This window comes from Microbacterium sp. NPDC090003, assembly GCF_044748385.1.
GTDB lineage: Bacteria > Actinomycetota > Actinomycetes > Actinomycetales > Microbacteriaceae > Microbacterium.
In genome coordinates, this window is sequence record NZ_JBIVFW010000001.1 from 1,812,331 (window position 1) to 1,866,817 (window position 54,487).

Sequence of the window (54,487 nt, forward strand, 5' to 3'; positions counted from 1 at the left end):
TACGACACCTCCGACGGGCCGGATGCCCCGGTGGAGACGTACTGGTTCTCGCCCGCCCACCCCGGCATGCCGGTGCGTTACGAGGTGCCGCTCGACGGCGGGATGCTGCGCACGACGGTGATGAGCATCGAGTCCGCGTGAGGCGAGTGGGTCGCGCAATCGCGCAGATCTGCACAATCTCGCAAGCTGCGGTCTGATCGGGTGCGAGATCGTGCAGATCTGCGAAATACGGCGAACGGATGCCACGGGCCGGACCCCAGAGCCCGCCCGAGTGTCGGAGACCCGGCGTAGGGTCGCTGCATGAGCGCACAGATCGAACGTCACGGAGTGGTCCCGTCCTATCTGCTCGCCCGGCTGGCTGCATCCGGGCGGTTCCCGCGTGCGGCCGCCGCCGCGCGGCAGACCCTCACCGCAGGTCGGCCGCCGTTCCGCGCTCGCATCGACCTCTCGATCGACGAGAACGGCGACCTGGTCGCGCAGCTGTCGGATGCCCCGAACCGCACGATCAGCGACGCGGCGAACTCGCAAGACCTTCCGGGTGCGGTCGTGCGCTCCGAAGACGATCCGCCCGTGGCCGATGACGCAGTCAACGAGGCCTACGACGGGCTGGGGGCGACGTTCGAACTGCTGCTCTCGGCGTTCGGCCGCAACTCTCTCGACGATGCCGGTGCACCCCTCGACGCGACGGTGCACTACGGCGTCGACTACGACAACGCCTTCTGGGACGGCGAGCGCATGGTGTTCGGCGACGGCGACGGCGAGGTGTTCCGCGGATTCACCGGATCACTCACGGTGATCGGCCACGAACTCGCCCACGGGGTCGTGCAGCACACTGCCAACCTCGAGTACCAGGGGCAGCCCGGGGCACTCAACGAATCCATCGCCGATGTCTTCGGGGCGCTCACCGAGCAGTACGCACAGGGTCAGAGCGCCGCCGACGCCACCTGGCTCATCGGGGCCGAGATCTTCACCGAGGCGGTGGAAGGAGTCGCGCTGCGCTCGATGATCGCACCCGGAACGGCCTACGACGACGACGAACTCGGCAAGGACCCGCAGCCCGACCACATGAGCGGTTTCGTGCGCACGACCGAAGACAACGGCGGCGTGCACATCAACTCCGGCATCCCCAACCGCGCCTTCGCCCTTTTCGCGATCGAGCTCGGGGGCAACGCGTGGGAGACCGCCGGCACCGTCTGGTACCGCGCGCTCACCGGAGGGCTGTCGAGCACGGCGACCTTCACGGCCTTCGCCGACGCGACGGTCGCCGCGGCGTCCGAGGTCGATGAGGCCACTGCGACAGCCGCTCGACGCGCCTGGACGACCGTGGGAGTCTATGAGGATGAGCGAGTCCCCGCAGCCGACTGATCCGGCGTCGGCGGGCGCCGAGACCGAACGCGACGCGACACCGGTGATCATCGTCGTCGTGCGCACGGGAGGCATCGCCGGAATTCCCCGGCGGTGGACCGTCGAAGCCGCCCCCGATCAGGCCGGCGAATGGATCGATCGCCTCGACCGCTGCCCGTGGGATGCCGACCTCGAGAGCGGTTCGGGCGCCGACCGCTTCGTGTGGAGCATCCGGGCGCGCACGCCCCGCGAAGAGCGCGAACGAGAGCTCCCCGACACCGCACTGTCCGGTCCGTGGCGCGACCTCGTCGACGCGGTCCGCGCCGCGGCGCGCTGACCTCGGGTACTCGGGCAGCGCAGAGACCTACCGGGGCTGCTCCATCGCCACCCGGGTGAGCGGCAGGGCCTCGGGGTGCGACTGCTGCAACCAGGTCATCATCTGCTCCCGCACTTCGCACCGCAGATCCCACTGATCCGACGAGTCCTTCGCCGACATCACGAAGCGCACCGTCACGAATCCGCCCTGCGAGTCGGTGACGAGAGCGCTCGACGATCGCCGGTCCCAGAACGGCGACGCCTCGATGATCCGCTGGAACTGGGCCCGCACCTCGGCCATCGGCACCCGCCAGTCCAGATCCATGAAGACCACCCCCAGGATCGCATCGGACTTTCGCGTCCAGGTCTCGATCGGGTTCGTCGTGAAGTAGTTGCAGGGAACCACGAGCCGGCGTTCGTCCCAGATGTAGACGACGACGTACGAGAGATTGATCTCGCCGATCCGCCCCCATTCCCCCTCGACGACGACGACGTCGCCCACACGGATCGCGTCGGTGAACGCGATCTGGACGCCCGCGATGAGGTTGCCGAGGATCGACTGGGCGGCGAGGCCCGCGATGATGCTCACGATTCCCGCGGAGGCGAGGAGGCTGGCCCCGACCGCTCGCATCTCGGGGAAGGTGAACAGCACCGTGCCGAGGGCGAGGATGGCGATCGTGACGAGCACGAGCCGGTGGATGACGAGCAGCTGGGTGCGGCGACGACGCGCGTCGGGGCCCATCCGCTCTCTCTCCTCACGCTCCATGAGCCTCTCGAACCCGAACGAGGCGAGCGCCCCGAGCAGCCAGGCGCCCGTGAGGATCGTCGCGATGAGGAAGAGACGCGAGAGCGCCGGCCACCAGTCAAGGTTCGCCGGCTCCGACACCGAGCAGGAGATCCACAGGGCGACCACGGCGACGACCACGAACACGGCGTTCCGGGCGCGACGAGCCAACTCTCCCACCCACTCGACCCGGCGACGGACGAGCGCGACGATCAGGCTGAGAAGGATGAGGGCGGCGGCGGCGCAGAGCAGGGCGATCCCGATGGCGACGACCGTTGCGAGCCAGGGGTTCCACGAGATGTCTTCGGCCATGTCTCCCACCGTAGAAGACGCCACGGCGCCGGGTCTGACCGCGACCTGACCGGCCGGCCGGCCGCAATCGACCAATCCGGTGTGAATCCGGCCTCGTCCGGGCGCGACGGAGAGACAATGGGCGGATGGGACTGTTCCAGCACCGCCCGGAAGAAGAAGAGAACCAGTGGGCCGGGCTTCCGTCCGAGCCTCTCGAACGTGACGGCGTCGACGCGCTCGCCACGACGCCCGCCGTCGACCCGCTGTCGATCGGCCTCGGCGCCGAGCTCGGGTCGATCGCGTTCCCCGTCGCACCACCGGCGCCGTCTGCGGTGTCGACCGAGAACCGTGAACCGGACGAGGACTGACATGGCCTCCCCCTCATCCGACGGCATCGAGGTCCGCCCCGTGGCGGCCGACGAATGGATGCTGTGGCGCGCCGCGCGGCTCGAAGCCCTGCGCGAGTCACCCGCCGCCTTCGGCTCGCAACTCACCGACTGGATCGAGGCGCCCGAGTCGCGGTGGCGCGAGCGGCTGTCGATTCCCGGCGCGCACGACCTGCTCGCGATCGACGGAGAGCACGTCGTCGGGATGATCACCGGCATGCCCGTGGCCGACGACCCCTCCCGCACCGAACTGATCTCGATGTGGGTCGCTCCGTCAGCGCGCGGGACGGGGCTGGCCGCCGATCTGATCGATCGCATCGTCGATTGGGCGACGGATTCCGGGGCAGCCTTCCTCGATCTCTCGGTCATGCCCGACAACCCGTCGGCCCGCCGCGCCTACGAGCGCGCCGGCTTCACGCCCCTCGACGAACCCGGCGAACTCCTGCCCGACGGACGCCGCGAGATCCGAATGCGCCGCGCCCTACGCTGAGCTGCCGCCCACGCCTCTCTTCGTGAGGGGTCAAGACACGCCGCGCCCCCGGCATCCGCTGCGGCGTGTTCTGACCCCTCACGTTGACTCGTCGCGCCCGCCCGACGACGTCGGCGGCCCGAGCTACGGTGGAGGGATGACGATCACCGCCGCCGCAGACGGCTCGGCCCTGGGCAACCCCGGCCCCAACGGCTGGGCCTGGTACATCGACGACGACAACTGGGCGGCGGGCGGGTCCCCCCACGGCACCAACAACCAGGGCGAGTTGCAGGCAGTGCTCGAACTCCTGCGCGCGACGGCCGGCACCGACGAGAAGCTGCTCATCCGCTGCGACAGCCGGTATGTGATCGACTCGGTGACGAAGTGGATGCCGGGGTGGAAGCGCAAGGGCTGGCGCAAATCCGACGGCGGTCCCGTGCTCAACCGCGACATCCTCGAGGGGATCGACGAGGCGATCCGCGGGCGCGACGTCGAGTTCTCCTGGGTCAAGGGGCACGCCGGCGACCGCCTGAACGAGGCCGCCGACGAGCGGGCGAACGCCGCGGCGAAGGCCTATCAGGCGAAGCAGGAGCCCCGCCGCGGCCCCGGATTCACGCTCGCCTCCGGCGCGGGCGCGGCGGTCTCGGCCTCCGCCCCGGTCGCGGCATCCGCTCCGCACGCCCGCCCGCAAGCACGGACTTCCGCGACCGCAGAGCGCGCGGCGACCGCAGCGCCCACAGCATCGGATGCCCCGCTCTGGGCCGAGACCTCGTCGCTGTTCGACGACTTCGACACCCCGTCGGCCGACCCGATCGAGCTGCGCCTGACCCTCACGGGCGACGAGCACGCCCGCCTGCGCGACCGCGCCGAGGCGCAGGGCATCTCGCTCGAAGCGGCCCTCCGCCGTCTGATCTGACGCGTACACTCGCCTCATGTCGACAACCGCGCGCACGATCGGCCGCCTCTTCCTCGGATCCTCCCTCGTCTTCGCGGGCATCTCGCACCTGACGTTCGCCCGACGGGAGTTCCAGGCGCAGGTTCCCGAATCGCTGCCGCTCGACCCCGACGTCACCGTGCTCGCTTCCGGCGTCGTCGAGGTCGGTCTCGGCTCCGCGCTGCTCCTCGCCCGCAAGCGTCGCCGGACGGTCGGCACGATCGCCGCGCTGTTCTTCGTCGCGGTTTTCCCCGGCAACGTCTCGCAGTGGATGCATCAGCGCGACGGTTTCGGTCTCGACACCGACATGAAGCGCTTCGTGCGGCTGTTCTTCCAGCCGGCGCTGGTCGCGCTGGCACTCTGGTCAACCCGCACGCGTCGCTGAGGCGCGTTCCCACGACCCACGGAGCCGACCAAAAGTAGACTCGGCGGATGAGTGGACGGCCGGTGACGCAGCGGTGAAGACCCGTACCGTCTTCGGCCTGCTCCGACTCGGCGCCGCCGCACTCTGCCTCGTCGCCCTCATCCACCGCCTCGCGTGGGGGCTGGCCTCGCACACCATCGCCAGCCAGAATTTCTTCGCCTACCTCACCAATCAGTCGAACGTCGCGTTCGTGGTGCTGCTGACGATCGCCGGAATCATCGCCCTCCGCAACGCCCGCGATCCGCGCTGGCTCACCGTCACCCTCGCCCTCGTGCTCACGTGGACGGTCACGGCCGGCATCGTGTTCGCGATCCTCGTGTGGCAGGCGGGGCTGCGCGGCATCCGCATCGACGTCCCGTGGTCGGATCAGGTGCTGCACTTCTACCTGCCGGCCTGCGCCGCACTCGCCTGGGCGCTCGCGCCCGGCCATCGCGCGGTGCCGTGGCGGGTCATCCCGGCGACGCTGATCTACCCGCTCGTGTGGGGCGGGTTCACGATGATCCGCGGCCCGATCATCGGCTGGTATCCGTACTACTTCCTCGACCCGCGGCAGATCAGCGGACCGGCCGAGTTCCTGGTGTCGTCGGGCATCGCCCTCGCGACGTTCGCGGTCGTCGCGACCGCGCTCGTGCTCATCAGTCGGATGCCGTTGCCCCGACGGCTCCGGCGGGATCAGGCGGAGTAGACCGCGCCTCGCGTCAGGCGACGTACGGCGCGAGCGCCTCCAGCGCCAGGGCGATCGCGTCGTCGGTGCCGAGTTCCGAGAACCTCGCCGCGGCGTCCCCACCGACGATGCCCACCAGCACGTTCTCGCCGGTGGCGGGCAGCAGGTTGATCCAGGTGCGGATGCCGGCCTCTCCGCCGACCGTGTGCCACACCGCCTCCTCGGCATCCCAGAACGGCTCGTCCCAGCGCAACCACACGGTCTCGATCGACCCCATCGCGAGGGCCGAGATCGCGCCGCGGTTGGCGAAGGGCAGGGGCGGATCGAACTCGATGCCCTGCTCCTGCAGCACTCCGAGCGGCACCGTCACGACGACGCGGTCGAACGACAGCGCCTCGCCGGTGCCCATCCGCACGCTCACGCCGGTGTCGTCGTAGGCGAGGCGGGTGACCGGCTGGTTGAGCCCGACCTGCACTCCGTCGAGGGTGTGCTCGATGAACGGCAGCAGGCTGTCGCGAGCGGCACGGGGCTCGGCCGGGGGGAGCGCCGGCGCGAGCCAGCTCGACAGCTTCGCCGCCTCGGCGCCCGAGGTGGTGGCGAGAAGCGCCAGCAGGGCGAGGATGGTGGGGTCGGCGGTGTCGACGCCGGCCGCGACGAGGGCATCCGCGACCGAGCTGTCGACCGGGGCGGCCTGTGCCGCCGCGATCGCTGCCGTGAGGGGCTCGGTGGCGACGGCATCCGTGTCTCCGTCGGGCGAACGCCAGAGCGAGCCCGCGAGATCGACGACCGCGATGTCCTCGGCCTCGATGGTCTGCACGAGCTCGGCATCCGCCTCGCCGAACAGCCACGCACCGAGCTGCGGAGGAATCGACCAGGCGTCGTCGACCCGAGAGTACACACGTCCGCCGACGCGGTCACGCGCCTCGAGGACGGTGACCTCGAAGCCCGCGTCGTTCAGTCGTGCGGCCGCCGTGGCGCCGGCCAAGCCCGCACCGATCACGGCGATGCGCTCACCGTCGCCGGCGGCATCGCGCACTTCGTCGGCGGCGCGCTCACCCGAGGCGATCGCTCCGCGCATCGTGGCCGGCGCCTCTTCATCGGTGGCCTCGCCGGCGAAGAACAGGCGGTCGTCGACCGGACGCGCGAGGGCGCTGCGGGTCTCGGCCCCGACGCCGGCGGGCACGAAGCTGACAGCGCCGAACGCGTACTGGTCGCTCGTCCACGTCGAGCGGATGCTTCCGGCCGGAATCGGCACCCCGTTCGTGGGCTGCGGCTCGGGCGAACGCGTCGGGGTGCGCGTGGGCGTGGGCTCGGGTTCGGGCGTGCACGAGGCGAGCAGCACCGAAAGGGCTCCGGCCCCGGCGCCCAGAAGCAGAGTACGGCGCGTGATCCTCATCGTGTCGCCACTTTATCCCGCCCGGGTGGACGGTGGCTGCCCGGGCGGGTGTACGCAACTCAGGAAGAAGGGGCCAGTGGCGGCTCAGAACGGCCGGATTCGGGCCGGAATGGCCGATTCTTCCTGAGTTGGTGCTCGGCGGCGGCGACACAGCTCCGGAGAATCAGCGCCGAACACACCGAAACCGGCCGATCCGTGCGGGATCGGCCGGTTTCTCCGGAGTTGTGAACGTCAGACCGCCAGCAGTTCCCGCTCGAGGCGGGCGTACGAGGTCTCCATGCCGTCGGCCATGCCTGTGGCGAGGATCATGTCGCGCGTCTCCTTGTCGGGGTACTCGATGTACTGCGTGATGAGGGTCGCCCCGTCCTCCTCGTAGAGGTTGAGGTCGTTGAGCGTCTCGACCGGCATCCCGATCATCCGCTCGGTCTGCACCGACCGCTTCGGGGCGTCGATCAGCAGCGCCTCGCCCTCGAAGCCGAACGGTTCGCCCTCGGTGTCGCCGACCGGCGCCCACGAGTTGCGGTACGTCTGGCCGACCTCGGTCGCGACGATGCACTCCGTCATCTCCCAGCCGTCGGGTCCGAGCAGCCACTGCTTCATGAGCTCGGGCTCGTTGTGCGCCCGCCACACCAGCTCCCGCGGACCCTCGACGAGCCGCGTGATACGCACGTGCACGTCGTCGAGCAGCTCGACCTGCGTGCCCTTGCCCTGCGCGTAGTCGCGGAGGTCCTGCAGCACGGCGTCGAGCTGGCTCATCGCGAGCGTCGTGCCCTCGACGGCGCCCATCGCGACGACCTGTTCGAGAGCCTCGGCCGACGAGAAGTAGCTCGTGTTGACCATGCGCGTGCCCTCGGCGGTCGGCGCGAACGTGAACGTCATGCGCATCGAGGGCAGGTTCGGGTCGGGGGTGCCGTCTTCATCGGCGAAGGCATCGATGACCTCGAAGCCGTTCGGCCCGTCGATCTTCAAGAACTCCCAGGTGCCGGATGCCTTCTCGCCGCGCGGGCCGTTCATCGTGTAGTTCGCCTTGCCGCCCACCGTCTGATCCCAGTGGGTGAAGGTGGCGGGCCATCCGGGAGGGCCCCAGAAGCGCTCGAGCTGCCGCGGATCGCTGTAGGCGTCCCACACCCGCTCGACGGGGGCCGCCAGATCGGCGACGACCGTCATGGTGAGGTTCTCGGCATCCGTTGTGACTTCGGTGACAGGCATTGTCAGTCTCCTTGTTCGTGTTCGGTCGGTTCGGTGTTCTTCGTGGTGCTGCTCTTCTGGGTCGCTGAGCCTGTCGAAGCGTCGGCCAGCAGGTCGTCGAGGCGGGCGATGCGCGATCGCCAGAGCTCTTCGTACCGGGCTAGCAGCGCTTTGGCGCGGGCGATCATCTCGGGATTCGCGCGCACGAGGCGCTCGCGTCCCTCGGCGCGCTTGACGATGAGGTTCGCGGCCTCCAGCACGGCGACGTGCTTCTGCACCGCGGCGAACGACATCTCGTACTCGGCGGCGAGGGTCGAGACCGACTGCTCGTTCTCGATCGTCCGGCGCAGGATGTCGCGCCGGGTCGACGTGGCCAGTGCGTGGAAGACACGGTCGACCTCCGCTTCGCTCAGTTCTCGTTGTGCAACCATTTGGTTGTACGTTAGACCGGGGCGGATGCCGTGTCAAGAGGTTCATCGCATGCTCACCTGCAGGGAGAGGACACACCTGCAGGGAGCATCCACCCGTTTCTCACTGCACGTGTCTGAACTCCCTGCAGGCGATCGGGAGGCGCGCCCGCACAGCACCGCCGCGACCGCGAACCTCGGCCTAGGGTCGAGCGCATGGAATACAACTCCCTGTTCCCCCTGGTCTCCGCGATGTGGACCTCCGTCGCGCTGCTCGCAGGCGGCTATGCCCGCACGCGCAATCGATCGGCGTGGACGTGGTTCTTTCTCACGCTGTTCTTCGGGCCGATCGCGGCATTCCTGCTGGTCGTGTGGGAGCCGGCGCCACGGAAGCCGTCGGCACCGGCCCCGACCGAGAGCTGAGGGGGCGGGGCCTTTCGACAAACTCCGGGGGCCCAGCAGTGCGCCGCAAGACGAGGGGGCGCGGCCGCCCGGTCGAGGAGAGCTCAACGGATCGGCGCGAGAAGGCTCTTCTCGGTGCGCTCGACGATTCCGAGGAAGGTCTGATCGTCACCGTAGGCGCGAGCCAGGATCAGCCCGCCCTGGATGGCGGCGACCGCGTCCAGCGCACGGTCCGCCGATTCCTGAGAGGAGAGCCCAGCTGCACGGAGCACACCGGCGAGGGCGGCGACCCAGTCGGTGAAGTAGGTCTTCACCGACGCGGCGAAGGTCTCCTGCTCTTCTCCCAACGTCATCGCGGCGAACAGGCATACGCGCTCTCGCGAGATGAAGTACTCGGCGACCTCCCGCGACATGTCCGCGATCGCCCGCTCGGGATCGGTCGCGGTGCGCAGTGGTTCGAAGATCTTCTCTTCGAACCAGTCGCTGACCTGGTCGAGCACGGCGCGGGCCATGTCCGTCTTCCCTTCGGGGAAGAAGTGGTACAGGCTTCCGCGGCCGACGCCGGTCTCCTGCTGGATGAACGAGAGGGAACCACCCTCGAAGCCTCGCTTGCGGAACACGCCCGCGAGGGCGAGGACCACGTCGGACCGGTCGAGGACGGTTCTGGCCATCAGAGACCGAGCTCGCTCAGGCCGGGGTGGTCGGCGGGGCGGGGGCCGGAGTTGTCCCAGAAGAACTTGCGGTCGGCCTCGTCGATCTCGACGTCGTTGATGCTCGCGTGGCGGTGCGTCATGAGGCCGTCCTTGTCGAAGCGCCAGTTCTCGTTGCCGTAGGCGCGGAACCACTGGCCCTCGGCGTTGCGGTACTCGTAGGCGAAGCGCACCGCGATCACATCGCCAGTGTAGGCCCACAGCTCCTTGATGAGCCGGTAGTCCGACTCGCGGTCCCACTTGCCGGCCAGGAACTCGATGATGGCTTCGCGACCCTGCACGAAGGTGGAGCGGTTGCGCCACCAGCTGTCCTCGCTATATGCGAGCGCGATGCGCTCCGGGTCACGGGTGTTCCAGCCGTCTTCGGCGGCGCGGACCTTCTGGACGGCGGTCTCTTCGGTGAACGGGGGAAGGGGCGGACGGGACATGGCGACTCCTTGTGTGCGATCTCATCTGTACCGATTGGTTCAGTGTGTACTAAACGGTACAGAGAGCGGATGCGCGTGTCAACTCCCATGTCCGAGAAGAAGTCGAGATCGCCGAGGAGCGGCGGGCGCGGAAGCACCCGCCGCTGACCTCACTTGCCTTCGGCCTCGCGCGAGACGTCGGCCCAGGCCGCCCATTCGTCGAGCCGCTTCTGATAGATGCGCGGAGCGATCTGCGTGGGCTGCTCCCCGAAGAACACGCGCAGTGGCGGCTGCTCGGCGTCGACGACCTTCAGGATCGCCGTGCCGAAGCCCACGGGCTTCGGGCTCGCTCCTCCGGACATCTGCTTTGCCATGGCTTCGTGCAGCGGCGCGTACTGCGGCTGCGATTCGGCGAACGTGGCGGAAGCCCCGCTCCAGTCGGTGGCGAAGCCGCCCGGCTCGACGAGGGTGACCTTGATGCCGAAACCGGCCACCTCCTGAGCGAGCGATTCGGTGAGCCCTTCGAGTGCCCACTTCGAGGCGTGGTAGCCGCCGAGGCTCGGGAAGGCTGCCACTCCGCCGATGGTCGAGATCTGGATGATGTGCCCCGAGCCCTGCGCACGCAGGATCGGCAGAACGGCCTGGGTGACGTGGAAGACGCCGAAGAGGTTGGTCTCGAGCTGATCGCGCAGCTGCTGCTCGGTGATCTCCTCGACGGTGCCGAAGAGGCCGTACCCCGCGTTGTTGATCACGACGTCGATGGCGCCGAACGCTTCGTGCGCCTGCTCCACGACGGCGAACACTCGATCTCGGTCGGTGACGTCGAGCTGCAGGGGGAGCACGGCATCCCCGTACTTCTCGACGAGATCGCTCAGGGTGCCGGTGTCGCGCGCGGTCGCCGCGACACGGTCGCCGCGATCCAGCGCCGCGATCGCGAACTCGCGTCCGAAGCCTTTCGAGGCGCCGGTGATGAACCAGATTCTGCTCATGATGATCCTCACTTTCGAGATGCCCGGCGGCATCCGTAGGTACTCTACGCCATTTCTGTCACTCGGTGTCATTTTCGCAACCGTCGTACACTGGGGGGCGTGAGCACTCCCGCACCCACTCCCATCCGCGAACGCACGCGCCGTCTCGCACAGCTCGAGCTGACGAACGTGGCTCAAGACCTCTTCCTCGAGCGCGGGTACGAGAACACGACCGTCGACCAGATCGCCGCCGCCGCCGGCATGTCGAAGCGCACGTTCTTCCGCTATTTCCCGTCGAAGGACGACCTCGTCATCGGCAAGTACGACCTGTTCGGCGACCGCATGGCCGAGGCACTCGACGAGCGTCCCGCCGACGAACCGGTGTGGACGTCGATGCGCCGTGTGTTCGACATGACGCTCGGCTACGTCGACGACGACCACCAGCGGGCGCGCAACGACGCGATGGAGAGCATCGTCCACAGCACTCCGCAGCTGCAGGCGGGCTACCTCGAGAAGATGCAGCGCGTGCAGGAGCTGCTGATCGGCCGGGTGGCGGATCGGCTGACGGATGCTTCGGAGATGCCGCACGAGCGGGGCACCGACCCGCGGCCGGCCGCGATCGTCGGCGCCGCCTTCGCCTGCATGCAGGCCGCACGCACCACCTGGTTCGCCTCGGACCAGAAGCGGCCGTTCGCCGAGGTGCTCGACGAGGCGATGGGCATCATCGACGTGCGCAGCCCCGACGCGTGACGCGCTCCCGCGACTCGGGTGGCCCGTCGTCTGGTCGCTCCGCTCCTCTCTAAGAACCGGAGTACGGCAGCCCGGTTCCTGAGCCGAGGGCAACGACCCGACCCGCCTCCAGCCGCACCACTCGATCCGCCTCCCCGAGCAGCGCCCCATCGTGCGAGACGCACACCACGGCCACACCCCGATCGGCCTCCTCGCGCAGCACCGATCGGATGCGCAGACTGCTCTCGGCGTCCAGCCCCGTGGTGGGTTCGTCGAGCAGGAGCAGGTCGGCCTGACGCGCGAGCCCCTGGGCGAGAAGCGTGCGCTGCTGCTGCCCGCCCGACAGCGACGCGTACGGACTCGATGCGAGATCGGCGATCTCCATCCGCGACAGCGAGCGCGCCACCGCAGCTCGCGCCTCGCCGTCCACCCGCCGCCACGGCCCGAGCCGGCCCCAGACGCCGACGGCGACGACGTCGCGCACCGTGACCGGCAACCGGGGCGGGATCGCCGCCCGCTGCGGCACGAAGGCCACGGCGCCGGACACCGACCGCTGACCTCGACGCGGTGAGCGCGTGCCGGCGAGCACTTCGAGCAGTGTCGACTTCCCCGCCCCGTTGGGCCCGGCGATCGCTGCGAGTTCTTCCGGCGCGACGCGCAGATCGACGCCGCACACCACATCCACGCCATCGAATGCCACGTGCACGTCGGACAGGCGGGCGGCGGGTGCGAGCGAGGTCGGGGAAATCATGGCTTCATCTTATGAGTTTGATAATCATTCTCAAAAAGCCCTAGGCTCGCTCAACGTGACCCTTCCTCTCCTCGCCCCCTTCGCGCTCGAGTTCGTGCAGCGCGGCATGCTCGGCGGCGCACTCGTGGCGATCCTCTGCGGCGTCGTCGGCACCTGGGTCGTGATCCGCGGCATGGCGTTCCTCGGCGAGGCGCTTGCGCACGGGATGCTGCCGGGAGTCGCCCTCGCCACGGTGCTGGGGCTGCCCGTGCTCGCCGGCGGAGCACTGAGCGCGGTCGCCATGAGCGTCGGGATCGGAGCCCTCCAGCGGCGCGCCAAGCTCTCGTACGACACGAGCATCGGCCTGCTGTTCGTCTCGATGCTGGCCCTCGGGGTCATCATCATCTCCCACTCCGGCAGCTTCGCCACCGACGCGACCGCGATCCTCTTCGGCGACATCCTCGCCATCACGCAGGCCGATCTGATCCTCCTCGGCGCCGCTGCCGCGCTCGGCATCGCGGTGGCGATCGGCTTCCACCGTTCGTTCGTCGCCCTCGCACTCGACACCCGTATCGCGACGGTGCTCGGTCTGCGCCCGCGGCTCGCGCAGGCCGTGCTCGTGGGCCTCGTCACCCTCGCCGTCGTCGCCTCGTACCAGGCCGTCGGGTCGATGCTCGTGGTCGGGTTGCTGCTCGCCCCCGCGGTCGCCGCCGGCCACTGGACCACCCGCATCCCCACCCGGATGCTGCTCGCCTGCCTGTTCGGCATCGCCGCGGTGTTCCTCGGCCTGGTCACCTCGTGGTTCGCGGCGACGGCGGCCGGAGCATCCGTCGCCGCCGCCGCGATCGCCCTGGCCCTCTTCTCCTGGGTGGCCCGCGCCGCGGTCGCCACCCGGCTCTCGAATCGCTCGATCTCCGCTTTTCACCCGATGGAGACGACGAGATGAGCGATTCGACAGCCCGACCGACCACCGAAAGAAAGGATGCCGTGCGTTTCCGCTCGACCTCCCTCGCCCTCGTGGGCGTGCTCACCATCGGCCTCGCCGCCTGCACGGGCGCGCCCGCCGACACGTCAGCCGATACGGCGACCGACACCCCCTCGCCCGGCGACGGTCACGGCGCGATCGCCGGAGCCGAGGAGGTCGCCGAACCTCCGCTCGGGCTCACGGCGATCGACCCGACCGGCACGGTCACACACCTCGACCTGCTCGACGAATCCGTGACCGGGATCGGCGAGATCGCCGCACCACGGGCGATGACCACCGACGGTCGCTACCTGTTCGCCGATGTCGGCGACGGCGTCGAGATCGTCGACAGCGGCGTGTGGACGTGGGACCACGTCGACCACTTCCACTACTACCGCGCCGCCCCGGCCCTGCTCGGGGCGGTCGACGGCGACGGGTCGCCGACGATCGCCACGACGAACAGCTCGACCTCCGGCGGCATCGGCATCTCGTTCGCCGGTTCGGGGGATGCCGTGCTGCTCGACACCGAGGCGCTCTCGAAGGGCGAGATCCGCGAGCAGTTCCGCCTGCAGCGCGACCCGCACACCGGACTCGTCGTACCCGTGGGATCTTTCGCCCTCATCACCGAGGCGGTCGACGGAGTCGGCGCACGCGTCGTCGGCTACACCGCCGAGGGCGAACCGACCGGCCTCGAGGAGACCTGCGCCGCCCCGGCGGGAACCCGCACGACCCGGGTCGGCGCCGTGATCGGCTGCGCCGACGGCGCCCTGCTCGCGCACGTCGACGATGGCGAGCTCACGGTCGAGCGCATCCCGTACCCCGCGGATACCCCCGCCGGGGCCGTCGCCTCCTTCGACAACCGCGAGGGTCGCCCGACCGTCGCCGGCCTCGCGAGCCCGACCGACATCCGTCTCCTCGACACCCGCGCCCGCACCTGGACGCTGCTGACGGCGCCGGCGCCGCTCGTGCACGTGACGGCGGTCGACGACGAGGACGGCCACCTTCTCGCCCTGGCCGAGGACGGACGGATGCTCGTGCTCAGCGCCGCCGACGGCTCGCTGATCGCCGAGACCGCCCCCCTCGTCGCCGCCTCGCTCAGCGAGGGCGCGGCTCCGGTGCTCGTCGCCGACCAGCAGCGCGCGTACCTCAGCGCCCCGAGCGAGAAGCGGCTGTTCGAGATCGACTACGCCGACGCCGCCCGCATCGCCCGCACCTTCGACACCCCCACCGACCCGGCTTTCGTCGCCGAGACAGGACGCTGACATGCGGATGCTCCGCCCCCTCGCCGCGGCGACCGCACTCGCCATCGCCGGCGCACTCGCCGGCACGCTCACCGCCTGCGCCGCACCCGCCGACGCGCGCCCCCTCGTCGTCGTCTCGACGAACATCCTCGGCGATGTCGTCGGGGAGCTCGTCGGCGACCAGGCACGCGTGGTCACGCTCATGAAGCCGAACGCCGACCCGCACTCCTTCGAGATCTCGGCGCAGGAGGCGGCCACCCTGCGCGACGCGGACCTGGTCGTCTCGAACGGCCTGGGTCTCGAGGAGGGGTTGCAGCAGCACCTCGACGCGGCATCCGCCGCCGACGTGCCGACCTTCGTCGCGGGCGATGCGATCGATGTGCTCGACTACAGCGAGGGCGATGCCGCGGGCATGCCCGACTCGCACTTCTGGACCGACCCCGTGCAGATGCTCGCGGTCGTCGACGCTCTCGAACCCGCCCTGGCCGAGATCGAGGGGATCGATCCCGATGCCCTGCGGGAGAGCGTCGCCGATTATCGCGCCGAGCTCGACGACCTGGATGCCGAGATGACGGACGCCTTCGCGCGCATCCCCGCCGACCGTCGGGCGCTGGTCACCAACCATCACGTGTTCGGTTACCTCGCCGAGCGATTCGACTTCGAGGTGGTCGGGGCCGTGATCCCCGGGGGCACGACGCTCGCCGCCCCCTCGGCATCCGATCTCGCCGACCTCGTCGACGCGGTCGAGGAGACCGGCGTCTCGGCGATCTTCGCCGAGTCATCGTCGCCCGACCGTCTCGCGCGGGCGCTCGCCGACGAGGCCGACATCGATGTCGAGGTGATCGAGCTCTTCACCGAGTCGCTCACCGACCCCGACGGCGGCGCCCCCGACTACCTGACCATGATGCGCGTCAACACCGAGCGCATCGTTTCCGGTCTCACCCGGTGAGACCACCCCTCAGAGAGAAAGAAGCACCTGCATGAAGAAACTCCCCCTGCGCAGAGCGCTGGTCGGTGCCGTCGCCCTCGGCGCGGTCGTGACCCTCGCGTCCTGCTCGACGACCCCGAGCGCCGACGCCCCGGCGAGGGAGAGCTCGGCAACGGATGCCGGCGCCCGCGTCGCGATCTCGTACGACGGCGGCATCCTGGTGCTCGACGGCGAGACCCTCGAGACCGTCGCCGACTTCGACTCCGAGCCCTTCACCCGGCTGAACCCCGCCGGCGACGACCGGCACGTCATGGTGACGATGAGCGAAGGCTTCCAGGTGCTCGACACCGGCGCCGGCTCGTCGGACGACGCGGCCCTCACCGACACGGTCTTCGAGGCCGACACCCCCGGCCACGTCGTGCGTCACGGCGGCAAGACGATCCTCTACGCCGACGGCACGAGCGACACGACCATCTTCGACACGGCCGATCTGACGGACGCCGAGGGTCTCCCCGAGGTCGAGACCATCGCGGGCGTGGAGGCGCACCACGGCGTCTCGATCGTGCTCGAGGACGGCACGTTCCTCACCACGGTCGGCAACGCCGACGGGCGCAACGGCATCGTGGTGCGCGACGCCGACGGCACCGAGATCGCCGCGTCGGACCAGTGCCCCGGCGTGCACGGCGAGGGCACGGCCGAGAACGAGGTCGTCGTGTTCGGCTGCGAGGACGGCTCTCTGGTCTACGCCGACGGCGAGATCACGAAGCTGTCGGCTCCCGACCAGCCCTACGGCCGCATGGGCAACGCCTACGTGAGCGAGTCCAGCCCGATCATCGTCGGCGACTACAAGAACGACCCGGATGCCGAGGGCTACCTGCTCGGCGCCGTCACCCTCATCGACACCGAGGCGCTGACGTACGAGGTCGTCGACCTGCCCGAGGGCGCGGAGTACACGTTCCGCGACGTCGCCCGCGGTCCGGGTGAACTCGCGTACATCCTCGGTTCCGACGGAGCGATCCACGTGCTCGACCCCGAGTCCGGCGAGATCACCGACGCCTACCCGGTGATCGACGCGTGGGAGGGACCCGCCGAGTGGCAGGACGCCCACCCCGCGATCGTCGTCGCCGGTGACATCGCCTACGTGACCGAGCCCGCCGCGAACAGCGTGCACGCCGTCGACCTCACCACGGGCGAGGTGCTCGCGAGCACCGAGCTCGACGTGACGCCGAACGAGATCGCGCCGGCCGCCGGCTGATCCCGGGCGCTCTTCCCGCCCTCGGTTCGGGAGGAGAACACCGCGATGGGAGGACGAATTCTCAGAATCCGTCCTCCCATCCGTGTGATCTCCTCGCGAACGGGTGTTGGCCCCGCTCACAACCGCGGAAGCAGACCCTCCAGGAACTCCGCCGTCGACTCCCACCCGGTCACCGCATGGCACGCGACCCCCATCGCGAGCACGGGGTAGTCGTTGCCGGCGGGATCGAGCCGGTCTCCGACGAACAGCATGTCGTCGAGGGGGATGCCGGTCTGCTCGACGAGCCGTCGCATGCCGTACGCCTTGTCGATGCCCCGCTCGGTGATGTCGATCGATGTCGATCCTCCCGAGCGCACCTCGAGATCGGGCAGTCGGGCGGCCACGGCCGCGCTGAGGGAGTTGCGCTTCTCGCCCGTCGGATCCCAGGCCGCCTTGGCCTCGAGCGGAGCCTGCTGACCCAGTGCCGAGAAAGTGATCTGCGAGCCGCGGTCCTCGATGACGTCGCCCCAGGTCGTCTCCTCCCACAGGCCGAGCCGGCGCGCCTCCTCTTCCAGCACGGCGGCCGCCTCGGCACGGCGCCCCGCGTCGAGATCGAGGGCGTACACGGTCTCGATCCCGTTCGGACCGATGCGGTAGTACTGGGTGCCGCACGCCGGGAGCAGATGGAAGTTCGCCAACGTCTCCGGGCCGGCGGCGGGGAGCCGGTCGACGACCTGCGCCGTGAACTGCTCGAGGCGTCCGCCGGAGATGATGGCGACGGTCACGCGCTGGGCGAGCGCCACGAGGAGCGCCCCCATCCGGGGGCCGATCGCGCTCTTCGACGGCGCCAGGGTGTCGTCGAGATCGAAGGCCACGAGGCGCGGCGCGGGCGCGGTCATCCCATCGCCTCGGCGATCGCTTCGCCCGGCCCCCGCACGGGCCCCGTGCTGCCCCGCACGATGAACTCGACCGGAGGCAGCTCGATCGTTCCCGGTTCGCTCCCCTCGACGATCGAGACGAGGGCGCGCGCGCAGGCATTGCCCCACTGGAAGACGTCCTGACGCACGGTCGTCAGCGGCGGGATGATGTACGGCGCGAGCGGGATGTCGTCGAAGCCGATGATCGAGAGATCGTGGGGCACGCGCACGCCGCGGTCGATCGCGGCCGAGATGCCGGCGATGGCCATGATGTCGTTCGCGTAGATGATGGCCGTCGGCGGTTCGGGGTCGTCGAGCAGTTCGTGGGTCGCGCGCGCCCCCGCCGCACCGGTGAAGTCGGCTTCGACGACGGCGCCGGGACGCAGTCCCAGCTGGGCGAGCTCGGAGGCCCAGGCCTCGCGACGCACGCGCGAGTGCACGTAACGATCGGAACCCGAGACGTGCGCGATGCGCTCATGCCCCAGGGCGTGCAGATGGCGGACGGCCCGACGGATGCCGGCGGCGTCGTCGAGCCCGATCGGGGCCGTGCCCTCGCCGGCACCCGAACCGAGCAGCACGCAGGGCATGCCGAGTCCGGCGAGCTCGGCCGGACGCTCGTCCTCGACGCGGAGGTCGGTGAGGAAGACGCCGTCGACCCGGGCTTCGTGGGCGAAACGCGAGTATGCCTCTCGTTCGGCGTCCTCGCCGTCGACGACCTGCAGCACGAGGGCGTAGCCGACGGTCGACAGGAAGCTCTCGACACCCGCGACGAACTGGGGGAAGAACGGGTCGGTGCTCAGCAGCTCGGGGGCGCGGCGGATCACGAGGCCGAGCGCCTGGGCCCGGCTGCGCGACAGAGCGCGCGCCCGGGCATCCGGACGCCATTCGAGAGCGCGAGCGGCTTCGAGGATGCGCTCGCGCGCCTCTTCGCCCACCCCGGAACGGCCGTTGAAGACGAACGACACGGCGCTCTTCGAGACGCCGGCCCTGGCCGCGACGTCGCCGATGGTGATCTTGCGCTGCAGCACGGGCGAGGCGGGCCGATCGGCGCCGACGCCGTCGGGGGGAGTCGCGTTCATGGTTGTAGTGTAACCGACCGTTTAGCGGGATTTAGCGGCGTCTTGCGCCGGAAGTCCGGCAGGTTGACCTCACACAACAAAACCGGTTTACTAAAGGAGTTGTCACCGTCGCGCAGCACCGGACCACGGTCGGATGCGACGACGGAACGGTCGTATCAGTGAGGAACAATCGCCATGGGCAGTGCCGCACCAGCGCAGAGATCGAAGGCCGACCCGCCGCGTCGTCGCGGCGGCGCGCTGCACCGATGGCTCGGCGACAATCCCCTCGGACTCCTGCTGAGCTCGCCGTACGTCCTCTTCGTCGTCGTCGTCTTCCTCATCCCGTTCGGGTTCGGGATCTGGATGTCGGTGCACGACTTCTACTTCACCGCCCCGGGCGTCGCCGTCGAGCATCCGTTCGTCGGCTTCGAGAACTTCGCCGCCGTGCTGGCCGACCCGGTCGTGCGCCAGGCGTTCGGCAACCTGCTGATCTTCCTCGTCATCAACGTGCCCCTCACCGTCGTGCTGGGCCTGCTGCTCTCCTCCGGCCTCGACGCCGCCGTGCACTGGAAGGGCTTCTTCCGCATCTCGTACTACGTGCCGTACGTGACGGCATCCGTCGCGACGCTCGCCGTCTGGATCTTCCTGTTCAACGGCAACGGCGTCGTGAACTCCCTGCTCGGCTCGCTCGCCCCCGAACCGTCGTGGCTCGCGAACTCGGGCCTGATCATGCCGCTCATCGCGGTGTACGTCACCTGGAAGAACCTCGGGTTCTACATCCTGCTGTATCTCGCCGCTCTCCAGAACGTGCCCAAGGAGCTGCACGAGGCGGCCCAGCTCGACGGCGCCGGCCGCTGGCAGCGATTCCGCTCGGTGACGCTGCCCGCCGTGCGCCCGGTCACCTCGCTCGTCGTGCTGCTGTCGATCATCACCACCGGTCAGATCTTCACCGAGCCGTACCTGCTCACCGGTGGCGGGCCCAACAACGCCTCGATGACCCCGGCCCTGCTGATGTACCAGCAGGGCATCCAGCAGGGGAAGCCCGACATCGCGGCCGCGATCGGCATGATCCTCGTCATCGCCGTGATGATCGTCTCGCTCGTCTCGCGCCGCATCACGGAAGGCAAGAACCGATGACCACGTCGACGACCCGCACCGTTCCCGATCGGGCCGCCCGCCCCGCGCGCACCGGGCGGGTGCTCGGCGCGGTGCGCTTCGCGCTGCTGCTCATCGGGGCGCTCGCGGCGCTCGTGCCGTTCTACTACATGGTCATCGGCGCCCTCCAGCGCACCCGCGAGACCAGCCTGTTCGGCCTGCTGCCGCTGCCGCAGAACCTCACCTTCGACAACTTCGTCGCGATCAACCAGTCGGTGAACCTGCTCGGATCACTGCTCAACTCCCTGATCTTCACCGCCGGTGTGGTGGGCTGCACGCTCGTGTTCGGCCTGCTCGTGGGCTACGCGCTCGCTGTGCTGTCGTTCCGCGGACGCGGCATGGTGTTCGCGCTCGTTCTGCTCGTGCAGGCGATCCCGTTCCAACTGCTCATGATCCCGCTGTACGTGATGGTCGTGCGCTACTTCGGTCTCGCCGACAACTTCATCGGCATGATCCTGCCCTTCGCGATCAACTCGGTCGCCGTGCTCATCTTCCGCCAGTACTTCCTGCAGATCCCCCGCGACGTGTTCGACGCCGCCCGCATCGACGGCGCGAGCGAGGTGCGCATCCTGCTCTTCATCGCCGTGCCGCTCGTGCGCCCCGCCGTGCTCACCGCGATGCTCGTGACCTTCATCGGACCCTGGAACGAATTCCTGTGGCCGTTCCTCGTCACGAAGGACGCGACGAAGCAGACCCTGGCCGTGAGCCTGGCGAATTTCTCGCAGACGAACGGCTCGTTCCTCGACAACCCGATGGGTGCCGTGCTCGCCGGAGCCTGCGTGCTCGCCGTGCCGGTGGTCGTGCTCTTCCTCCTGTTCCAGCGGCACTTCACGTCCGCGAACCTCGGCTCGGCCATCAAGGGCTGAGCACTCGACACCGAAAGACCCCGAAGGCATCGCCATGACTCCATCCTCCCCACCCGCCGCCGACCTCACGACGCGGATCCCCTACGCGCTGACCCGCCTCGGCACGATCATGACGGCGAGCGCCGACGACCCGCTCGAGGCCGAGGGAGTGCTCAACCCGGGCACCGCCTGGGGGCCCGACGGCGAGCTCTACCTCTTCCCGCGGGTCGTGGCCGACGGCAACGTCTCGCGCATCGCGCGCGCTCGTGTCGTCGTCGACGGCGGCGTGCCGGTCGGTGTTGAGCGGCTCGGCGTCGTGCTCTCGCCCGATGAGCAGTGGGAGCACGGTCGCCAGAACGCCGGCGTCGAGGATCCGCGCATCACCTTCCTCGAGCCTCTGGGCTTCCACGTGATGACGTACATCGCCTACGGACCGCTCGGGCCGCGTCCCGCTCTCGCGGTCTCGCGCGACACCGTCTCGTGGGAACGGCTCGGGCCGATCCAGTTCGCCTACCAGCCCGAGCTCGCGACCGACCTGAACCTGTTCGCCAACAAGGACATCGTGTTCTTCCCCGAGCTGGCGCCCGGCCCCGACGGATCGCCGTCGATCGCGCTGCTGCACCGTCCGATGTGGGATCTCGACTGGCTGCGTCCCGGCGAAGGCGCCCGCCCGCCCGCGGGTATCGACGAGGATCGCCCGTCGATCTGGATCGGGTACGTGGATCTCGAAGAAGCCCGTGCGGATGTGCGCGCCCTCACCCGCGTGCGCGACTCCGCGATGATCGCCGCCCCCGAGATGGCCTACGAGAGCGCGAAGATCGGCGCGGGACCCTCGCCGCTGCGCGTGCCCGAGGGCTGGCTCCTGCTGCATCACGGCGTCTCCGGCGCGACGCCCAAGGGCTTCGAGCTGGCCCACGGCTCGGTGTACTCCGCCGGGGCGATCCTGCTCGACGCCGACGACCCGCGGCGGATCCTCGCCCGCTCGCCCGAACCGCTCCTCGCCCCCGAGACCGCGGAGGAGACGCAGGGCACGCTCGCGAATGTCGTCTTCCCCACCGCGGTCGAGAAGATCGGGGAGCGCACGTTCGTCTTCTACGGCATGGCCGATTCATCGATCGGTGTGGCGGAGCTCACGCACCTCTGAACCGCAGACCTCGAAGGCCGTCTCCCCGGGGAGGCGGCCTTCGTCGTGCCCGGATCAGCGGCGCGGGGCCCTTCGACGGGCTCAGGGACCCAGGCCCCTCCCCCGATCAGCCGCGCGGGGCCCTTCGACAGGCTCAGGGACCCAGTGGACCCTCTCCTCCTGGGTTGCTGAGCCTGTCGAAGCATCCCCCACGCGCGACACGGACACGACGACGGGGCCGCCCCCGGAAGGGAGCGGCCCCGTCGTCGGAGAGGCGTCAGTCGACCCGGCCGCGCCGCACGGCGACCGTCGCAGCTCCCGAGACGAGCAGCAGCAGTGCGATCCCCAGGGTCCACGGCAACCAGGCGAGGTCGCCACCCGTGCCCGGCAGTGACCCGGAGCCGTCCGAGCCGCCGTCGGAGCCGCCACCCGGGGTCCCGGGCGTACCGGGGGTGCCCGGCCCACCGGGGACACCCGGCTCGTCGGCGGCGAGGATCGTCACCGGGGTCGAGGCGATGTCGGCATCCGCCTGCATCACGACGACCGTGTGCTCGCCCGGGTCGACGTCTGCCGGCACCGTGCCGCGGAACACGATCGTGCCGTCGTCGGCGGCCGTCACGCCGCCGAGGTCGACGGGCGCCGATCGCAGCTGGATGACGTACTCGACGCCCGCTGCGAAGCCGCTGCCCGTCACGTCGATGCGGCCGCCGACCTTCGGGGTGCCGTCGACCGTCACCACGGGAGCGACGACGTCGGGATCGACCGTGACGGTCACCGGTGCCGAGGGCTCCGACCATCCGCCGGCGTTCTGCGCGCGCACGGTGACGCCGTAGTCGCCGGGGCCGAGATCGGTGACGGATGCCGAGAGCACAGCGCCCTCCGTCTGCACCACGCGATCGCCGACCGTGACCTCGTAGGCGGTGACTGGCGATCCGCCCACGCGCTCGGGAGCCGACCACTGCACGGTCACGGCATCCCGCGAGGCCGTCGCCACGACATCGCGCGGGGCGCTCGACACGGCGTCGACCCGCACGAGGCCGGCGAGCGCCGCCTCGAGAGCGGCGGCCGCGGCATCCACGTCGCTCTGCGGAGCACCGGGCGTGCTCCGCACCTGCTTCGCCGCCTCGAGCGCCGGCAGCAACGGCGCCCAGCTCTCGGGAGTGTGGGCGGTGCTGTCGAGGGCGTTCGCCGCATCGATCTGCGCCTGCAGCCGCGAGGTGTCGGCGTCGACCGTCACCCCGCACCACGCGATCTCGGTGCCGCCCTGATGGCGGATGCCGATGGTGGTGCGTCCGGGTTCGCGGGCCTGGAGATCGACCTCGACCCGTCCGTCCTCCGATACCCGCGCCTCGCCCGCGACGGCGACGACCGACTCGTCCATCGAGATCGCGGTGAACACATCGTCCGGGTTCACCGGCGAGACCGTGGCGGCGGCGACCGCGTTCGAATCACGGACGACGGTCACGGGGCCGGTGCACTCGAAGGTGTATCCGCCGTAGAGCTCGAACTCCCAGACGTTGAGCCCGTACTGCGTCGAGGGAAGACCCGCGAGCCGCACGTACCGCACCTCGGCGGGCGCGAAGTCGTGCGTGTGGGTGAGCGTGGGCTGTGCCGTCTGCACGCGGGCCAACGGCATCCACGTCGCACCGTCGACCGACCCCTCGATCCGGTAGTCGTTCGACGTGCCGGCCTCCCAGGCCACGATGGCTCGTGACACCGAGCGCACGCTCCCGAGATCCACCTGCAGCCAGTGCTCGGCGACCGCGCGCGCCGACGACCACTTGGTCGACCTCGAGCCGTCGGTGGCCTTGGGGCCGGTGATCGTGGCGTTGTTCTGGTGCACGCTGTCGGCGGTGGTCGGGCGGCCCAGGGCGAGGTTCGCGTTGGCGGCGGGTACGGCCGGCGCCTCGGCGACGAGCCGGTCGGAGAAGACCTCGAACTCCCAGAGCGAGGGACCGTAGTTGAGCGCGCGGGTGAGCGTCTGCATGCGCACGTAGCGCGCGGTCTGGCCGTCGAGCGTGATGACGTCGATCCCGCCGTCGCTGCCGCCGGACGGCGTCGTGTACGCGTCGCGCCAGGCCCTGCCGTCGTCGGACAGCTGGATCTTGTACGTCTTCGCGAACGCCGCCTCCCACGACAACCGCACCGTCGAGACCGGCTTCGACGAACCGAGGTCGATCTGCGCCCAGGCGCTGTCGGCGTTGTTGCCCCGCCAGCGCGTGTCGGGGTCGCCGTCTGCGAGCGAGAACACGAGGTTGTACCCGGCGTAGCCGGACGCCCGCGTGGCACTGTCGATCGCGAGGTTCACGCTCGACGCCACGGTCAGTTCGCGGATGCCGTAGCCCGCACCCTCCCCGTCGAGGACGAGCACGCGGACGTGCTCGGCAGCGGTCGGGTCGATCGCCACCTCGTCGACGCCGCCGTCGCCGCCGGCGATGTTCGCGCGGTCGGTCCAGTCGATGCCGTTCGGCGAGGTCTGCACGACGTAGTCGGAGGCGAAGGCATCCGCCCAGTCGATCGTGACCTTCGTCACCCACGATCCGCGAGGCAGGGTGGCCGAGGCCCACTGCGTCCCGCCGGCGGCCGAGCGCCACACCGACGCGGTGTCCCGGTCGCCGAGGGCGTCGACGGACGAGCCGTCGGCGGTGCTGCTCGCGGCGAACGGCGAGGCCGCGGGGAGCGCACCGTCGACGAGCGGCGCGGACACCGTCTTGCCCAGGTTCTCGCCCGAGCCGAGTCGGAACACCGCGTGCTTCTCGGCCCCGCCCCCGGTCAGGGTCACGCCGACCGAGAGTCCGGCACGGTCGGGGTTCGAGAGGCTCACGACAGGGGTTCCACCCCGCTCGTCGAGCAGCACGATCGCGGGCTGGTCGACCGCCAGGGTGCGGCCGTCATCGAGGTCGAGCGAACCCGGTGCGAAGAAGGTGGCCATCGTGATGCCCGCGTCACTGCTGCGCACGGCCTGCACCTCGGTGTCGTTGCGCAGGGTGCGGACCGCGGGCTTCGCCGCGTACGCCTCGACCTCCGCGGGAGTCGCGGCGGGCAGCACCGTGTAGTCGTAGGTGCCGGCCGTGGGCTTCGCGCCATGGTCGACATACAGCGAGAACGCGTCGCGGCTGAGGGTCTCCTCTCCCTCCCAGCTGCCGGACTGCGCCTTGTTCGAGACCTTCACGTCCTGCCCTGCGGCGAACACGTACCCGACCTCGTCGTTGTACGCCCACGACGCCGAACCGACACCCTGCTGGTCGGTGCCGGCGGCCACGGGTCGGCCGCCGACGCTCGCGTTGGGCTTCGCGGATGCCTGGTTGATGGTCGTGTGCACGGCCGCGTCACTGGTCGAGGCGATGCCGGCGCCGAGCGCCACCATGCCCTCGTCGAACGAGAAGTAGCTCTTCTGCGCCGTGGTCCCCGCGGTGTCGAGGGTGAGCACGCTCACCCCGAACTCACCGTTCGAGGTGCCGCCGGTGAAGCTTCCGCCGTCGCCGTTGCGGCCGCGGTTCTCGAAGCCGCGCTCGGTGCGCTTGACGTTCGGGGCGGTCACCCCGGGGTAGTGCCACCAGTCGAAGGCGGGGCCGAGGTCGAGGTACTCGCGGTTGTTCACCTGGATCGCCGTCGAGCCCATTGCGTTCCAGTAGACGGGGTTGCCGAGCTCGTCGCGGTACGAGGTGCGCAGCTCGGCGCCGAAGGTGCGCGACGAGTTGAGGCGCGTGAAGATGCCGTATCCGTCACGCAGGTGCGACGAGAACTCGGAACGCCAGAAGTACTTGTTGCCGGTGACGCCGTTGGTCTCGGTCTTGCCGAGCACGCCGTCGAGCACGGCCTGGTACGCGGTGGCGTACAGGGCGTCGGTGCGCGCCATCCGCTGCAGCGGCTCGATGAACTCGGAGGCATGGCTGGTGACGTCGTTCACCGTCTTCGGCGGACGGTAGTTGAGGTAGAGCATGCCGATCTCACCGCGGATCAGCCAGCGCGTGCCGCTGATGAAGTAGAACGCGATCGAGTCGAGCTGGTCGCGCGTGAAGGCGAGACCGGTGCCGCGGGCGACATCCGACCAGAGGGCGGCGTAGGTGAAGAGCACCATGCCGTAGCCCTCGCTGTAGAGCTGCGCGCCGTGCGCCCAGAAGCTGCCGTCGGGCTGCACGGCTTCCTGCACGGTGCCGGAGTGATCGACCGCGATCGTGGCGACGATCGTGGCGAAGCCCTCCTTCACCTTCGCGATGTCGCGGGTCGACAGCGCCTCGAAGATGTAGTTCGACGTGCGCCACGCGCCGTTCGCGCCGACGGGGTCGAGCTTGCCCGTGTTGTGCTTCAGCGCGACGTCGAACGCTTCGGGGGTGAGCGCCGAACCGAGGAACATCGAGATGCGCCCCATGGCGATCGACTCGCCGATCTCGGTCTCCCACCAGTTGGTGTTGCCCGGATTCACGCGATCCCAGTGCAGCAGCGCCCGACCGACCGCGTCGACGAGGCGAGGATCCCCGAAACCCTCGGCGTTCGGGTCCTTGAAGGCCTGCGTCATCGCCAGCATCCGATACAGCGCGGTGTACGCCGACCACACGCTGCCGTTCGCCGAGCTGGTGCGATCGGCGTAGTTCACATCCGACCACGAGCCGTCGGCGTTCTGCGACGCGACGTAGTCGAGCGCCTCCGACGTGCGGGCGAGGTAGATGCCGTTGGCGATGATGATCTCGTCACCCTGACCGAGGTAGTACTCCTCGAGGCGATCGATGACGGTCGCGACGTCGTCGTCCGCAGCGGCGGATGCCGGAGCCGCGAGCGCGGACGATCCGAGGACGAGGGCGAGGGTGAAGGCGATGAACGCGGCGATGCGCTTCATGGCGGGGCTCCTTTGCCGGGTCTTGCCGGGTTTCTGCGTTGCCGGGCACGGCGAGGGTGCGACGGCGGCTCCGGCTCGACGGCGGAGCGAGGATTCCCGGGGTGCGCGCCATGACACGCGCACCCCGGGAGCGACCGGCCGAGGGCCGGTCGAGATCGATCAGCCCTGGGCGATCAGAGCATCGATCTTGTCTGCGGCGGTCGAGAAGGTCTCTTCGAGGTCGCCCTCGCCGGCCTGCACGGCCTGACCCCACGCGTCGCGGAAGGTCTGCCACATCTCGGTCGCGTCGGCGACGTTGGGCACGTCGACCGTCAACGGGACGGATGCCGCGAACGTCGCGAGAACCGGGTTGCTCGCGAGGTAGTCGCCGGCGATCGCATCGACATCGGTGCGGGTCGGGAACTGCCCCGTGGTCTCGAGGAGAGCCAGGTCGTTCTCGGCATCCATCGAGAACTTCACGAAGTCCCAGGCGGTCTGCTTGTTCTCGCACGACGTGTAGAGCCCGACGTTCTTCGAGTCGCCGAAGGTGTAGGTGTCTTCCGGAGCCGTGCCCGCGGCGGTCGGCAGCGGTACGACGCCGTACTCGACCTTGCCGTCGAACGCGCTCGCGCCCCACGGACCGGCGATGCCCATGGCCGATACCCCATCGGCGAAGGGGCCAGCCCAGGCGTCACCGCTGTACGCCTCGGCCGAGGAGTAGCCCTCGGAGTACATGGTCTTCCAGAACTCGAGGGTCTCGAGGCCGGCGTCGCTGGTGAACGCGGCGGCGCCGTCGCTCACGAGCTGCGTGCCACCCGAGTTCGCGAGGAAGAACGGGTAGAAGTCGAAGAGCGAGTTCGTGTAGTCGCCGGATGCCGGCGGGTACAGCGAGAAGTCGGCGGCACCGCTCTCCTTGATCGCCGCGGCGGCGGCGAGCACGTCGTCGTAGGTCGCGAGCTCGGGGTTCTCGGGATCGAGACCGGCTGCGGCGAAGGCACCCTTGTTGTAGTAGAGCATGAAGGGGTTGGCCTTCCACGGCACCTGGTACAGATCGCCGTCGGGCGAACGGAAGCCGTCGGCCGCATCGCCGGAGCGCTCGGTGATGAAGGACTCTCCGTCGTCGAACGTCTTCGAGATGTTGACCAGGCCACCCTGCTTCTGGAAGGCCGGCACCGCAGCCGGAGCCGTGTTGTAGACGAGGCACGGCGTGTTGCCGGCCGTGATGGCGGCGCCGATCGCGTCTTCCGACGACTTGCCCGAGGGGATGGCCGCCGCGGTGACCTGCTCGTCGGGGTGGTCGGCGTTCCACGCCTCGACCACGGCCTCGGCCCACTCGATCTCCTGCTCGTTCGTCGAGTACCAGATCGAGATCGGGCCGGAGGTCAGTTCGCCCCCGTCGGGGGCTGCATCGCCGCCGGTCGAGCCGCAGGCCGCGAGGGGCAGGGCGAGGGCGGCGAGTGCGAGAACACCTGCATAACGCTTCATTGCGAAAACTCCTTCGTTCGGTCGCCTCGGGTCGGCTACCTGCTGTGTAGGGCGATCACGGGGATCGCTCGACACAAGTAAACCGGTTTTGTAAGCACACGTCAAGAGTGTGCTCGACGCACACAAAGTCCCCGAATAGTCGCGCGAAAATGACATTGCCGGTGATGGCAAAGCACTAAACAGAACTAAACCGAGGCGATGCGATCTCCCCGGAACGCTTCGTCAGCGCCCCAGCGGGATCACCTCGCGGTGTTCCGCACCGTTCGAATACGAGACGAGCTCGACCTGAGTGGACGTCTCGCTCACGGGGCGTGCGAACTCCGAGACCCGAGCGGCCTCGATCGCCGCCCAATCCGCGCCCGACAGCGTCTTGCCGTAGACGACGGACATATGGAACGTCCACTCGTCGAGGGGGAGTTCGCCGAGGCGGCGGAAGTCCGTCGCCTCGAGCCTGTCGGTCAGAGTCGCATAGGCGGAGAGGAGGGAGTCGGTGCGAGCCAGGCGGAGGATGAGGACCTGCCAGGGTTCCGGAAAGGCGTCGATGGCTTCGCCCGTGATCTCGATCGGATCCTGCTCGATCGCCCAGGCGCGCACGAAGGCGGTCAGCTCTGCACGACGCTCCGGCTCGTAGAAGCCTCGTAGTGTCACGTGGCCCGTGTGCGGATGCGGGAGTCGGTGCAGAGCAAGGGCCTCGTGCTGTTCGACGCTGTAGCGATCCGCCAGTTCCCCCGTCGGACGCAGCACGAGATACTGCTGCCCTTCCAGGGATTCGAGCTGCTCCGGTGTGTTCATGAACGGTCGACGCATACGACGACGCTAGTAAACATCGGCAGTCGGGATCACCCCGTGGGCGGCGCGCCGCCGCAACGCGGGACGGGATCTATCGGGAGTCTTCCGCCTCTCGCCGGCGCCCCTCGCGCTCCGACGATCGACCGGCCGTCGCCCCACCCAGCGACACCGTCGAGAGGAGACCGAGCGCGAGGAAGCCCGCGGCCGTCCAGGCCGCGTAGCGCGTGCCGTCGGAGAAGGCTTCGCGCGCGGCATCCGCGGTGTCCGCCGTCTCGGGGTTTGCCGCCAGTCCGCTGATCGCCGCACCCGCGCTGTCGACCACCGACGAGACCACCTGGTCGCGCTGCGCGGCCGGCAGGCCCTGATCGTCGAGCGAGGGCGACAGGATGCCGGCCGTGCTGGTGAAGAGCACGGTCCCCAGGATCGCTACACCGAGTGCCGCGCCGAGCTGCCGCGAGGTCGACTGCGTGCCCGAAGCCGCGCCACTGTCGGCCACCGGCACATCGGCCAGCACGACGCCCGTGAGCTGGGCGGTCGCGAGCCCCACACCCACGCCGTAGACGAACAGCAGCGGGATGAGCGGAATCCACGAGGCATCCGGACCGATCGCGAGGCCGACGCCGGCGACACCGACGACCTCGGCGAGGAGCCCGATCCGCACGATCCATACAGGTGCGATCCGGCCGCTCGTCGCCCCGGCGATGCCGCTCGCCAGGAACGAGCCGCCGGCGAGTGAGAGGAGGAGCAGGCCCGTCTGCAGCGCGTCGAAGCCGATCACGAACTGCAGCCACAGCGGGAGGGCGAGGATGATCCCGAACTCGCCGAGCGAGACGACCGCCGCGGCGATGTTGCCGTTGCGGAACGAGGTGATCGAGAAGAGCCGCAGGGCGAGGAGGGTCGAGCGGCCGGCGCGCTCGCGGTGCACGCCCCACGCGATGAAGGCGATGAGCCCGACCACCGCCAGGGCGAACGCGAACGGGATGGGCGAGATCTCGAAGGGCCAGGTCCAGTCGCCAACCTCGGGGCGCTGCTCGACACCCCACCAGCCGTAGGTGCGCCCCTCGATCAGACCGAACACGAGGCTGCCCATCGTCACCACCGACAGCAGGGCCCCCACCCCGTCGATGCGCTCGGTGCGATCGCTGCGCGTCTCGGCGACGGTGAGCGCGACGCCGATGATGATCAGCACGCCGAGCGGGATGTTGATGCCGAACGCCCATCGCCACGAGAACGCGGTCGTCAGCCATCCGCCGAGCAGCGGCCCCACGGCGGCCATGCCTCCGATGGTCGACCCCCACACCGCGAAGGCGATGCCGCGTTCACGGCCGCGGAAGGTGGCGTTGATGATCGATAGCGTGGTCGGCAGGATCATCGCTCCGCCGACGCCCTGGGCGAGTCGGGCGAGGATGAGCGCGCCACCGTCGGAGGCGAGCGACGCCAGCACCGACGACGCTGCGAACACCACGACGCCGATCAGCAGCATCCGTCGTCGCCCGAACCGGTCGGCGAGGCTGCCGAACACCAGCAGCAGAGCGGCGAAGACGAGGGTGTACGACTCCTGCACCCACTGCACCTCGGTGGAGGTGATGCCGAGGTCGTCGACGATCGCGGGGATCGCGACGTTCACGATCGTCGAGTCGACGAGTCGACGATGATCAGCGACACCGCGATGCTGATGAAGACCAGGCCGACCCACCGCAGCCTTACGTGCTTTTCCATAATGTCTAGCTTAGCTAGCATTCTCGATCTGCAACAGTCTGCGTGAAGCTCGTCGCCAGCATCAGAACCGGGGCGGGGCCATCGCGAAACTGGGTCGCTGCACAGAGCATTCGCCGGATCCCCGAACGTGCCGCACCCGTTCGGGAGGAGATCTCCGCGTTGGGAGGACGGATTCTCAGCATCCGTCCTCCCAACCGTGTGTTCTCCTCCCGAACGGGCGGGCCGATCCACGCAGAGGGCCTTCGACAGGCTCAGAGTCGCTGAGCCGAAAACCGAGTCGCTGAGCCGGAAACTGAGTCGCTGAGCCGAAAACTGGGCCACTGAGCCCGTCGAAGCGCCCCCGCACACGAAAACAGGGGCGGGGCCGTCGAATGGCCCCGCCCCCTCCTACTGTCCCCAGCAGGTCTCACCCAGCGCACGGCTGGGAATCATGTCAGTTCTTGAACGCGTCCTTGACGTTCTCGCCGGCCTTCTTCGCGTCGGCCTTGACCTGGTCGGCCTTGCCCTCGGCCTCGAGCTTCTCGTTGCCGGTGACCTTGCCCGTGGCCTCCTTCGCCTTACCGGCGATGTCCTCCGCGGCGTTCTTGATCTTGTCGTCGAGTCCCATGGTGTTTCCCTTCGTGATGGTGGTTCTGGCGGCGGGGTCCTGCCCCCGCCGTCCTCCCGCCGGCCGATGCGCGACCGACGGTGAGTCTGTGCAGCCCGGTCAGCGGGCGGATGCCGTCACGACAACCGCCGCTGATCGTGGGCGAGCCGTGCCCGCAGGCCGGTGTGGATCGACACGTAGGCGGCGGTCTCGCGCCCGGTGAGCGTGGCGAGGTTGGTCAGCAGCCGGTCGAGGTGGTCGACCAGCTCGCGCGGATCGGTGTTCTGCCGTGGGGTGACCGACACGTGCAGCACCGGCTCCCGGCGCACGTCGTTGGCGGTCACATTGGCCGAGAGGATCTCGTCGCGGCCCGCGAGCGACTTCTTCACGACATCCGACACGAACGACTCCGTGACGGTGACGCGTCCGAGCGGGTTCTGGGCCCCGGACGAGCGCAGCGCCGTCTTCGACCGACGGCCCGAGACGCTCGTGAGCGCGAGGATCAGCAGTGCGATCACGACGACGATCGCGACGACCGCTCCGACTCCGATCCACGAGGCGGCGCCGCCGGCGATGCGCGTCGCGGCACCCGCCTGATCGAGCCAGGTCTCGGCGTTCTTGCCGGCCGCCGTCCAGACGTCGGCCGCGGTGGGCCAGCTCAGGAGGGCGATGCCGACGGCACCGAGGCCCAGGAAGATCAGGCCGATGATGAGCAGCAGAGTGCGGTTCAGCGCACGGTTCGTGGCGTTCACAGGTCGGCGTCCTTCTCGTTCGCGCGCTCGATGCGAACGCGGGTGCGGATGCTGCGGGTCAGCCGGTAGGTCTGCAGCTCGGACTCGGCGAGGGAAAGGACCTCGCTCTGCTCGAGAGGGACCCCGGCGCCGGGACGCACGGTCACGTCGACGCTGCGGTGGCCGACACCCACGGTGATGGCGTCGCGCGCGATCCCGGTCTCCTCGGAGAGATGCTGGGCGAGAGCGCTGGCGATCACGCCGTTGTCGACGACGACCGCGCGGTCGCCCGCCTCGAGGGTGTGCTTCGACAGCCGGCCCGGCGTGATCGCGAGGAAGACGAAGACCAGGCCGATGAGCGCGAGCACGACGCTGCCGGCGATGACGAGGCCGGCGGGCTGCGCCGTGGGCAGGCCGACCAGCCACCCTGCGGCGGCCGCCGGACCGACCAGGAGCGCGGGCTGGGCGGCGAGGCTCAGCACGATCTCGAGGGCGACGTAGGCGAGAGCGAGGATGAGGAGGACGACCGCGACGAACATCGCGACGGTGCGCGGTGAGTGTGTCTCGCGTCGGACGACGCGGCGGAGTGCGGGGGTGCTCATCGCACTCGTCTCCTTTCGGGGATGATGGCGCCGGTGATGGTGAGGGCGATGCGGCTGACCTCGTGGCCGAAGAGGCCGGTCAACTCGCGCTGCAGGTGTTCCTGCAGCTCGCGGGCCCGGTCGAGCACCGGTGTGGTCTGGGCGATCGCGGCGGTGTCGTCGAGATCGGGAACGGGCAGCGGTGACGAGATGCGCAGGGCGAAGCCTGCCCCTCGCGCGACGACGTCGGCCTTCACGTCACTGCGGGAGACGCCGATCACCGATGCGGACGCCTGTTCCGCGACCGTGCGATAGACGCGTTCCTTCACCTCGACGCGACCCGGGACGGACTCCCCGCCGGTGGCCTGCCCCGCGGGGCGGCCACCGGCGATGACGTTCTGGTCGACGCGCATCAGGAGGTTCGCCGCCCCGTGATGACGTCGGCGAGACCGCGGACGTCGAGCTTGCCGGAGGCGATGCGTCCGACGAGCGCTCCCACCCCTGCGAAGACGGCCATGAGGAGGAATCCCCAGAAGCCGAAGAGCAGGGCGGCGAGGGCGAGAAGTGCGCCGATCAGGGCGCCGGTGGTGGTGGGGCTCATGAGACGCGCGACTCCTCGTTCTCGTGGGTGTTGTCGTCGCCGGGCACGTGCACGTCGTTCACCTCGACGTTGACCTCGACGACCTCGAGGCCGACGAGACGGGTGATCGCTCCGGCGACGGCGGCGCGGACGTTGTTCGCGACGGTCTGGATGGGTGCCGGGTACTCGACGACGATGGTGAGGTCGGCCGCGGCCTGGGTCTCTCCGACCTCGACCTTGACGCCCTGCGCGAGGTCGGTGGCGTTGATCACGTCGCGGATCGCGCCGAAGGCGCGTGCTCCGCCGCCACCCAGCGCGTAGACGCCCGGCACCTCGCGCGCGGCGATACCGGCGACCTTGGCCACGACGCCCTCGGCGATCGTGGTGGTACCGGCGGCGTCGACGTCGGCGGGGATGCGCGAGGTCGAGAACCCGGCGGAACGGTCCACGCGGGGAGCGACGACGGCGGGCGTCGGAGCGCCGGTGGTGTCGGGCAGCTCCTTCTCGGCGGGGCTGGTCGACGTGCTCTTCTGGTCCTGGGTTGCCATGACGTGTCCTATCTCTTTCGATGGCCGATCACAACCCCTGGGGGATCCGGATCGGGAGCGATAACGTCGCTCACAAGTAAGAGGCGCGGATCACACGATTCGTCACAAAAAAGTTTCAGGAATTCTCGGTGGAGGTCCGATGGCCCGCTCGACGGATCCGCGCAGGGGCGATCTGACGATCGTCTCGGATCGCGTCCTGGTGCATCGCTCCATCGACGGTGACGCCTCCGCGTTCCGTGAGATCGTGCGGCGATACGCGGGTTCCATGCGGGCGTACGTATCGCGCATCGTCGGGTCGCTGAGCGAGGCCGACGACGTGGTGCAGAACGCCCTGGTGACGGCGTGGAGGCAGCTCGACTCGCTGCGGGATCCGGATGCCGTGAAGTCCTGGCTCATGCGCATCGCCAGCCGCGAGGCCTTCGCCTTCATCCGCAGGCGCCCCACGGATGCGACGCTCACCGGTTACGATGCCCCTCATACCGAGAGCACCCAACCCGAGCAGATCGCGATCCGCAACGCCCAGCTCGCGGCCCTGTCGAAGGCTCTCGATACGCTGCCCGAAGATCAACGACGGTGCTGGCTGCTGCGCCAGGTCGCAGAGCTCAGCTACACCGAGATTGCAGAGGAAATGGACACCTCACCCAGCACGGTCAGAGGACTCCTCTCCCGTGCCCGTTCGAGCATCACGATCCAGATGGGAGGCTGGCGATGACCGTGCACGACCACGATGACGCGCTCGACTGCGGCACGACCATCGATCAGCTCTCGGACTACCTCGACCGCGACCGTACGCCGCGCGACCCGCACATCGAGACCTGCCCCGACTGCCTCAATGCGCTCGAGGCGCTCGAACGCGTCGGTCGCCTGTCGCGCGACCTCATCGATGCGGATGCCGCCGAGCTGCCCGCTCCCCCGGAGTCCTGGTTCGAGCGGATCTTCACCTCCATCCAGGAGGAACTGCGCGCCGGGCGCAGCCTGCCGATCAGCCACCCCGATCCACGCGTGCAGATCACGGTCACCGAGGGGGCCGTGCGCGCCCTCCTCCGCGACAGCGGAGACGCGATCGACGGCGTCTTCATCAGCCGCACCGAGATCGTCGGCGACGCCGAGACGCTCGGCGCACCGGTCGAGATCAACCTGACGGCATCCGTCCGGTTCGGCACCTCGATCCAGCACCTGACCGACGAGCTTCGCGAGGTCGCCTACGCCGCCCTGGCGACGCACACCGATCTGAACGTCGCCGCCGTCAACATCTCCGTCGAAGACATCCACACCGACATCAAGGATGTGTCATGAGCATCGTCACCCCCGAAGAACCCGCCGACCTCGCCCGCCACGTGCGCACCGTTCCCGGGGTCACGAACATCTTCACGGCGCGCCCGCTGCTCGCCCGTCTGCCGGAGGTCGTCGCGGCGGCATCCGCGAAGGACTCCGACGGCCCGGTGGCCGACATCCTCGTCTCGACCGAACCCGACGGGACCTCGGTCGTCTCGACGCGCATCGCCACCTCGACCGACGACAGCAGCGTCGCCACTGCGCGCCGCGTCGCCGACACGCTCCTCGCGCACACCCCCGACACCGCCCGCATCCAGCTGCAGATCGCCCGCATCCGCTGAGCGCTTCATCGGTTCCTGAGCGAACGAAGCGAGACGACGGGCCCGCCCCGCCCCCCCCCGTTCGGGAGGAGATCTCCGCGTGGGGAGGACGGATGCCGGAGATTCCTCCTCCCATCCGTGAGAACTCCTCCCGAACGGATGCCGAACACCCCGAAAACTCCATTCACGCGAATCCATCCACCCCGAACGGGCGTAGGCTGGACGGAAGGACGGACCGTCCGAGAAGATCTCCCGGAGCAGTGCCCGCCCGGGAAGAAGCCCACCCATGGCTCAGTACGACGTTTCGGACCGCTCGGCGATCGTCACGGGAGCAGGCAGCGGAATCGGCAAGGCCACCGCTCTCCTCCTCGCGAAGAACGGCGCCGCGGTCGTCGTCAACGACCTGAACGCCGAGCACGCGAACGCGGTCGTCGAAGAGATCCGTGCTGCGGGCGGCGTCGCCGAGGCCTCCGTCGGCGATGCGACCGACCCGGCCTGGATCGCCTCCTCGGTCGAGCTCGCGAACTCCCTCGCCCCGCTGCGCATCGGCGTGAACAACGCGGGTATCGGCGGAGCATCCGCCCCCACCGCCGAGTACACCGATGAGGCCTGGGACAAGGTCATCTCGATCAACCTCAACGCCGTCTTCCGCAACATGAAGGCGCAGCTGCCCGCGATCCTCGCCAACGGCGGCGGCTCGGTCGTCAACGTCGCGTCGATCCTCGGCAGCGTCGGCTTCGCCAACTCTCCGGCCTACGTCGCCGCCAAGCACGCGGTCGTCGGCATGACGAAGTCGGCCGCTCTCGAGTACTCGGCGCAGGGCGTGCGCGTGAACTCGGTCGGCCCCGGCTTCATCGACACCCCGTTGCTGGCGACCATGGGCGAAGAGGCGAAGGCCTACCTCGTGAGCAAGCACCCGATCGGCCGCCTCGGCCAGGCCGATGAGGTCGCGAACCTCATCGCCTTCCTCGCGAGCGATGCGGCCAGCTTCGTCACGGGCAGCTACCACCTCGTCGACGGCGGCTACACCGCCCAGTAAGCGGATGTCGCGGGGCGGGATGCTTCGACAGGCTCAGCAACCCGGTTTCTGAGGCTCAGCAACCCGGTGTCGCAACTGGGTCCCTGAGCCTGTCGAAGGGCCCGCCCCGTACCACCGCCCCAAACGTTCATCTCTTGTTGGACATCGCGTCCACAAACCTCCATAGTGTTCCTGACAGCGTTGTCAGAATGCGGGCAGCGCATCCACCCACCACCTGGAGGTAATCGCATGCCCCCCATGCGTTCGGCATCCCCCCGCCGACACATGAGAAGACGCCGCGCGGCCCTCGCCGCCGGAGTCATCACCGCTCTCACGGCGTCGTCCGTCCTCGTGACGCCCGCCGCCTACGCCGAAGAGATCTCGACCCTCACACCGTTCGAGGCCGTCGACCCGTTCATCGGCACCCAGATGAACGACGCCAACAACGCGCGCGGCAACGACCACTACGGCAACACCTTCCCCGGAGCGACCGTGCCGTTCGGCATGGTGCAGTCCAGCCCGACCACCTTCGAGACCGGCAACGGCCAGCAGTTCGGCGGTTACGAGTACGACGCCGACCAGATCCGCGGCTTCGGCATGACCCGCCTCTCGGGCACCGGATGCCGGTCGAACTTCGGCGGCTTCGACTTCCCGGTGATCCCCTTCACCGGAGCCCTCACCGACGGCACCCTGCCGACCAACCCGGCGAGCGCGATCGGCGACTACTTCCTCGACTTCTCGCACGACGACGAGACCGCCGAGCCCGGCTACTACGCCGTCGGACTCGAGAACGTGCAGGCCGAGCTCACCAGCACGACCCGCACCGCGGTCAGCCGCTACTCGTTCGACGAGACCGCTGCGACCTCGACGCTCCTCTTCGAGGCGGGCGGCTCGAACAACCAGGTGCACGCCTCCGACATCGCCTTCGACCCTGCGACCGGTGAACTCACCGGCTCGGTCAAGGCCAACATCGTCTGCAACGGCGGCTCGCAGTACACCGCCTACTTCTCGGCGACCTTCGACCAGCCGGTCGAGTCGTTCGGCACGTGGACCCCGGCCGGCGTGCAGGCGGGCGGCACCGAGGCATCCGCCGCCACCAAACACGGCGCCGGTGCGTACCTGACCTTCGCCGACGGCGCCGATGTCACGGCCAAGATCGGCCTGAGCTACGTCTCGGTCGACGGCGCCCGCGCGAACGCACAGGCCGAGACCGCCGCCCTCGACTTCGACCAGACCCGCGCCCAGGCGCGCGCGACCTGGGAAGAGGGACTCGGCTCGATCGATGCGACCGGCGGCACCGACCGCGACCGCATCACCTTCTACACCTCGCTGTACCACTCGCTGCTGCACCCCAACACGTTCCAGGACGTCGACGGTCGCTACACGGGTTACGACGGAACGATCCACAGCGTCGAGGAGGGCCACGACTTCTACGTGAACTTCTCGGGCTGGGACACCTACCGCGGGCAGTCGCAACTCGTGGCTCTGCTCTACCCGAAGCGCGCGAGCGACATCAACCAGTCGATCGTCGACATGGTCTCGCAGTCGGGCAAGTGGACGAGTTGGCCCACCTACAACCAGATCCAGACGAAGATGAGCGGCGACTCGCTGCAGAACATCGTCGCGGCGACGGATGACTTCGGCTCGACCGACTACGACCGCGCCAAGGCGCTCGAGAGCATGCTCGCGACGCAGACGCTGCCGATGACGAACACCGGGCGGTCGGATGCCGTCATGTACGGCATCCACGGATGGATCGACGGAGACAAGCAGGGCGCCGCGACCTCGCGCACGATCGAGTACACCACGAACGACTTCGCGATCGCGCAGCTGGCGAAGCGCCTCGGGAACGAGGCCGCGTACGAGAAGTTCTCGACCCGTTCGCAGAACTGGAAGAACATCTTCAACACGGCCACCGGGCACATCGACGCCCGCAACCGCAACGGCTTCCTGAACACCTCGCTCACCACGCAGGGTGCGCAGTTCGAGCAGTCGACCGGCTACCAGTACGGCTTCAACGTGTCGCACAACATGGCCGATCTCATCGAGGCCCGCGGCGGCACCGAGAAGGCCACCGAGCAGCTCGACCGCATCCTGCGCGACCTCGACGCCGGCGCCTTCAGCGACGCTGCGTACATCGCCAACCAGCCCAGCTTCGGCCTGCCGTGGGTCTACAACTGGCTGCAGGCTCCGCACAAGACGACCGAGACGCTGTACCGTGCGGCCGACGAGCTGTTCACGACGGCTCCCGACGGACTCGCCGGCAACGACGACCTCGGATCGTTCAGCGCCTGGTACGTGTGGGCGAACATCGGGCTGATGCCCGCGATCTGGGGCACCGCCGACCTTCTGGTCTCGGCACCCATGTTCGAGCACATCGAGATCACCTCGATCGGCTCGGACCGCACGATCTCGATCGACGCACCCGGCGCCGGCGACGACCGTCGCTACACGACGGGCCTGTCGGTGAACGGCCAGGCGCAGACCGCGTCGTGGCTGCCCGCCGACTTCGCTCGCTCGGGCGGCACACTCGACTTCACGATGGGCGCGACGGCCTCGACGTGGGGCACCGGCGAGGGCGACGTGCCCCCGTCGTTCCGCGACGGCAAGGACGACCGCAACTCGGTCGGCATCACCTCCGACGGAGCGGTCAACATGGGCGGGCTGGATGCCGGCGGCATCGGCCTCTCGCGTGAAGACCTCGCGAAGGCGGGCGTCACCGGCGGCGCGAAGCTCCCCCTCGGTGACACCGGCGTCGAGTTCACGTGGCCCGACACGCAGGCCGGCGAGGCCGACCACTGGATCCCGAACGGCCAGGTCCTCGACTTCGGCGACGTCGCGGCATCCGGGATCTCCTTCCTCGGTCTCGCCACCAACGGCCCCTCGCGGGGCACCGCACTGGTGACGTACACCGACGGCTCCACGAAGAAGGTCGACGTGCGCCTCACCGACTGGACGAACTCGGGCGCCGAGCCCGGCAACATCCGCCTGGTGCCGCTCACGAAGCGCAACACGCTCAGCGGCGGCTCCGACACCGCGAAGCCGACCCTCTTCGCGACGGCGGTCGTGCCGCTCGACACGAAGAAGAAGGTGGCGAGCGTCACCCTGCCGAACGACGTCAGCAAGGGCATCATGCACGTCTTCGACGTCGCCCTGCGCCCGCTGGACACGACCCAGCCCGGTGAGCCGGCGCTGCCTGCGCGTCCCGACGCGCAGGAGCCGACAGCGCCGACCACCCCCGCACCCGTCGAGATCGACGGCACCGCGGTCACGAACGCCGACACCGTCTGGCGCTTCCACGACACGGCCGACGACCCCGCCGCGGGCCTCGCCACGAAGACCGGCTGGACGGCCGCCGACTACGACGACGCGTCGTGGAAGACCGGCACCGGCAGCTTCGGAGCGAAGAACGGCGTGATCGCCGACCTGGGCGGCGGCTACACGCCGACGAACCTCGTCACCCAGTACAAGGAGGGCACCACCAACACGGAGGCGTTCTTCTTCCGCACGACGTTCGACATCGACGCGGCCGATCTCGCGCAGATCACCCAGCTGAACGGTGAACTGGCCTACGACGACGCCGCCCGCGTCTACGTCAACGGACAGCTCGTCGGCGGCTTCGCGGATGCCCGCATCGGCGACGGCCCGAGCAACATGGTCTACGCCGGCGACAACGGCACGGCCCCCCTGACGGGTGCGTTCACGGTTCCGGCATCCGCTCTGCAGGCGGGTGAGAACACGATCGCGGTGCAGGTGCACAACACCAACGCCACGAGTTCCGATGTGTTCATGCAGCTGACGTCGCTCACCATCGCCGCGAAGGGTGCTCCCGCCGCGATCTCCGACGTGCTCCTGCACGTGGGATCCGACGAGACGCAGCGCAACCTGACGTTCTACACCGATCGTGAGATCGCGGCGAAGGTTCAGGTCGCACCGGCATCCGCCCGCACCGGCGCCGGGTTCCCGGTCACCGAGGCGCGCACGATCGACGCCACCACGGCGCAGGCTCGCGACGGACGCTACTCGAATCAGGTCGTCATCGACGGCCTGGCCGCGGAGACGTCGTACCTGTACCGCGTCGGTGACGATGAGACGGGATGGTCGCGTTCGTACGAGCTGTGGACCGGCACCTTCGACGAGTCGTACAGCTTCGTCTACCTGACGGACGCGCAGATCGGAGCATCGGGCAGCTGGCAGAACGACCGCGACCGCTGGGCCGCATCGCTCGGGCAGATCGACCAGTTCGAGAAGGATGCCTCGATGATCGTGAGCGGCGGTGACCAGATCGAGACCCACCGTTCCGAAGACGAGTACGCCTCGCTGATCGCCCCCGAGCTGCTGAAGCAGCTGCCGTTCCAGGCGACGATCGGAAACCACGACAACCAGTCCGACCAGTTCAATTCGCACTTCTTCACTCCGAACCGCTCCGAGACCCACGGGTACGAGGGCATCGACGGGCGAGCCGGGGGCGACTACTGGTACACCTACAACGGCGTGCTCTACCTCAACATCAACACCAACGCGCGCAGCACGAACGAGGAGGACCACGCGGCCTTCTTGCGCGAGGTCGTCGAGGAGCAGGGCGCCGACGCCAACTGGATCGTCGTCGTCATGCACCACTCGCTGTACTCCGCCGCATTCCACTCCGTGGAGCAGGATGTGAAGGAGCGCCGTGCGGCCCTCGCACCGGTGTTCAGCGAACTGGGCATCGACCTGGTGCTCGCCGGTCACGACCACATCTACACGCGCAGCTACCTCATGGACGGCACGACGCCGGCCGGAGACCTGGACGCGCAGGAGAAGTCGGGTGTGACGCTCGCGGCCGAGGAGGGGCAGGTGCTGTACGTGACCGGCAACTCCTCGAGCGGCAGCAAGTTCTACGGTCTCGACGCGTCGTCTCCCGAGGCGGCGATCAAGGATCAGTCGAACCAGCCGCAGTACACCGATGTCGACGTGACACCGGAGGCGATCACCCTCACGACCTATCAGACGATGGATCGGAAGGTGATCGACGAGGTGACGCTCACCCGCACGGCCGACGACGAGAAGGGCCCGGAGTTCGCGGGTCTTCCCGCCGAGTCCGAGGTGGCGCAGGGCCAGCCGTTCGAGCCGCTCGCCGGAGTTTCGGCGACCGACGAGATCGACGGCGACGTGACCGCGGCGATCACGGTCGAGGGCACGGTCGATACGGCGAAGCCCGGCGTCTACACGCTCACCTACCGGGTCACCGACCTGGCCGGCAACGAGACGGTGGCCCTGCGCACGGTGACCGTGACCGCGGTCGAGCCGACGTTCGGCGGCGTGCCGCCGACCCGCACCGTCGTCGAGGGCGAGGAGTTCGACGAGCTCGCCGGGGTCTCGGCGACCGACGCGAACGGTGTCAACCTCACCGACCGGATCGAGGTCGAGCTGGTGCAGGCGGGCGCGATGGCACGCATGGTCGCGCCCGAACCGGGCGCGTTCGTTCTCGTCTACACCGTCACCGACGACTACGGCACGACCGCGGCGGCGCAGAGCGTGATCACGGTGGTTCCGCAGGCCGACCCGACCGACCCGGGCACGGGCGCCCCCGGCACCCCGGGCGACGGTTCGGGCGGCGGTTCGGGCGACGGCGACGCGGTCGCTCCCGGTGATGGGACGGATGCCGGTGACGGCACTCTGCCCGCGACGGGCGGCGAGGCGTCGCTGCTGTGGATGCTCGGCATCCTGGCCCTGCTCGCCGGCGCGGGTCTGATGATCCGCCGCCGAGGCGCGCAGGTCTGAGCGACGGCGAGGGGCCCGCAGGTTCGCCTGCGGGCCCCTCTTCCGTGCCTCGTGGGGGGTGCTTCGACAGGCTCAGCAACCCAGGTGCGGGCACGGGGTCCCTGAGCCTGTCGAAGGGCTCTGAACCGAGAGATCTCAGTGGGTCAGTTCACCCGACGCGGAGACGGCGGATGCCGCGACCACGGCGGCCTTGGCCTCGACGAGTCCGTCGAACCAGCCGATGTGCTCGGAGGTCGACCCGAAGGCATGGAATCCGGGCTCGGGGTCGGCGGCCTTCACCGAGCCGAGGAACACTCCGCGCTCGTTGCCGACGTGGAACCCGCGCTCCACCTCGACCCACAGGCCGCGGGGCGGACGGACGAGCGTGAGGCGGCGCCGCGGGCTCGCGAGAGACGCGCGCGACGCCTTGCGATCTCGACCGGGCATGTCAGGCGCTCACCGCGTGCAGCTCGCGGGCGTGCTCGAGCGATGCGCGGTACTCCGCACGCGTGATGTCGAGACCGTTCGCCGAGTTGGCGGCCTCCATCATCGACGCGAGGAGGGGGCGGTGCAGTGCGGGGTCGCCGTCGAACGAGAAGCGCAGGGGGATCGAAGCGTGGATCCAGAGCGTCTGGTTGGCGCCGTTGCCGGCGGGGACGGTGAGCGCGAACGACTCGTTCCGCCGAAGCTTCGTGACGGTGACGGCACGGAGGTGGACGAGCAGGGCGTCGTCCACCTCGATCGATGCGTCGGTGTTTCCGTAGGTCAGGTGTCCCATGCTGCTCTCCTCGTGGTCGAGACTGCGTGAGATTTATATTACTAGGTAACCTAGTTAAATTTCCAACCGGACGATCGACAAACGCAGAAGCGCTCGATCACGCCTTACGGAAGATCCGCGATCTCCTCGGTGAGACGGCGCAGGAATCGGGAGACGACGTCGGTCTGCTCGGGAGTGAACTCGTCGGCGATCGCCTCGATCCGACGCGTCAGTTCATCGGCAGGAGAATTGATGTCGCGCAGCGAAGGGCGCAGGACCTTCGAACGCGCGTCGGCCGGATGCGGGGCGACCACGATCTGCCCCCGCTCCTGCAGGCGGCGGATGACGCTGGTGATCGCCGCCGTGCTCACACTGAGGTGCCCGGCGAGGTCTCCGGGAGTAGCCGGCGCATCGGCCGGAGCATCCGCGATGAAGCGCATGGCGACGCGGTCGGTGTCGTTCGGCGCGCGCACGGCGGCGAGGCGTCGCGCGAACTGCGCGTCGGCTCGACGGAACTCGTCGACGCTGTGCACGAGATCGGATGTGATCGTCGTCGTATCGTTCACCATGTGTCACCCCCTGACCCCTCCATGCTACAAGATGATCTCGTAACGAGGCTGCCTAGCGTTTTCCAATGGCGACCAGGGGCTCTTTCGGATGAGAGGATGGAATACCGCCCCGCCGGAAAGGATGATATGGCTGAGCGACTCACTCTCGACGACGCGGGATACATTCTGTATTCCGACATGGTCGAGCGCTTGCGTGCGCGCTTCCCCTCCGTTCCGGTCTGGCGGCTGGAGCAGGTCGTGGCCGCCGAGCACGACGCGATCACCGGAGGCGAGCTCCAGATCGTCCCCGCAGAGGTCGAGGACGGCACGATCGAGATGCTCGAGCGCGAAGCCACGCGGCTCGGCGATGATGGCGAGGTGGTGGCGTGATGGAGAGTTCCGAGGAGTTCACCCGTTCCGGGTACTGGTACCCCGAGGCCGATTCGGCGAGCACGGTCGATGTGCTCAACCTGCTGCGGCGCTACCGCTCGGCCGAGACCGCCATGCGCGCCCGCACGCGCGTGTCGATGCGCATGAACGAGACCGACCTCGTCGCCCTGCGCTTCCTGCTGCGCGAGCAGCGCGCCGGGCGCATCGTGCGCTCGATCGACATCGCCCGCATGCTCGACATCTCGACGGCATCCACCACGACGCTCATCGACCGCCTCGAGAAGGGCGGCCATGTCCGCCGCGAGGCGCACCCGACCGACCGTCGCGCCGGCATCGTGGTTCCGACCGTCAGCAGTGACGAGGAAGTGCGCGACACCCTCGGCGCGATGCACCGGCGGATGCTGTCGCTCGTCGACGAGATGACCGACAAGGAGCGCGCGGTGGTCACCCGCTTCCTCGCAGGCATGACCTCGGCGATCGAAGAGGCATCCGACCTCGATCAGGAACTGCGCGACGTCATCCGCGACCACGAAGAGGCCCAGGGAGAGGGAGCGGCGGGCGAGTAGCCCGACCGCACGACTCAGACCTTCTCGGGCTCGGCCGGTTCCGCGGGATCCGCGCCGCCGGCGCCGTCTGCGGCATCTGCCGCCTGATCGACGCGCTCGGGGAACAACTCGTCGAGATCGAGGTCGGGGTTGTCGTCCTGCCCCTCGACGAGCTCGATGGCCTCCTGCTCGGTCTGCACGCTCGGCATGGCACCGGGCAGGGGTCGGCGCGCCGACTCCTTGAGAACGACGACCGCGACGAACCCGGCGATCGACGTGCCGATCACGTAGAACGCCGGCGCGAGCGACGAGCCCGTCATCTGCACGAGCGCCTCCATCACCACCGGGGCGGTACCCGCGAAGAGCGCGACGGCGAGGTTGTACGAGATGCCCATACCGCCGTAGCGCGACGACGTCGGGAAGAGCGCCGGCAGCGAGGAGGCGAGGTTGGCGACGTAGAACGTCACCGGGAATGCGAGCAGCACGAGTCCCAGCACGGTCGACCAGATCTCGCCGTGCATCATGAACAGGAAAGCGGGTACCGCGAGCACGATCGCCGAGATCGAGCCGATGAACAGCACCCTCTTGCGGCCGATGCGGTCGGAGAGACGGCCGGTGAGCGGGATGCAGAGGGCCATGGCCACGAGCACCGGAAGCGTGAGCAGTGTGCCGTGCACCTCGTCGTATCCGAGCGTTCCGGTGAGGTACGTGGGCATGTACGAGGTGAGGGCGTAACCGACCGTGTTCGCCGCGGCGACGAGCACGAACGCCGTCAGCAGCTCGCGCCAGTACGCCCGGATGAGCGCGATCACGCCCTTGGGGGCATCGGCCGAGTCCTGCGCCTCGTCGGCGGCGCGCGCCGCGGCATCCTGCGCCTCCTGGAAGGCGGGGGTGTCTTCGATCTTGAGCCGGAAGTAGATGGCGATGAGGCCGAGCGGCAGTGCGACCAGGAAGGGGATGCGCCACGCGAAGCCCTGCATGACCTCGGCCGACAGGGTCAGCTGGAGAATCGAGACGAACGCGGCGCCGATCGCGAAGCCCATGTACGAGCCGAGGTCGAGCAGCGACGCGTAGAACCCGCGCCGCTTGTCGGGCGCGTACTCGGTGATGAAGGTCGTCGCGCCGGCGTACTCGCCGCCGGTCGAGAAGCCCTGCGCGAGCTTGAGCACGATGAGCAGGATGGGCGCCCAGACGCCGATGACCGAGAAGTCGGGCAGCACGCCGATGAGGAAGGTCGCCGCCGCCATCATGATGAGCGTGAAGGCGAGCACGCGCTGGCGCCCCAGTCGATCGCCCAACTGGCCGAGCACGATGCCGCCGAGCGGGCGTGCGACGAAGGTCACGGCGAAGACACCGAGCGAGAAGAGCGACTGCGCTCCGGCCGAGGCGTCCGGCAGGAACGCCCGACCGATGATCACCGCCAGGTAGCCGTAGACGCCGATGTCGTACCACTCCATGAGGTTGCCGACCACGGTTCCGGCGACCGCACGGCGGAGCATCGGGCGATCGACCACCGTCACGTCCTCGACCGTGAGGCGCCGGGGTTCGGTCGGCGCGGGACGGAAACGGCGGAGCAGCCGCTGCCAGAGGGACTCGCTCTTCACGGGATCGGACATGTCGTTCTCACTTTCTTCCGTCGCGGGGCGGATGCCCCGGGACAGAGTTCGGGGAGACGGTACACCCACCGTCTCCCCGAAGTTCCTGCGTTCGCTCAGTTCTTGAACGCGTCCTTGACGTTCTCGCCGGCCTTCTTCGCGTCGGCCTTGACCTGGTCGGCCTTGCCCTCGGCCTCGAGCTTCTCGTTGCCGGTGACCTTGCCCGTGGCCTCCTTCGCCTTACCGGCGATGTCCTCCGCGGCGTTCTTGATCTTGTCGTCGAGTCCCATGGGGGGCTCCTTTCTTCTCGATGGTCGTGCGTGGTCCAGTGGGGGCGTTCCGTATTCCGTATCAACCGGCGAGCAGCAGTCCGGCCATCAGAGGGGCGGATGCCGCGGCGACGAGCGAGACGCCGCCGACGATCCCGGCCGACCGCAGGAACGAGCGGCGCTCGACGCGGGTGGGAATGCCGGAGATGCGGCCCACGGCCCGTCGGGCGGAGAGAGGCGTGAGGTCGAGGTCTTCGACGGGCGCCACCGCCGTCGCGCGGCGCAGGGCACGACGCGTGCCGATCGTGCGGGTTGCTTCCATCACCTGGGACATCGAATCACCTTCCTCGTCCGAAAGATTACTAGGTTGACTAGTGAAATGCCAGCCTAGTGATATTCCATCGACTTCGACCTACGCTCAGGACATGACCGAGCTCACCCAGCCCACCGGACGCGAAGACGACCTGCGCGCGATCCCCCGAGACGACGGCAGCGCCCCTGTGGCCCTCGTCCTCGGGGCGACCGGGTACATCGGCGGACGCCTCACGCCCCGCCTCCTCAACGCCGGGTACCGGGTGCGAGTCCTCGCGCGCGACGCGGCACGCGCGGCGTCCTTCCCCTGGGGCCCGGACTGCGAGATCGTCGAGGGATCGGCCGACGACGCGGATGCCGTGGCCGAGGCCATGCGCGACGTCGACGTCGTCTACTACCTGATCCACTCGATGGGCGCCGGTAAGGACTTCGAGGAGGCCGACGAGCGCGCGGCGCAGACCGTGGCGGATGCTGCGGCGAAGGCCGGCGCATCCCGCATCGTGTACCTCGGCGGCCTGCATCCCGACGACGTGAAGCTGTCGCCGCACCTGCGCTCGCGCGTGCGGGTGGGCGAGGTGTTCCTCGAGTCGGGGGTGCCGACGCTCGTACTGCAGGCCGGGGTCGTGATCGGGTCGGGCTCGGCGTCGTTCGAGATGATCCGCCACCTCACCGAGGTGCTGCCCTACATGCCCGCCCCGAAGTGGGTGCGCAATCACATCCAGCCGATCGCGATCCGCGACGTACTGCACTACCTGCTCGGCGCCGCCCGCGTCGAGGCGAGCGTGAACCGCGCGGTCGACATCGGCGGCCCCGACGTGCTGCGCTACGGGCAGATGATGAACGGCTACGCGGTCGAGGCCGGGCTCCCCCAGCGCGCGATCGCGGCCCTGCCCGTACTCACCCCGGGGCTCGCCTCGCACTGGGTGAACCTGGTGACGCCGGTGCCGCGATCGATCGCCCGACCGCTCGTCGCATCGCTGCAGAACGAGTGCGTGGTGAAGAACCGCGACGTCGACGATCTGATCCCTCGGCCGACGGGCGGCCTCACCCCCTACCGCAGCGCCGTCGCGATGGCGATCGGGCGGTCGAACGCCGACACCATCGAGACCAGCTGGCAGGACTCCGAGGTCTCGGGCGCGCCGAGCGACCCGCTGCCGAGCGACCCCGACTGGGCCGGGCGCACGGTGTTCACGGATGCGCGGACGCTCGAGACGAAGGCATCCGTCGACCAGCTCTGGCGCGTGATCGAGGGCATCGGCGGCACGAACGGGTGGTACTCCTCGCCGTTCCTCTGGGCCGTGCGCGGATGGATGGACCGCCTCGTCGGTGGCGTCGGACTGCGCCGCGGACGCCGCAGCCGCACCGAGGCGCGCGTCGGCGACGCGATCGACTTCTGGCGGGTCGAGGCGGTCGAAGAGCCCGGCGTGCAGACCGACGCGTCCGACGCGAGCGGCGGACTGCTGCGTCTGCGCGCCGAGATGAAGGTGCCCGGCTCTGCGTGGCTCGAGCTGCGGGCCCTGCCGCACGGGGCCGGCGCGACCTACGAGCAGCGGGCGGTGTTCTTCCCCCGCGGGCTCGGCGGTCGGCTCTACTGGTTCGCCGTGCTGCCGTTCCACGGCGCGATCTTCGCCGGCATGGCCGCCCGCATCACCGGGGCCGCCGAGGGCGCGAAGTAGCCCCGGGCCGGGCCCGTCGTCTGGATAGGCTCGGGGGATGACCGAGGCCGAGCCGAATCCGTACCGCCACCTCATCGCGCTGGCCGCGGGGATCGCCGCGCTGATCGTCCTCCTCACGTTCACGAGCGGAGTCGTCGGCTATCTGCTGTCGATCGTGGTCGCGGGGGCGGCGGTGTTCGTCGGGCACAGCGCGGCGCGCCACCGCGGCCGGATGCTCCTGGCCGCCATCCTCGGTCTCGTGCTGAGCTACTTCGTGCTGCTGACCTCGGTCGGTCTGCTCGTCGTGCGCCTCACCCGCCTCGCCGGCTGACGGGCTCGCCGGTACTGGGACCCTTCGACAGGCTCAGGGACCCAGGACCGGGGCCCTTCGACAGGCTCAGGGACCCAGTGCCGGGTTGCTGACCCTGCACCGAAACCGGGTTGCTGAGCCTGTCGAAGCACCCGCCCCGCGCACACCCGATCAGTCGGCGCGCGGGCGCTCCGGGGCATCCGACTGCGCGGGGTCGACCGCGGCATCCACCGCGGCGTCGACGTCTTCCTGCGGAATGATGTCGATCGCCTCGGTCGCCGCCTCGTAGACCTCGGAGAGCGTCTCGTCGACGGTCTCCTCGTCGATCCACGCCAGATCGTCGCCGGAGTGGTCGTACTCGACGGGCACGAGGGCGAAGTCGTCGCCGTACTCCTCGAGTCCGGCCATGACGCTGTGGCGTACCGCCGCACGGGCATACCGCTCGCGCAGGATCATGGGGTCGCGGCGCAGATCGATCATGAAGGCGACCATCATGAACGCCATGATCACCGCGAACGGCAGCGCCGCGATGATGGTCACGTTCTGCAGCGACTGGAGCCCGCTCCCCTCCTCGCCCGACACGAGCACGACGGCGGCGATCGCTCCGACCAGCGCGCCCCAGATCACCGTGACCCAGCGCGAGGGCTCCGGGCGACCCTGCTGCGACAGCGTGCCCATGACGAGCGACGCCGAGTCGGCACCGGTGATGAAGAAGATCGAGATCAGCAGAATGAGCAGGATGCTGGTGATCAGCGGGAACGGCAGGTTCTCGAGCACGCCGAAGAGCACCTCTTCGGGCGGGTCGACCACGAGGCCGGCGCCGTCCATCTGCTGGCTGATCGCCGTGGTGCCGAAGATCGCGAACCAGACGAGCGAGATCGCCGACGGCACCACGATAACGACCGACACGAACTGCCGCAGCGTGCGTCCGCGCGAGATCTTGGCGATGAACATGCCGACGAAGGGCGACCACGAGATCCACCACGCCCAGTAGAAGATCGTCCAGCCGGAGAGGAACACTTCGGCCTCGGCGCCCTGCGATGCCGAGCGGGCGATCATCATCGGCAGGTCGCCGAGGAACTGTACGGCTACCGACGGGATGACATTGAGGATGAGCATCGTCGGACCCACGAAGAACACGAAGAACGCGAGCACGAGGGCCATCACGGCGTTCGTGTTCGACAGCGCCCGGATGCCCTTCGAGACGCCCGACACCGCCGACGCGATGAAGCAGGCGGTGAGCACGGCGATGACCGCGATCAGGATGCCGTTGCCGACCTCGCCGAGGCCGGTGACGATCTCGACACCGTGCCCGATCTGCAGGGCTCCGAGGCCGAGCGACGCGGCCGTGCCGAAGAGGGTGACGATGATCGAGAAGATGTCGATCGTGCGGCCGACGGGTCCGGTCGTGCGGCCCTCGCCGAGCAGGGGCGCGAAGATCGAGGAGATCAGCGGGGTGCGGCCGCGGCGGAACGCGCCGTAAGCGATCGCTCCTCCGACGAGCGCGTAGAACGCCCAGGCCTGCGGACCCCAGTGGTAGAGCACCTGGGCCTGTGCGGTGTGCATGGCCTCGAGGGTGTTGGCCTCGACCGTGCCGGGCGGCGGCGACTCGAAGAACGTGAGCGGCTCGGCGGCGCCCCAGAACACCAGGCCGATGCCCATACCGGCGGCGAAGAGCATCGAGATCCACGAGAACATCGAGAACTCGGGCTCTTCGTCGTCACGGCCGAGCGGGATGCGCCCGTACCGGCTGAAGCCGACGAACAGCATGAAGACGAGGATCACGGTCGCGATCGTCGTGAAGAAGAAGCCGAAGTACTCGGTCACCCAGGCGAGCACCGTGCTGGCGGTGCCCGAGAGGTTGTCGCCCGCGAACACCCCCCACGCGATGAACGCGACGGTCGCGGCGAGCGCGACGCCGAACACCAGGTGGTCGGTGCGGTAGGTGCGCCCGGTCTCTTCGACCGAGACACCGGGGATCAGCGCCGGGTGCAGTCCACGCGGCGGGACGGCCGACATGTCACGCACGATCTTGCGGCCGGTCTCGGTGGCCTTGGGAACGATGTTGGTGGCGGTGGTGCGGGGAGGCTTCTCTTCGGGGGTCTCCATGAGAAGCCATTCTCCCATGGCCGGTTCACAGGCGCGGGGTCGAGGCAGCCGGTGGGCACACGGCGGGGCCCTTCGACAGGCTCAGGGACCCAGTTCCATCGCCCCCAGACACCCCCTGGGTCGCGCGCGGCGGGGCCCTTCGACAGGCTCAGGGACCCAGTTCCGTCAACCTCACCCAGCCCTGGGTCGCTGAGCCTGTCGAAGCACCGCAGGACGGCCCCGGCATCCGCTCGTTCGGGAGGAGAACCCGCGCTGGGCAGGACCAAATGGGGCGGATGCTCCTGCCGAACGCGAGATCTCCTCCGGTCGCGCGCGGCGGGGCCCTTCGACAGGCTCAGGGACCCAGTTCCGTCAACCTCACCCAGCCCTGGGTCGCTGAGCCTGTCGAAGCGCCGCCGGGCGGCCCCGCGGCTACCGCCGGAAGAAGCCCCCGAAGACCGCGTGCAGCAGGGGCAGAGCGGATGCCCAGAGCAGCGTGAAGCCGAGGCCGGGAACCGGGTCGACGAGCAGCGCGCCGCCGACGAGCATGGCGGCGAAGAGCACGCCCGACCCGATACGGCGGGCGATACCCTCGAGGCGGTCGAGACGACGCTCCAACCGCGAGGTGTCGAAGGTGACGTTGCCGTCGTCGACGCGGGTGATGATCGCGTCGATGCGGTCGGGCAGGCGCATCGTGATGCCGGCGGTCTTCATGGCGCGCTGCGCGACGTCCTGCATCAGGTTGCCGCTCTCGTCACGCAGCAGCCGGTTGGCGTAGGGCTCGGCGGCATCCCACACGTTGAAGGTCGGGTCGAGCGCGCTGCACATGCCCGAGGTGAGCGAGACCGCACGGATCAGCAGCAGCAGGTGCTCGGGCAGCTGCAGCGGAAGCCGGCGCACCATGTCGCCGAACTCGTCGGCGAAGGCGGTGAACTCGCGCGGGTCGACCTTCGACAGCTCCGCGAAGCCCATGCCGCCGAAGCGCGCGAAGAGAGCGGTGAGCGCCTGTTCGAGCTCGCGCGTGTCGGCCGTGGGCAGCAGGACCCCGATCTCTTTCGCGGCGTCGACGAGTCCGCGGCTGTCGCGCGCGGTCACCGCGATCAGGAGGGTGCGCAGGCCGGCGCGCAGGTTCGCGGGAACCTCGGCCATCATGCCGAAGTCGATGAAGGTGAGGCGCCACGGCGGGTCACCCGCATCCGCTCCCTCCGCCCGCGGAGTCACGAACATGTTGCCGGGGTGCGGATCGGCGTGCACGAAGCCGTGCGTGAACACCTGATCGAACATGACCTCGGCGAACACCTCGGCCACCCGCGCGGGGTCGATGCCGGCGGCACGCAGTGCGGCGGTGTCGTTGATCTTGATGGCCGTGACGTCCGACAGCGTGAGCACGCGACGGGTCGAGCGCTCCCACACGATCTCGGGAGCGTCGACGCGGGGGTCGTCGGCGAAGGCCTCCCGGAAACGCTCGGCGGATGCCGCTTCGTGCAGGTAGTCGATCTCCTCGAGGCTCGTGGCCGCGAACTCCTCGACGAGGGCGGGAGCATCCACCCGGTCCGACACGATGCGCACCCGCGTCAGCCACTTCCCCACCCGGCGGAGGGCGGCGAGGTCGGTCGCGACGATGCCGTCGATTCCCGGGCGCTGCACTTTCAGCACCACGGTGTCGAGCCCGGTGTCGGCGGCATCCTGCGCCGACAGCTTCGCCCGGTGGGCTTGGCCGAGGGATGCCGCGGCGAGCGGCGTCTCGTCGACCCACGCGAATGCGCTGTCGAGCGGGGTGCCGAGCTCGGCCTCGGCGAGTACCCGGATGTCAGCGAACGGCACGGCGGGCACCTCGTCCTGCAGCCCGGCGAGCTCGGCGGTGATCTCGGGCGGAAGCACATCGAGGCGCGACGACATGAACTGACCGACCTTGATCATGAGGCCGCCGAGCTCGACCGCGAGGCCGTGGAACCGCCGTGCGAACTTCTGCATGCGCGGGGCGCGCGTGCGCTCCGCGATGCCGCTCATGCCGAACTTCGGCAGGACCAGTTCGAACCACCAGATCTTGACGAACTCCCGAGCGGCGAAGGAGATGATGCGACGGTAGCGAGCGCGATGGGCGCTCTGCGCCGGGGCATCCGTCATCGATCGATTCCTTCGCCGTCGTCGAGTCCGCCCGCCCGCGAGGCGAGCGAGGCGAAGCGGGTCATGCTCGCGAGATCAGTCCTGCGCGAGGATGGTGTACAGCTTACGGCGGGCTTCGTCGAGGATGTCGATCGCGGCCTGCACCTGCTCGGGCGATCCGCTGCGACCCACCTGTGCGGCGGCGGCGGCGAGGTCGACCCCGGCCTTGGGGAGGGCGTGGAATCGGGGATCGTTGCGGTGGCCGTCCTTCGAGGACGACTCCCACGGAGCCTTCGTCTCGGTCGTCTCGGTGGCGACGGCGCGACCGGCCTCGGTGAGCGAGTAGGTCTTGCGACCGTTCTGCTCCTCGGCCTCGATCAGGCCCTCGTCGGCGAGCAGCTGGAGCGTCGGGTAGACCGAGCCGGCGCTCGGCTTCCACGAGCCGCCGCTGCGCTCGGAGATCTCGTTGATGATCTGGTAGCCGTGCATCGGGCGCTCGGCGAGCAGCGAGAGCACCGCCGCGCGCACGTCGCCGCGGGCCATACGGCTGCCGCCGGAGGGGCGCTGCTGGTCGAACGACTTGCGCAGCTGGTCGAAGGCGTCGAAGAGAGCGCCGGCCGGACCATTGGGGCCGCCGAGGCCGCCGGTGCCGAAGATGTTGCCGAGCGGATTCTCGGCGTTGCCGCTGTTGCTGCCGGTTCCGCCGAAGGGGAATGCGTTGTTCATGATGACCTCCAGATGGGGTGGTGAACGATACTCAACGATATATCGTTCACCTGGGCGCGAGGTGGGAGTTCCGACGACGCCCGGAGGACCGAGCCTGTCGCGGAATCCCCCGTGCGGGGCATGCGCGCTCTCGACGGCTTCCGTACCGTCGTAGGCATGACAGATCCCGGAGAGAAGTCAGAGAAGTCGCACGAGTCCGAGAAGGAGACTCAGACCGGCCTCGCCCTGGGCATCGCCCTCGGCATCTCGTTCGGGATGCTGGCCGGCCTGCTGTTCTTCGACAACATCGGCCTCGGCATGGGCGTGGGGCTTTCGCTCGGCATCGCGCTCGGGGTCGCGATCGATGCGCAGAACAAGAAGAAGGCGGACGCCGCGGCCGACGGCGGCAGCGACCCGGAGCATCCGGTCACCTGAACCGGCGCCCACCACACGCCCGGGGGAAATGCAATCCCGGTGCGCGTCACAGCGACGACTGCTCTACTGGCATCAATGTCGTCGCATATCGGTAGTCAGAAATCGTCCATCCGGGTCAGCGTGATCGTGCCCGTCTTCAACCCCGGCCCGAGCTTCAGCGATCTGATCGCCTCGCTCGACCGCCAGAGCCTGCGTCCGGATCAGTTCGAGATCCTGCTCTGCGACGACGGCTCGGACGAGGCGACACAGCAGCGTCTCGAGCGCATCGCCCAGGATCGTCCGCATATCCGGATCCTGAACCTGCCGCACTCCGGCTGGCCCGGCACACCCCGCAACGCGGGAGTCGAGGCTGCGCAGGGCACCTACGTGCAGTTCGTCGACCAGGACGACTACCTCTTCGACGACGCGCTCCAGGCACTCTGCGACTACGCAGACGCGAACGGCTCCGACGTCGTGGTCGGCAAGGAGGTGGGCATCGGGCGCCCCCTGCCGAGGCGCATCTTCCGGCGCGATATTCCGGATGCGAAGCTCGGTGAGGATCCTCTCCTCGAAATGCTCACGCCGCACAA

General features: G+C 69.2%; 56 protein-coding genes and 1 pseudogene (2 of these 57 running past the window's edge). 28 read left to right on the forward strand and 29 right to left on the reverse strand.

Annotated elements, in window-relative coordinates:
* From ACIPVN_RS08665 to ACIPVN_RS08675, 3 genes are all read left to right on the forward strand, one after another.
* Window positions 1–141, forward strand: the 3' end of a protein-coding gene (locus tag ACIPVN_RS08665; protein WP_400442088.1) for a hypothetical protein. 330 nt of this gene lie to the left of the window's left edge; the window shows 141 of its 471 coding nt (coding positions 331–471); the start codon falls outside the window, past its left edge; it ends in the stop codon at window positions 139–141.
* A 159-nt stretch (window positions 142–300) separates the two neighbouring features.
* Window positions 301–1,365, forward strand: a complete 1,065-nt coding sequence (locus ACIPVN_RS08670) for a M4 family metallopeptidase (protein WP_400442090.1) — start codon at window positions 301–303, stop codon at window positions 1,363–1,365.
* On the forward strand, window positions 1,340–1,681 hold the full coding sequence (locus tag ACIPVN_RS08675; protein ID WP_400442091.1) for a protealysin inhibitor emfourin: 342 nt from the start codon (window positions 1,340–1,342) through the stop codon (window positions 1,679–1,681). The genes ACIPVN_RS08670 and ACIPVN_RS08675 overlap by 26 nt, the downstream gene beginning before the upstream one ends.
* Before the next feature lie 27 nt (window positions 1,682–1,708).
* On the opposite strand, the gene ACIPVN_RS08680 is transcribed toward ACIPVN_RS08675, so the two are convergent.
* Entirely contained in the window at window positions 1,709–2,755 is a 1,047-nt protein-coding gene (locus ACIPVN_RS08680; RefSeq protein WP_400442093.1) for a mechanosensitive ion channel family protein, read from the reverse strand.
* 125 nt (window positions 2,756–2,880) lie between these two features.
* On the opposite strand from ACIPVN_RS08680, the gene ACIPVN_RS08685 reads away from it, so the two are divergent.
* The 5 genes from ACIPVN_RS08685 (at window position 2,881) to ACIPVN_RS08705 (ending at window position 5,632) form a co-directional block, all read left to right on the forward strand.
* Window positions 2,881–3,102 carry a hypothetical protein gene (locus ACIPVN_RS08685; RefSeq protein ID WP_400442095.1) on the forward strand — a complete coding sequence of 74 codons (222 nt, stop codon included), beginning with the start codon at window positions 2,881–2,883 and terminating at the stop codon, window positions 3,100–3,102.
* Window position 3,103: 1 nt separating this feature from the next.
* The gene (locus tag ACIPVN_RS08690) at window positions 3,104–3,610 is read left to right on the forward strand and encodes a GNAT family N-acetyltransferase (protein WP_400442097.1); all 507 of its coding nucleotides are present in this window, start codon (window positions 3,104–3,106) and stop codon (window positions 3,608–3,610) included.
* Between the two features lie 136 nt (window positions 3,611–3,746).
* Window positions 3,747–4,505, forward strand: coding sequence for a ribonuclease H (locus tag ACIPVN_RS08695; RefSeq protein ID WP_400442099.1), 759 nt, complete (start codon window positions 3,747–3,749; stop codon window positions 4,503–4,505).
* A 16-nt stretch (window positions 4,506–4,521) separates the two neighbouring features.
* Window positions 4,522–4,908 carry a DoxX family membrane protein gene (locus ACIPVN_RS08700; protein ID WP_400442101.1) on the forward strand — a complete coding sequence of 129 codons (387 nt, stop codon included), beginning with the start codon at window positions 4,522–4,524 and terminating at the stop codon, window positions 4,906–4,908.
* A 73-nt stretch (window positions 4,909–4,981) separates the two neighbouring features.
* Entirely contained in the window at window positions 4,982–5,632 is a 651-nt protein-coding gene (locus ACIPVN_RS08705) for a Pr6Pr family membrane protein (RefSeq protein WP_400442102.1), read from the forward strand.
* A 13-nt stretch (window positions 5,633–5,645) separates the two neighbouring features.
* Here the strand turns inward: ACIPVN_RS08705 and ACIPVN_RS08710 are convergent, their stop codons facing one another.
* The 3 genes from ACIPVN_RS08710 to ACIPVN_RS08720 all read right to left on the reverse strand — a co-directional run bounded on the left by ACIPVN_RS08710 (window position 5,646) and on the right by ACIPVN_RS08720 (window position 8,626).
* On the reverse strand, window positions 5,646–7,007 hold the full coding sequence (locus ACIPVN_RS08710) for an FAD-dependent oxidoreductase (protein ID WP_400442103.1): 1,362 nt from the start codon (window positions 7,005–7,007) through the stop codon (window positions 5,646–5,648).
* Between the two features lie 231 nt (window positions 7,008–7,238).
* Window positions 7,239–8,216 (reverse strand): SRPBCC domain-containing protein, encoded by a 978-nt coding sequence (locus tag ACIPVN_RS08715; RefSeq protein WP_400442104.1) that lies wholly within the window; start codon window positions 8,214–8,216, stop codon window positions 7,239–7,241.
* 2 nt (window positions 8,217–8,218) lie between these two features.
* The gene (locus ACIPVN_RS08720) at window positions 8,219–8,626 is read right to left on the reverse strand and encodes an ArsR/SmtB family transcription factor (protein WP_400442106.1); all 408 of its coding nucleotides are present in this window, start codon (window positions 8,624–8,626) and stop codon (window positions 8,219–8,221) included.
* Between the two features lie 192 nt (window positions 8,627–8,818).
* On the opposite strand from ACIPVN_RS08720, the gene ACIPVN_RS08725 reads away from it, so the two are divergent.
* On the forward strand, window positions 8,819–9,025 hold the full coding sequence (locus tag ACIPVN_RS08725) for a hypothetical protein (protein ID WP_400442108.1): 207 nt from the start codon (window positions 8,819–8,821) through the stop codon (window positions 9,023–9,025).
* A gap of 83 nt (window positions 9,026–9,108) precedes the next feature.
* On the opposite strand, the gene ACIPVN_RS08730 is transcribed toward ACIPVN_RS08725, so the two are convergent.
* The 3 genes from ACIPVN_RS08730 to ACIPVN_RS08740 all read right to left on the reverse strand — a co-directional run bounded on the left by ACIPVN_RS08730 (window position 9,109) and on the right by ACIPVN_RS08740 (window position 11,110).
* Complete coding sequence (locus ACIPVN_RS08730; protein ID WP_400442109.1) at window positions 9,109–9,675, reverse strand: TetR/AcrR family transcriptional regulator; 567 nt, start codon at window positions 9,673–9,675, stop codon at window positions 9,109–9,111.
* On the reverse strand, window positions 9,675–10,142 hold the full coding sequence (locus tag ACIPVN_RS08735; protein ID WP_400442111.1) for a DUF1348 family protein: 468 nt from the start codon (window positions 10,140–10,142) through the stop codon (window positions 9,675–9,677). Before ACIPVN_RS08735 ends, ACIPVN_RS08730 begins: the two co-directional genes overlap by 1 nt.
* 149 nt (window positions 10,143–10,291) lie before the next feature.
* The gene (locus tag ACIPVN_RS08740) at window positions 10,292–11,110 is read right to left on the reverse strand and encodes an SDR family oxidoreductase (RefSeq protein ID WP_400442113.1); all 819 of its coding nucleotides are present in this window, start codon (window positions 11,108–11,110) and stop codon (window positions 10,292–10,294) included.
* A 99-nt stretch (window positions 11,111–11,209) separates the two neighbouring features.
* Between ACIPVN_RS08740 and ACIPVN_RS08745 the strand changes: the two genes are divergently transcribed.
* Window positions 11,210–11,839 carry a TetR family transcriptional regulator gene (locus tag ACIPVN_RS08745; protein ID WP_400442115.1) on the forward strand — a complete coding sequence of 210 codons (630 nt, stop codon included), beginning with the start codon at window positions 11,210–11,212 and terminating at the stop codon, window positions 11,837–11,839.
* Window positions 11,840–11,888: 49 nt separating this feature from the next.
* Here ACIPVN_RS08745 and aztA read toward each other — a convergent pair whose 3' ends face one another.
* Window positions 11,889–12,569, reverse strand: a complete 681-nt coding sequence (aztA, locus tag ACIPVN_RS08750) for a zinc ABC transporter ATP-binding protein AztA (RefSeq protein WP_400442117.1) — start codon at window positions 12,567–12,569, stop codon at window positions 11,889–11,891.
* Window positions 12,570–12,624: 55 nt separating this feature from the next.
* Here aztA and aztB point away from each other — a divergent pair, with 55 nt between their 5' ends.
* The 4 genes from aztB to aztD are packed head-to-tail and all read left to right on the forward strand — an operon-like array spanning window position 12,625 to window position 16,936.
* Window positions 12,625–13,494 carry a zinc ABC transporter permease AztB gene (gene aztB, locus ACIPVN_RS08755; protein WP_400442119.1) on the forward strand — a complete coding sequence of 290 codons (870 nt, stop codon included), beginning with the start codon at window positions 12,625–12,627 and terminating at the stop codon, window positions 13,492–13,494.
* Window positions 13,491–14,774 carry an ABC transporter gene (locus ACIPVN_RS08760; RefSeq protein WP_400442121.1) on the forward strand — a complete coding sequence of 428 codons (1,284 nt, stop codon included), beginning with the start codon at window positions 13,491–13,493 and terminating at the stop codon, window positions 14,772–14,774. The genes aztB and ACIPVN_RS08760 overlap by 4 nt, the downstream gene beginning before the upstream one ends.
* Before the next feature lie 7 nt (window positions 14,775–14,781).
* Complete coding sequence (aztC, locus tag ACIPVN_RS08765) at window positions 14,782–15,702, forward strand: zinc ABC transporter substrate-binding protein AztC (RefSeq protein WP_400443340.1); 921 nt, start codon at window positions 14,782–14,784, stop codon at window positions 15,700–15,702.
* Between the two features lie 31 nt (window positions 15,703–15,733).
* Window positions 15,734–16,936: a zinc metallochaperone AztD gene (gene aztD / locus ACIPVN_RS08770; protein WP_400442122.1), complete on the forward strand. Its 1,203-nt coding sequence runs from the start codon at window positions 15,734–15,736 to the stop codon at window positions 16,934–16,936.
* Window positions 16,937–17,052: 116 nt separating this feature from the next.
* Here aztD and ACIPVN_RS08775 read toward each other — a convergent pair whose 3' ends face one another.
* Together ACIPVN_RS08775 and ACIPVN_RS08780 are read right to left on the reverse strand one after the other, a co-directional pair.
* A complete protein-coding gene (locus ACIPVN_RS08775) occupies window positions 17,053–17,814 on the reverse strand; it encodes an HAD-IIB family hydrolase (protein WP_400442124.1) in 762 nt (253 codons plus the stop codon).
* Window positions 17,811–18,911 carry a LacI family DNA-binding transcriptional regulator gene (locus ACIPVN_RS08780; protein ID WP_400442126.1) on the reverse strand — a complete coding sequence of 367 codons (1,101 nt, stop codon included), beginning with the start codon at window positions 18,909–18,911 and terminating at the stop codon, window positions 17,811–17,813. Before ACIPVN_RS08780 ends, ACIPVN_RS08775 begins: the two co-directional genes overlap by 4 nt.
* A 174-nt stretch (window positions 18,912–19,085) precedes the next feature.
* On the opposite strand from ACIPVN_RS08780, the gene ACIPVN_RS08785 reads away from it, so the two are divergent.
* The 3 genes from ACIPVN_RS08785 to ACIPVN_RS08795 are packed head-to-tail and all read left to right on the forward strand — an operon-like array spanning window position 19,086 to window position 22,034.
* Window positions 19,086–20,027 (forward strand): carbohydrate ABC transporter permease, encoded by a 942-nt coding sequence (locus ACIPVN_RS08785; protein ID WP_400442128.1) that lies wholly within the window; start codon window positions 19,086–19,088, stop codon window positions 20,025–20,027.
* The gene (locus ACIPVN_RS08790) at window positions 20,024–20,911 is read left to right on the forward strand and encodes a carbohydrate ABC transporter permease (RefSeq protein WP_400442130.1); all 888 of its coding nucleotides are present in this window, start codon (window positions 20,024–20,026) and stop codon (window positions 20,909–20,911) included. The genes ACIPVN_RS08785 and ACIPVN_RS08790 overlap by 4 nt, the downstream gene beginning before the upstream one ends.
* Window positions 20,912–20,945: 34 nt before the next feature.
* Complete coding sequence (locus ACIPVN_RS08795) at window positions 20,946–22,034, forward strand: glycosidase (protein WP_400442132.1); 1,089 nt, start codon at window positions 20,946–20,948, stop codon at window positions 22,032–22,034.
* Window positions 22,035–22,290: 256 nt separating this feature from the next.
* Here ACIPVN_RS08795 and ACIPVN_RS08800 read toward each other — a convergent pair whose 3' ends face one another.
* The 10 genes and pseudogenes from ACIPVN_RS08800 to ACIPVN_RS08845 form a co-directional block, all read right to left on the reverse strand.
* Window positions 22,291–26,850 carry a discoidin domain-containing protein gene (locus tag ACIPVN_RS08800; RefSeq protein ID WP_400442133.1) on the reverse strand — a complete coding sequence of 1,520 codons (4,560 nt, stop codon included), beginning with the start codon at window positions 26,848–26,850 and terminating at the stop codon, window positions 22,291–22,293.
* Between the two features lie 159 nt (window positions 26,851–27,009).
* Window positions 27,010–28,314, reverse strand: a complete 1,305-nt coding sequence (locus ACIPVN_RS08805; RefSeq protein ID WP_400442135.1) for an ABC transporter substrate-binding protein — start codon at window positions 28,312–28,314, stop codon at window positions 27,010–27,012.
* Between the two features lie 222 nt (window positions 28,315–28,536).
* Entirely contained in the window at window positions 28,537–29,121 is a 585-nt protein-coding gene (locus ACIPVN_RS08810; RefSeq protein WP_400442136.1) for a 2'-5' RNA ligase family protein, read from the reverse strand.
* A gap of 73 nt (window positions 29,122–29,194) precedes the next feature.
* Window positions 29,195–30,822: pseudogene (locus ACIPVN_RS08815) on the reverse strand (DHA2 family efflux MFS transporter permease subunit).
* A 433-nt stretch (window positions 30,823–31,255) separates the two neighbouring features.
* A complete protein-coding gene (locus ACIPVN_RS08820) occupies window positions 31,256–31,429 on the reverse strand; it encodes a CsbD family protein (RefSeq protein WP_400442138.1) in 174 nt (57 codons plus the stop codon).
* Between the two features lie 116 nt (window positions 31,430–31,545).
* The gene (locus tag ACIPVN_RS08825) at window positions 31,546–32,160 is read right to left on the reverse strand and encodes a hypothetical protein (RefSeq protein WP_400442140.1); all 615 of its coding nucleotides are present in this window, start codon (window positions 32,158–32,160) and stop codon (window positions 31,546–31,548) included.
* Window positions 32,157–32,741: a DUF6286 domain-containing protein gene (locus ACIPVN_RS08830; RefSeq protein ID WP_400442142.1), complete on the reverse strand. Its 585-nt coding sequence runs from the start codon at window positions 32,739–32,741 to the stop codon at window positions 32,157–32,159. Before ACIPVN_RS08830 ends, ACIPVN_RS08825 begins: the two co-directional genes overlap by 4 nt.
* On the reverse strand, window positions 32,738–33,133 hold the full coding sequence (locus ACIPVN_RS08835) for a hypothetical protein (RefSeq protein WP_400442144.1): 396 nt from the start codon (window positions 33,131–33,133) through the stop codon (window positions 32,738–32,740). Before ACIPVN_RS08835 ends, ACIPVN_RS08830 begins: the two co-directional genes overlap by 4 nt.
* Entirely contained in the window at window positions 33,133–33,321 is a 189-nt protein-coding gene (locus tag ACIPVN_RS08840; RefSeq protein WP_400442146.1) for a DUF2273 domain-containing protein, read from the reverse strand. The genes ACIPVN_RS08835 and ACIPVN_RS08840 overlap by 1 nt, the downstream gene beginning before the upstream one ends.
* Window positions 33,318–33,848, reverse strand: a complete 531-nt coding sequence (locus ACIPVN_RS08845) for an Asp23/Gls24 family envelope stress response protein (protein WP_400442148.1) — start codon at window positions 33,846–33,848, stop codon at window positions 33,318–33,320. The genes ACIPVN_RS08840 and ACIPVN_RS08845 overlap by 4 nt, the downstream gene beginning before the upstream one ends.
* 139 nt (window positions 33,849–33,987) lie before the next feature.
* Here ACIPVN_RS08845 and ACIPVN_RS08850 point away from each other — a divergent pair, with 139 nt between their 5' ends.
* The 5 genes from ACIPVN_RS08850 to ACIPVN_RS08870 all read left to right on the forward strand — a co-directional run bounded on the left by ACIPVN_RS08850 (window position 33,988) and on the right by ACIPVN_RS08870 (window position 42,224).
* Window positions 33,988–34,560 carry an RNA polymerase sigma factor gene (locus ACIPVN_RS08850; protein ID WP_400442149.1) on the forward strand — a complete coding sequence of 191 codons (573 nt, stop codon included), beginning with the start codon at window positions 33,988–33,990 and terminating at the stop codon, window positions 34,558–34,560.
* Window positions 34,557–35,144: an Asp23/Gls24 family envelope stress response protein gene (locus tag ACIPVN_RS08855; RefSeq protein WP_400442151.1), complete on the forward strand. Its 588-nt coding sequence runs from the start codon at window positions 34,557–34,559 to the stop codon at window positions 35,142–35,144. Before ACIPVN_RS08850 ends, ACIPVN_RS08855 begins: the two co-directional genes overlap by 4 nt.
* Window positions 35,141–35,464, forward strand: a complete 324-nt coding sequence (locus tag ACIPVN_RS08860; RefSeq protein WP_400442153.1) for a hypothetical protein — start codon at window positions 35,141–35,143, stop codon at window positions 35,462–35,464. The genes ACIPVN_RS08855 and ACIPVN_RS08860 overlap by 4 nt, the downstream gene beginning before the upstream one ends.
* A 265-nt stretch (window positions 35,465–35,729) precedes the next feature.
* On the forward strand, window positions 35,730–36,482 hold the full coding sequence (locus ACIPVN_RS08865) for an SDR family NAD(P)-dependent oxidoreductase (RefSeq protein ID WP_247623794.1): 753 nt from the start codon (window positions 35,730–35,732) through the stop codon (window positions 36,480–36,482).
* A gap of 264 nt (window positions 36,483–36,746) precedes the next feature.
* Window positions 36,747–42,224, forward strand: a complete 5,478-nt coding sequence (locus tag ACIPVN_RS08870; protein WP_400442155.1) for a GH92 family glycosyl hydrolase — start codon at window positions 36,747–36,749, stop codon at window positions 42,222–42,224.
* Window positions 42,225–42,359: 135 nt separating this feature from the next.
* Here the strand turns inward: ACIPVN_RS08870 and ACIPVN_RS08875 are convergent, their stop codons facing one another.
* The 3 genes from ACIPVN_RS08875 to ACIPVN_RS08885 form a co-directional block, all read right to left on the reverse strand.
* A complete protein-coding gene (locus tag ACIPVN_RS08875; protein WP_400442157.1) occupies window positions 42,360–42,650 on the reverse strand; it encodes a hypothetical protein in 291 nt (96 codons plus the stop codon).
* Window position 42,651: 1 nt separating this feature from the next.
* Entirely contained in the window at window positions 42,652–42,981 is a 330-nt protein-coding gene (locus tag ACIPVN_RS08880; protein ID WP_400442159.1) for a hypothetical protein, read from the reverse strand.
* A 104-nt stretch (window positions 42,982–43,085) separates the two neighbouring features.
* Entirely contained in the window at window positions 43,086–43,529 is a 444-nt protein-coding gene (locus ACIPVN_RS08885) for a MarR family winged helix-turn-helix transcriptional regulator (protein ID WP_400442160.1), read from the reverse strand.
* Window positions 43,530–43,655: 126 nt separating this feature from the next.
* Here ACIPVN_RS08885 and ACIPVN_RS08890 point away from each other — a divergent pair, with 126 nt between their 5' ends.
* Both ACIPVN_RS08890 and ACIPVN_RS08895 read left to right on the forward strand, forming a co-directional pair.
* Window positions 43,656–43,898, forward strand: coding sequence for a hypothetical protein (locus tag ACIPVN_RS08890; protein WP_400442162.1), 243 nt, complete (start codon window positions 43,656–43,658; stop codon window positions 43,896–43,898).
* On the forward strand, window positions 43,898–44,464 hold the full coding sequence (locus tag ACIPVN_RS08895) for a MarR family winged helix-turn-helix transcriptional regulator (protein ID WP_400443341.1): 567 nt from the start codon (window positions 43,898–43,900) through the stop codon (window positions 44,462–44,464). The genes ACIPVN_RS08890 and ACIPVN_RS08895 overlap by 1 nt, the downstream gene beginning before the upstream one ends.
* 14 nt (window positions 44,465–44,478) lie before the next feature.
* Here the strand turns inward: ACIPVN_RS08895 and ACIPVN_RS08900 are convergent, their stop codons facing one another.
* The 3 genes from ACIPVN_RS08900 to ACIPVN_RS08910 form a co-directional block, all read right to left on the reverse strand.
* Window positions 44,479–46,059 carry an MFS transporter gene (locus tag ACIPVN_RS08900; protein ID WP_400442164.1) on the reverse strand — a complete coding sequence of 527 codons (1,581 nt, stop codon included), beginning with the start codon at window positions 46,057–46,059 and terminating at the stop codon, window positions 44,479–44,481.
* A gap of 95 nt (window positions 46,060–46,154) precedes the next feature.
* A complete protein-coding gene (locus ACIPVN_RS08905; protein WP_400442138.1) occupies window positions 46,155–46,328 on the reverse strand; it encodes a CsbD family protein in 174 nt (57 codons plus the stop codon).
* 61 nt (window positions 46,329–46,389) lie between these two features.
* Window positions 46,390–46,641: a hypothetical protein gene (locus ACIPVN_RS08910; RefSeq protein WP_400442166.1), complete on the reverse strand. Its 252-nt coding sequence runs from the start codon at window positions 46,639–46,641 to the stop codon at window positions 46,390–46,392.
* A 91-nt stretch (window positions 46,642–46,732) separates the two neighbouring features.
* Between ACIPVN_RS08910 and ACIPVN_RS08915 the strand changes: the two genes are divergently transcribed.
* Both ACIPVN_RS08915 and ACIPVN_RS08920 read left to right on the forward strand, forming a co-directional pair.
* The gene (locus tag ACIPVN_RS08915; protein ID WP_400442168.1) at window positions 46,733–48,295 is read left to right on the forward strand and encodes an SDR family oxidoreductase; all 1,563 of its coding nucleotides are present in this window, start codon (window positions 46,733–46,735) and stop codon (window positions 48,293–48,295) included.
* A 37-nt stretch (window positions 48,296–48,332) separates the two neighbouring features.
* On the forward strand, window positions 48,333–48,605 hold the full coding sequence (locus ACIPVN_RS08920) for a hypothetical protein (protein ID WP_400442170.1): 273 nt from the start codon (window positions 48,333–48,335) through the stop codon (window positions 48,603–48,605).
* Between the two features lie 150 nt (window positions 48,606–48,755).
* Here the strand turns inward: ACIPVN_RS08920 and ACIPVN_RS08925 are convergent, their stop codons facing one another.
* From ACIPVN_RS08925 to ACIPVN_RS08935, 3 genes are all read right to left on the reverse strand, one after another.
* On the reverse strand, window positions 48,756–50,693 hold the full coding sequence (locus ACIPVN_RS08925) for a BCCT family transporter (protein WP_400442171.1): 1,938 nt from the start codon (window positions 50,691–50,693) through the stop codon (window positions 48,756–48,758).
* Between the two features lie 411 nt (window positions 50,694–51,104).
* Window positions 51,105–52,799, reverse strand: coding sequence for an ABC1 kinase family protein (locus tag ACIPVN_RS08930; protein WP_400442173.1), 1,695 nt, complete (start codon window positions 52,797–52,799; stop codon window positions 51,105–51,107).
* A 75-nt stretch (window positions 52,800–52,874) separates the two neighbouring features.
* Window positions 52,875–53,504 (reverse strand): PadR family transcriptional regulator, encoded by a 630-nt coding sequence (locus tag ACIPVN_RS08935; RefSeq protein ID WP_400442175.1) that lies wholly within the window; start codon window positions 53,502–53,504, stop codon window positions 52,875–52,877.
* Between the two features lie 156 nt (window positions 53,505–53,660).
* Here ACIPVN_RS08935 and ACIPVN_RS08940 point away from each other — a divergent pair, with 156 nt between their 5' ends.
* On the forward strand, window positions 53,661–53,918 hold the full coding sequence (locus ACIPVN_RS08940; RefSeq protein WP_400442177.1) for a hypothetical protein: 258 nt from the start codon (window positions 53,661–53,663) through the stop codon (window positions 53,916–53,918).
* Between the two features lie 75 nt (window positions 53,919–53,993).
* Window positions 53,994–54,487: the beginning of a glycosyltransferase family 2 protein gene (locus ACIPVN_RS08945; RefSeq protein WP_400442179.1), read on the forward strand. Its footprint extends 1,078 nt past the window's final position; 494 of the gene's 1,572 nt are visible here — the first part of the coding sequence; the start codon lies at window positions 53,994–53,996; the stop codon falls past the right edge of the window.

Coding starts and splice junctions, on each gene's coding strand:
- ACIPVN_RS08805 (WP_400442135.1), bottom strand. CDS start 28,314: ATGAAGCGTTATGCAGGTGTTCTCGCACTCGCCGCCCTCGCCCTGCCC.
- ACIPVN_RS08845 (WP_400442148.1), bottom strand. CDS start 33,848: ATGGCAACCCAGGACCAGAAGAGCACGTCGACCAGCCCCGCCGAGAAG.
- ACIPVN_RS08860 (WP_400442153.1), top strand. CDS start 35,141: ATGAGCATCGTCACCCCCGAAGAACCCGCCGACCTCGCCCGCCACGTG.
- ACIPVN_RS08715 (WP_400442104.1), bottom strand. CDS start 8,216: ATGCCTGTCACCGAAGTCACAACGGATGCCGAGAACCTCACCATGACG.
- ACIPVN_RS08940 (WP_400442177.1), top strand. CDS start 53,661: ATGACAGATCCCGGAGAGAAGTCAGAGAAGTCGCACGAGTCCGAGAAG.
- ACIPVN_RS08785 (WP_400442128.1), top strand. CDS start 19,086: ATGGGCAGTGCCGCACCAGCGCAGAGATCGAAGGCCGACCCGCCGCGT.
- ACIPVN_RS08730 (WP_400442109.1), bottom strand. CDS start 9,675: ATGGCCAGAACCGTCCTCGACCGGTCCGACGTGGTCCTCGCCCTCGCG.
- ACIPVN_RS08700 (WP_400442101.1), top strand. CDS start 4,522: ATGTCGACAACCGCGCGCACGATCGGCCGCCTCTTCCTCGGATCCTCC.
- aztD (WP_400442122.1), top strand. CDS start 15,734: ATGAAGAAACTCCCCCTGCGCAGAGCGCTGGTCGGTGCCGTCGCCCTC.
- ACIPVN_RS08690 (WP_400442097.1), top strand. CDS start 3,104: ATGGCCTCCCCCTCATCCGACGGCATCGAGGTCCGCCCCGTGGCGGCC.
- ACIPVN_RS08875 (WP_400442157.1), bottom strand. CDS start 42,650: ATGCCCGGTCGAGATCGCAAGGCGTCGCGCGCGTCTCTCGCGAGCCCG.
- ACIPVN_RS08675 (WP_400442091.1), top strand. CDS start 1,340: ATGAGCGAGTCCCCGCAGCCGACTGATCCGGCGTCGGCGGGCGCCGAG.
- ACIPVN_RS08870 (WP_400442155.1), top strand. CDS start 36,747: ATGAGAAGACGCCGCGCGGCCCTCGCCGCCGGAGTCATCACCGCTCTC.
- ACIPVN_RS08865 (WP_247623794.1), top strand. CDS start 35,730: ATGGCTCAGTACGACGTTTCGGACCGCTCGGCGATCGTCACGGGAGCA.
- ACIPVN_RS08795 (WP_400442132.1), top strand. CDS start 20,946: ATGACTCCATCCTCCCCACCCGCCGCCGACCTCACGACGCGGATCCCC.
- ACIPVN_RS08780 (WP_400442126.1), bottom strand. CDS start 18,911: ATGAACGCGACTCCCCCCGACGGCGTCGGCGCCGATCGGCCCGCCTCG.
- ACIPVN_RS08710 (WP_400442103.1), bottom strand. CDS start 7,007: ATGAGGATCACGCGCCGTACTCTGCTTCTGGGCGCCGGGGCCGGAGCC.
- ACIPVN_RS08810 (WP_400442136.1), bottom strand. CDS start 29,121: ATGCGTCGACCGTTCATGAACACACCGGAGCAGCTCGAATCCCTGGAA.
- ACIPVN_RS08880 (WP_400442159.1), bottom strand. CDS start 42,981: ATGGGACACCTGACCTACGGAAACACCGACGCATCGATCGAGGTGGAC.
- ACIPVN_RS08720 (WP_400442106.1), bottom strand. CDS start 8,626: ATGGTTGCACAACGAGAACTGAGCGAAGCGGAGGTCGACCGTGTCTTC.
- ACIPVN_RS08695 (WP_400442099.1), top strand. CDS start 3,747: ATGACGATCACCGCCGCCGCAGACGGCTCGGCCCTGGGCAACCCCGGC.
- ACIPVN_RS08900 (WP_400442164.1), bottom strand. CDS start 46,059: ATGTCCGATCCCGTGAAGAGCGAGTCCCTCTGGCAGCGGCTGCTCCGC.
- aztC (WP_400443340.1), top strand. CDS start 14,782: ATGCTCCGCCCCCTCGCCGCGGCGACCGCACTCGCCATCGCCGGCGCA.
- ACIPVN_RS08670 (WP_400442090.1), top strand. CDS start 301: ATGAGCGCACAGATCGAACGTCACGGAGTGGTCCCGTCCTATCTGCTC.
- ACIPVN_RS08775 (WP_400442124.1), bottom strand. CDS start 17,814: ATGACCGCGCCCGCGCCGCGCCTCGTGGCCTTCGATCTCGACGACACC.
- ACIPVN_RS08820 (WP_400442138.1), bottom strand. CDS start 31,429: ATGGGACTCGACGACAAGATCAAGAACGCCGCGGAGGACATCGCCGGT.
- ACIPVN_RS08840 (WP_400442146.1), bottom strand. CDS start 33,321: ATGAGCCCCACCACCACCGGCGCCCTGATCGGCGCACTTCTCGCCCTC.
- ACIPVN_RS08910 (WP_400442166.1), bottom strand. CDS start 46,641: ATGTCCCAGGTGATGGAAGCAACCCGCACGATCGGCACGCGTCGTGCC.
- ACIPVN_RS08850 (WP_400442149.1), top strand. CDS start 33,988: ATGGCCCGCTCGACGGATCCGCGCAGGGGCGATCTGACGATCGTCTCG.
- ACIPVN_RS08830 (WP_400442142.1), bottom strand. CDS start 32,741: ATGAGCACCCCCGCACTCCGCCGCGTCGTCCGACGCGAGACACACTCA.
- ACIPVN_RS08735 (WP_400442111.1), bottom strand. CDS start 10,142: ATGTCCCGTCCGCCCCTTCCCCCGTTCACCGAAGAGACCGCCGTCCAG.
- ACIPVN_RS08930 (WP_400442173.1), bottom strand. CDS start 52,799: ATGACGGATGCCCCGGCGCAGAGCGCCCATCGCGCTCGCTACCGTCGC.
- aztA (WP_400442117.1), bottom strand. CDS start 12,569: ATGATTTCCCCGACCTCGCTCGCACCCGCCGCCCGCCTGTCCGACGTG.
- ACIPVN_RS08740 (WP_400442113.1), bottom strand. CDS start 11,110: ATGAGCAGAATCTGGTTCATCACCGGCGCCTCGAAAGGCTTCGGACGC.
- ACIPVN_RS08915 (WP_400442168.1), top strand. CDS start 46,733: ATGACCGAGCTCACCCAGCCCACCGGACGCGAAGACGACCTGCGCGCG.
- ACIPVN_RS08890 (WP_400442162.1), top strand. CDS start 43,656: ATGGCTGAGCGACTCACTCTCGACGACGCGGGATACATTCTGTATTCC.
- ACIPVN_RS08895 (WP_400443341.1), top strand. CDS start 43,898: ATGGAGAGTTCCGAGGAGTTCACCCGTTCCGGGTACTGGTACCCCGAG.
- ACIPVN_RS08725 (WP_400442108.1), top strand. CDS start 8,819: ATGGAATACAACTCCCTGTTCCCCCTGGTCTCCGCGATGTGGACCTCC.
- ACIPVN_RS08935 (WP_400442175.1), bottom strand. CDS start 53,504: ATGAACAACGCATTCCCCTTCGGCGGAACCGGCAGCAACAGCGGCAAC.
- ACIPVN_RS08685 (WP_400442095.1), top strand. CDS start 2,881: ATGGGACTGTTCCAGCACCGCCCGGAAGAAGAAGAGAACCAGTGGGCC.
- ACIPVN_RS08855 (WP_400442151.1), top strand. CDS start 34,557: ATGACCGTGCACGACCACGATGACGCGCTCGACTGCGGCACGACCATC.
- ACIPVN_RS08925 (WP_400442171.1), bottom strand. CDS start 50,693: ATGGAGACCCCCGAAGAGAAGCCTCCCCGCACCACCGCCACCAACATC.
- ACIPVN_RS08680 (WP_400442093.1), bottom strand. CDS start 2,755: ATGGCCGAAGACATCTCGTGGAACCCCTGGCTCGCAACGGTCGTCGCC.
- ACIPVN_RS08835 (WP_400442144.1), bottom strand. CDS start 33,133: ATGCGCGTCGACCAGAACGTCATCGCCGGTGGCCGCCCCGCGGGGCAG.
- ACIPVN_RS08760 (WP_400442121.1), top strand. CDS start 13,491: ATGAGCGATTCGACAGCCCGACCGACCACCGAAAGAAAGGATGCCGTG.
- ACIPVN_RS08920 (WP_400442170.1), top strand. CDS start 48,333: ATGACCGAGGCCGAGCCGAATCCGTACCGCCACCTCATCGCGCTGGCC.
- ACIPVN_RS08905 (WP_400442138.1), bottom strand. CDS start 46,328: ATGGGACTCGACGACAAGATCAAGAACGCCGCGGAGGACATCGCCGGT.
- ACIPVN_RS08885 (WP_400442160.1), bottom strand. CDS start 43,529: ATGGTGAACGATACGACGACGATCACATCCGATCTCGTGCACAGCGTC.
- ACIPVN_RS08800 (WP_400442133.1), bottom strand. CDS start 26,850: ATGAAGCGCATCGCCGCGTTCATCGCCTTCACCCTCGCCCTCGTCCTC.
- ACIPVN_RS08790 (WP_400442130.1), top strand. CDS start 20,024: ATGACCACGTCGACGACCCGCACCGTTCCCGATCGGGCCGCCCGCCCC.